Source organism: Curtobacterium sp. 458, assembly GCF_030406605.1.
In the GTDB taxonomy this organism is placed as follows: domain Bacteria; phylum Actinomycetota; class Actinomycetes; order Actinomycetales; family Microbacteriaceae; genus Curtobacterium.
The window spans coordinates 2,939,997-2,996,910 of record NZ_CP129104.1 but is presented as its reverse complement, the minus strand read 5'-3'; the positions used below and the strand labels follow the sequence as shown (position 1 = coordinate 2,996,910).

General features: G+C 72.3%; 53 protein-coding genes (1 of these 53 running past the window's edge). 31 read left to right on the top strand and 22 right to left on the bottom strand.

Translation table 11 applies throughout. From position 1 onward, the window contains the following. The 3 genes from QPJ90_RS14525 to QPJ90_RS14515 form a co-directional block, all read right to left on the bottom strand. Positions 1-736, bottom strand: partial view of a thiolase family protein gene (locus QPJ90_RS14525; RefSeq protein WP_290131878.1) — the 5' portion only. 485 nt of this gene lie to the left of the window's left edge; 736 of the gene's 1,221 nt are visible here — the first part of the coding sequence; the start codon lies at positions 734-736; its stop codon lies off the left edge, out of view. Between the two features lie 126 nt (positions 737-862). Beyond that, positions 863-2,047, bottom strand: a complete 1,185-nt coding sequence (locus tag QPJ90_RS14520) for an HRDC domain-containing protein (protein ID WP_290134248.1) — start codon at positions 2,045-2,047, stop codon at positions 863-865. A 70-nt stretch (positions 2,048-2,117) separates the two neighbouring features. After that, complete coding sequence (locus tag QPJ90_RS14515; RefSeq protein ID WP_290131877.1) at positions 2,118-2,702, bottom strand: DUF3000 domain-containing protein; 585 nt, start codon at positions 2,700-2,702, stop codon at positions 2,118-2,120. Positions 2,703-2,725: 23 nt separating this feature from the next. Here QPJ90_RS14515 and QPJ90_RS14510 point away from each other — a divergent pair, with 23 nt between their 5' ends. After that, a complete protein-coding gene (locus QPJ90_RS14510) occupies positions 2,726-3,949 on the top strand; it encodes an alpha/beta fold hydrolase (RefSeq protein ID WP_290131876.1) in 1,224 nt (407 codons plus the stop codon). 71 nt (positions 3,950-4,020) lie between these two features. On the opposite strand, the gene QPJ90_RS14505 is transcribed toward QPJ90_RS14510, so the two are convergent. Next, complete coding sequence (locus QPJ90_RS14505; RefSeq protein ID WP_290131875.1) at positions 4,021-4,479, bottom strand: SufE family protein; 459 nt, start codon at positions 4,477-4,479, stop codon at positions 4,021-4,023. After that, positions 4,476-5,387: a sulfurtransferase gene (locus QPJ90_RS14500; protein ID WP_290131874.1), complete on the bottom strand. Its 912-nt coding sequence runs from the start codon at positions 5,385-5,387 to the stop codon at positions 4,476-4,478. Before QPJ90_RS14500 ends, QPJ90_RS14505 begins: the two co-directional genes overlap by 4 nt. 135 nt (positions 5,388-5,522) lie before the next feature. On the opposite strand from QPJ90_RS14500, the gene zapE reads away from it, so the two are divergent. From zapE to QPJ90_RS14485, 3 genes are all read left to right on the top strand, one after another. Further along, positions 5,523-6,548, top strand: coding sequence for a cell division protein ZapE (gene zapE, locus QPJ90_RS14495; protein ID WP_290131873.1), 1,026 nt, complete (start codon positions 5,523-5,525; stop codon positions 6,546-6,548). A 254-nt stretch (positions 6,549-6,802) separates the two neighbouring features. Next, the gene (locus QPJ90_RS14490; RefSeq protein ID WP_290131872.1) at positions 6,803-8,077 is read left to right on the top strand and encodes an ammonium transporter; all 1,275 of its coding nucleotides are present in this window, start codon (positions 6,803-6,805) and stop codon (positions 8,075-8,077) included. A 129-nt stretch (positions 8,078-8,206) separates the two neighbouring features. Continuing rightward, positions 8,207-8,857, top strand: coding sequence for a tyrosine-protein phosphatase (locus tag QPJ90_RS14485; RefSeq protein ID WP_290131871.1), 651 nt, complete (start codon positions 8,207-8,209; stop codon positions 8,855-8,857). Positions 8,858-9,213: 356 nt separating this feature from the next. Here QPJ90_RS14485 and QPJ90_RS14480 read toward each other — a convergent pair whose 3' ends face one another. Then, positions 9,214-10,185, bottom strand: coding sequence for an aldo/keto reductase (locus QPJ90_RS14480; RefSeq protein WP_290131870.1), 972 nt, complete (start codon positions 10,183-10,185; stop codon positions 9,214-9,216). Positions 10,186-10,327: 142 nt separating this feature from the next. Between QPJ90_RS14480 and QPJ90_RS14475 the strand changes: the two genes are divergently transcribed. Continuing rightward, the gene (locus tag QPJ90_RS14475; protein ID WP_290131869.1) at positions 10,328-11,296 is read left to right on the top strand and encodes a beta-ketoacyl-ACP synthase III; all 969 of its coding nucleotides are present in this window, start codon (positions 10,328-10,330) and stop codon (positions 11,294-11,296) included. A 143-nt stretch (positions 11,297-11,439) separates the two neighbouring features. Here the strand turns inward: QPJ90_RS14475 and QPJ90_RS14470 are convergent, their stop codons facing one another. The 6 genes from QPJ90_RS14470 to QPJ90_RS14445 all read right to left on the bottom strand — a co-directional run bounded on the left by QPJ90_RS14470 (position 11,440) and on the right by QPJ90_RS14445 (position 16,803). Then, positions 11,440-12,339 carry a hypothetical protein gene (locus QPJ90_RS14470; RefSeq protein WP_290131868.1) on the bottom strand — a complete coding sequence of 300 codons (900 nt, stop codon included), beginning with the start codon at positions 12,337-12,339 and terminating at the stop codon, positions 11,440-11,442. A 42-nt stretch (positions 12,340-12,381) separates the two neighbouring features. Then, the gene (locus tag QPJ90_RS14465; RefSeq protein WP_290131867.1) at positions 12,382-13,305 is read right to left on the bottom strand and encodes a hypothetical protein; all 924 of its coding nucleotides are present in this window, start codon (positions 13,303-13,305) and stop codon (positions 12,382-12,384) included. A gap of 309 nt (positions 13,306-13,614) precedes the next feature. Further along, the gene (locus QPJ90_RS14460) at positions 13,615-13,980 is read right to left on the bottom strand and encodes a flagellar assembly protein FliW (RefSeq protein WP_290131866.1); all 366 of its coding nucleotides are present in this window, start codon (positions 13,978-13,980) and stop codon (positions 13,615-13,617) included. Beyond that, positions 13,977-14,858 carry a flagellar hook-associated protein FlgL gene (flgL, locus tag QPJ90_RS14455; protein WP_290131865.1) on the bottom strand — a complete coding sequence of 294 codons (882 nt, stop codon included), beginning with the start codon at positions 14,856-14,858 and terminating at the stop codon, positions 13,977-13,979. The genes QPJ90_RS14460 and flgL overlap by 4 nt, the downstream gene beginning before the upstream one ends. Positions 14,859-14,860: 2 nt before the next feature. After that, positions 14,861-16,282 (bottom strand): flagellar hook-associated protein FlgK, encoded by a 1,422-nt coding sequence (gene flgK, locus QPJ90_RS14450; RefSeq protein WP_290131864.1) that lies wholly within the window; start codon positions 16,280-16,282, stop codon positions 14,861-14,863. A 2-nt stretch (positions 16,283-16,284) separates the two neighbouring features. Further along, positions 16,285-16,803 (bottom strand): flagellar protein FlgN, encoded by a 519-nt coding sequence (locus QPJ90_RS14445; protein ID WP_354670480.1) that lies wholly within the window; start codon positions 16,801-16,803, stop codon positions 16,285-16,287. Positions 16,804-17,239: 436 nt separating this feature from the next. On the opposite strand from QPJ90_RS14445, the gene QPJ90_RS14440 reads away from it, so the two are divergent. The 17 genes from QPJ90_RS14440 to QPJ90_RS14360 all read left to right on the top strand — a co-directional run bounded on the left by QPJ90_RS14440 (position 17,240) and on the right by QPJ90_RS14360 (position 31,858). Next, positions 17,240-18,058: a sigma-70 family RNA polymerase sigma factor gene (locus QPJ90_RS14440; protein WP_290131863.1), complete on the top strand. Its 819-nt coding sequence runs from the start codon at positions 17,240-17,242 to the stop codon at positions 18,056-18,058. A 123-nt stretch (positions 18,059-18,181) separates the two neighbouring features. Next, positions 18,182-19,027 carry a flagellin gene (locus QPJ90_RS14435; protein WP_290131862.1) on the top strand — a complete coding sequence of 282 codons (846 nt, stop codon included), beginning with the start codon at positions 18,182-18,184 and terminating at the stop codon, positions 19,025-19,027. 93 nt (positions 19,028-19,120) lie between these two features. Beyond that, positions 19,121-20,527: a flagellar filament capping protein FliD gene (gene fliD / locus QPJ90_RS14430; protein WP_290131861.1), complete on the top strand. Its 1,407-nt coding sequence runs from the start codon at positions 19,121-19,123 to the stop codon at positions 20,525-20,527. A gap of 11 nt (positions 20,528-20,538) precedes the next feature. Then, positions 20,539-21,021 (top strand): flagellar export chaperone FliS, encoded by a 483-nt coding sequence (gene fliS / locus QPJ90_RS14425; protein WP_290131860.1) that lies wholly within the window; start codon positions 20,539-20,541, stop codon positions 21,019-21,021. Beyond that, entirely contained in the window at positions 21,011-21,334 is a 324-nt protein-coding gene (locus QPJ90_RS14420; protein WP_290131859.1) for a hypothetical protein, read from the top strand. Before fliS ends, QPJ90_RS14420 begins: the two co-directional genes overlap by 11 nt. 272 nt (positions 21,335-21,606) lie before the next feature. Then, positions 21,607-21,951, top strand: coding sequence for a flagellar basal body protein (locus tag QPJ90_RS14415; protein WP_290131858.1), 345 nt, complete (start codon positions 21,607-21,609; stop codon positions 21,949-21,951). Then, positions 21,948-22,343, top strand: coding sequence for a flagellar basal body rod C-terminal domain-containing protein (locus QPJ90_RS14410; protein WP_096899330.1), 396 nt, complete (start codon positions 21,948-21,950; stop codon positions 22,341-22,343). Before QPJ90_RS14415 ends, QPJ90_RS14410 begins: the two co-directional genes overlap by 4 nt. Next, on the top strand, positions 22,343-22,699 hold the full coding sequence (gene fliE, locus QPJ90_RS14405) for a flagellar hook-basal body complex protein FliE (protein ID WP_290131857.1): 357 nt from the start codon (positions 22,343-22,345) through the stop codon (positions 22,697-22,699). Before QPJ90_RS14410 ends, fliE begins: the two co-directional genes overlap by 1 nt. Further along, a complete protein-coding gene (gene fliF / locus QPJ90_RS14400; RefSeq protein WP_290134246.1) occupies positions 22,699-24,360 on the top strand; it encodes a flagellar basal-body MS-ring/collar protein FliF in 1,662 nt (553 codons plus the stop codon). The genes fliE and fliF overlap by 1 nt, the downstream gene beginning before the upstream one ends. Further along, on the top strand, positions 24,357-25,424 hold the full coding sequence (gene fliG, locus QPJ90_RS14395; protein ID WP_290131856.1) for a flagellar motor switch protein FliG: 1,068 nt from the start codon (positions 24,357-24,359) through the stop codon (positions 25,422-25,424). Before fliF ends, fliG begins: the two co-directional genes overlap by 4 nt. Next, a complete protein-coding gene (locus QPJ90_RS14390; protein WP_290131855.1) occupies positions 25,417-26,049 on the top strand; it encodes a hypothetical protein in 633 nt (210 codons plus the stop codon). The genes fliG and QPJ90_RS14390 overlap by 8 nt, the downstream gene beginning before the upstream one ends. Further along, positions 26,046-27,383 (top strand): FliI/YscN family ATPase, encoded by a 1,338-nt coding sequence (locus QPJ90_RS14385; RefSeq protein ID WP_290131854.1) that lies wholly within the window; start codon positions 26,046-26,048, stop codon positions 27,381-27,383. The genes QPJ90_RS14390 and QPJ90_RS14385 overlap by 4 nt, the downstream gene beginning before the upstream one ends. Continuing rightward, the gene (locus QPJ90_RS14380; RefSeq protein WP_290131853.1) at positions 27,383-27,814 is read left to right on the top strand and encodes a flagellar FliJ family protein; all 432 of its coding nucleotides are present in this window, start codon (positions 27,383-27,385) and stop codon (positions 27,812-27,814) included. The genes QPJ90_RS14385 and QPJ90_RS14380 overlap by 1 nt, the downstream gene beginning before the upstream one ends. Then, the gene (locus tag QPJ90_RS14375) at positions 27,811-28,572 is read left to right on the top strand and encodes a C40 family peptidase (RefSeq protein WP_290131852.1); all 762 of its coding nucleotides are present in this window, start codon (positions 27,811-27,813) and stop codon (positions 28,570-28,572) included. The genes QPJ90_RS14380 and QPJ90_RS14375 overlap by 4 nt, the downstream gene beginning before the upstream one ends. Then, positions 28,569-30,158: a flagellar hook-length control protein FliK gene (locus QPJ90_RS14370; RefSeq protein ID WP_290131851.1), complete on the top strand. Its 1,590-nt coding sequence runs from the start codon at positions 28,569-28,571 to the stop codon at positions 30,156-30,158. The genes QPJ90_RS14375 and QPJ90_RS14370 overlap by 4 nt, the downstream gene beginning before the upstream one ends. 24 nt (positions 30,159-30,182) lie before the next feature. After that, a complete protein-coding gene (locus QPJ90_RS14365; RefSeq protein ID WP_290131850.1) occupies positions 30,183-30,617 on the top strand; it encodes a flagellar hook capping FlgD N-terminal domain-containing protein in 435 nt (144 codons plus the stop codon). 65 nt (positions 30,618-30,682) lie between these two features. Continuing rightward, positions 30,683-31,858, top strand: a complete 1,176-nt coding sequence (locus QPJ90_RS14360; protein ID WP_290131849.1) for a flagellar hook protein FlgE — start codon at positions 30,683-30,685, stop codon at positions 31,856-31,858. 126 nt (positions 31,859-31,984) lie between these two features. On the opposite strand, the gene QPJ90_RS14355 is transcribed toward QPJ90_RS14360, so the two are convergent. Continuing rightward, positions 31,985-33,421 carry a helix-turn-helix domain-containing protein gene (locus QPJ90_RS14355; RefSeq protein WP_290131848.1) on the bottom strand — a complete coding sequence of 479 codons (1,437 nt, stop codon included), beginning with the start codon at positions 33,419-33,421 and terminating at the stop codon, positions 31,985-31,987. Between the two features lie 123 nt (positions 33,422-33,544). On the opposite strand from QPJ90_RS14355, the gene QPJ90_RS14350 reads away from it, so the two are divergent. Beyond that, complete coding sequence (locus tag QPJ90_RS14350; protein ID WP_290131847.1) at positions 33,545-35,548, top strand: phosphoenolpyruvate carboxykinase (GTP); 2,004 nt, start codon at positions 33,545-33,547, stop codon at positions 35,546-35,548. Continuing rightward, a complete protein-coding gene (locus QPJ90_RS14345) occupies positions 35,545-37,041 on the top strand; it encodes a glyceraldehyde-3-phosphate dehydrogenase (RefSeq protein ID WP_290131846.1) in 1,497 nt (498 codons plus the stop codon). The genes QPJ90_RS14350 and QPJ90_RS14345 overlap by 4 nt, the downstream gene beginning before the upstream one ends. Positions 37,042-37,150: 109 nt before the next feature. Here QPJ90_RS14345 and mgrA read toward each other — a convergent pair whose 3' ends face one another. From mgrA to QPJ90_RS14325, 4 genes are all read right to left on the bottom strand, one after another. Beyond that, entirely contained in the window at positions 37,151-38,194 is a 1,044-nt protein-coding gene (gene mgrA, locus QPJ90_RS14340) for an L-glyceraldehyde 3-phosphate reductase (protein WP_290131845.1), read from the bottom strand. Between the two features lie 122 nt (positions 38,195-38,316). Further along, positions 38,317-38,733 (bottom strand): VOC family protein, encoded by a 417-nt coding sequence (locus QPJ90_RS14335; RefSeq protein WP_290131844.1) that lies wholly within the window; start codon positions 38,731-38,733, stop codon positions 38,317-38,319. 81 nt (positions 38,734-38,814) lie between these two features. Beyond that, complete coding sequence (gene katG / locus QPJ90_RS14330) at positions 38,815-41,106, bottom strand: catalase/peroxidase HPI (protein WP_290131843.1); 2,292 nt, start codon at positions 41,104-41,106, stop codon at positions 38,815-38,817. A gap of 12 nt (positions 41,107-41,118) precedes the next feature. Continuing rightward, positions 41,119-41,583, bottom strand: a complete 465-nt coding sequence (locus QPJ90_RS14325) for a DUF2231 domain-containing protein (protein ID WP_290131842.1) — start codon at positions 41,581-41,583, stop codon at positions 41,119-41,121. A gap of 190 nt (positions 41,584-41,773) precedes the next feature. Between QPJ90_RS14325 and QPJ90_RS14320 the strand changes: the two genes are divergently transcribed. The 5 genes from QPJ90_RS14320 to QPJ90_RS14300 all read left to right on the top strand — a co-directional run bounded on the left by QPJ90_RS14320 (position 41,774) and on the right by QPJ90_RS14300 (position 46,623). Next, entirely contained in the window at positions 41,774-42,463 is a 690-nt protein-coding gene (locus tag QPJ90_RS14320; RefSeq protein ID WP_290131841.1) for a response regulator transcription factor, read from the top strand. Beyond that, positions 42,460-43,818 carry a HAMP domain-containing sensor histidine kinase gene (locus QPJ90_RS14315; RefSeq protein ID WP_290131840.1) on the top strand — a complete coding sequence of 453 codons (1,359 nt, stop codon included), beginning with the start codon at positions 42,460-42,462 and terminating at the stop codon, positions 43,816-43,818. The genes QPJ90_RS14320 and QPJ90_RS14315 overlap by 4 nt, the downstream gene beginning before the upstream one ends. Before the next feature lie 113 nt (positions 43,819-43,931). Beyond that, entirely contained in the window at positions 43,932-45,392 is a 1,461-nt protein-coding gene (locus QPJ90_RS14310; protein ID WP_290131839.1) for a ferredoxin reductase family protein, read from the top strand. After that, complete coding sequence (locus tag QPJ90_RS14305) at positions 45,392-45,883, top strand: FMN-binding protein (protein WP_290131838.1); 492 nt, start codon at positions 45,392-45,394, stop codon at positions 45,881-45,883. Before QPJ90_RS14310 ends, QPJ90_RS14305 begins: the two co-directional genes overlap by 1 nt. Next, complete coding sequence (locus QPJ90_RS14300) at positions 45,880-46,623, top strand: FAD:protein FMN transferase (protein ID WP_290131837.1); 744 nt, start codon at positions 45,880-45,882, stop codon at positions 46,621-46,623. Before QPJ90_RS14305 ends, QPJ90_RS14300 begins: the two co-directional genes overlap by 4 nt. A gap of 68 nt (positions 46,624-46,691) precedes the next feature. Here the strand turns inward: QPJ90_RS14300 and QPJ90_RS14295 are convergent, their stop codons facing one another. From QPJ90_RS14295 to QPJ90_RS14275, 5 genes are all read right to left on the bottom strand, one after another. Then, positions 46,692-47,444, bottom strand: coding sequence for an ABC transporter permease (locus tag QPJ90_RS14295; protein WP_290131836.1), 753 nt, complete (start codon positions 47,442-47,444; stop codon positions 46,692-46,694). After that, complete coding sequence (locus QPJ90_RS14290) at positions 47,441-49,024, bottom strand: Na+/H+ antiporter (protein WP_290131835.1); 1,584 nt, start codon at positions 49,022-49,024, stop codon at positions 47,441-47,443. The genes QPJ90_RS14295 and QPJ90_RS14290 overlap by 4 nt, the downstream gene beginning before the upstream one ends. Positions 49,025-49,191: 167 nt before the next feature. Next, positions 49,192-52,281, bottom strand: coding sequence for a glycoside hydrolase family 38 C-terminal domain-containing protein (locus QPJ90_RS14285; RefSeq protein WP_290131834.1), 3,090 nt, complete (start codon positions 52,279-52,281; stop codon positions 49,192-49,194). Positions 52,282-52,345: 64 nt separating this feature from the next. Then, entirely contained in the window at positions 52,346-53,686 is a 1,341-nt protein-coding gene (locus QPJ90_RS14280) for a 6-phospho-beta-glucosidase (RefSeq protein WP_290131833.1), read from the bottom strand. Next, positions 53,683-54,438: a DeoR/GlpR family DNA-binding transcription regulator gene (locus QPJ90_RS14275; RefSeq protein ID WP_290131832.1), complete on the bottom strand. Its 756-nt coding sequence runs from the start codon at positions 54,436-54,438 to the stop codon at positions 53,683-53,685. Before QPJ90_RS14275 ends, QPJ90_RS14280 begins: the two co-directional genes overlap by 4 nt. Positions 54,439-54,554: 116 nt before the next feature. Here QPJ90_RS14275 and QPJ90_RS14270 point away from each other — a divergent pair, with 116 nt between their 5' ends. Beyond that, positions 54,555-55,559, top strand: a complete 1,005-nt coding sequence (locus tag QPJ90_RS14270; protein ID WP_290131831.1) for a PfkB family carbohydrate kinase — start codon at positions 54,555-54,557, stop codon at positions 55,557-55,559. 59 nt (positions 55,560-55,618) lie between these two features. After that, a complete protein-coding gene (locus QPJ90_RS14265; protein WP_290131830.1) occupies positions 55,619-56,884 on the top strand; it encodes an extracellular solute-binding protein in 1,266 nt (421 codons plus the stop codon). Positions 56,885-56,914: the final 30 nt, after the last annotated feature.

The window sequence follows — 56,914 nt, the reverse complement described above, 5'->3', positions numbered from 1 at the left end:
GGCCGGCCGCGTTGCCCGCGGTGATGCGGCCGTGCGGGCGGAACGGCGTCTTGAGGGCGGCGAGTGCCTCGAGCGTGGTGCCCGGGCGCGGCGGCTCGTCCTTCGTGACGATGTCCCAGCCCTCGCCGGTGTTGACCTCGACCGGGACGACGTCGGGCTGCAGCTTGCCGGCTGCCCACGCGGCGGCGTACCGCTGCTGCGACTGCACGGCGTAGGCGTCGGTGCGGTCCTTGGTGATGGTCGGGAAACGGTCGTGGAGACGCTCGGCGGTGGACCCCATCACGAGCGCGTCGGTCGCGACCATGCGCTCGGCGACGAAGCGCGGGTTGACGTCGGCACCGAAGCCCATCGGGTGACGGCCCATGTGCTCGACGCCACCGGCGATCGCGACGTCGGCCGCGCCGAAGGCGATCGCGCCGGCGAGGGTCGTGACGCTCGTCATGGCTCCGGCACACATGCGGTCGATCGCGTAACCAGGCACCGACTTCGGCAGGCCCGCGAGCATCCCGACGGTGCGACCGAGGGTGAGCCCCTGGTCGCCCTGCTGCGTCGTGGCCGCGACGGCGACGTCGTCCACGGCGGCACCGTCGAGGGAGGCGTTGCGGTCGAGCAGACCGCGCATCGCGTGGACCGCGAGGTCGTCCGCGCGGGTCTTCCAGAACACCCCCTTCTCTCCGGCACGTCCGAACGGTGTCCGCACGCCGTCAACGAAGACGACGTCTGCTGCCTTGGGCAATCTGGGCCTCCAGATCCTCATCGATCGAGTCGGGGCACGTTCCGCCCCGACCGGCCGGGTCGTACCCGGCGACGGTACCGACGCTATGCCCGCCGCCTGGGCGGACGCATGCCGGTTGGGGTGTTCCTACGAGCCGGTGTTGCTCTCAGCAGCAGGCTCCTGTGCAGCAGCGACAAAGGCCTGCGCGATGATCGACGCCGTCTCCTCGACCTGCCACGGCCGGGCGTCGTGCGCGGCGAGGGCGGCTCCGACGGTCTCGGTCGCGATCGACGCGGGCGGCTCCCACGACACGACACGGAGGGTCTCCGGCGTCAGGAGGTTCTCGACGGGCAGGTCGAGTGCCTCGGCGCGCGCGACGACCGCGGCACGTGCCGCCTTGTAGCGACGGTCGGCCTCGGGGTTGCGATCGGCCCACGCACGGGGCGGCGGCAGCGACGGGTCGCCGACGGCGCGGAGCCGGGGGAGGTCCTCGGTCGTGCGACCGGCCTCGACGGCGGCCCACCAGCGGTCCATCTCGCTCCGGCTCGCACGTCCGGTGAAGGCCTTGAGCCCGGCGAGCTCGCCCTTCGACGCGGGGTTCGCGGCCGCCGCTGCGACGATCGCGGCGTCGGGGATGGTCCGACCCGGGGCGATGTCCGCCTCGCGGGCGTACTCGTCGCGCGCCGTCCACAGCGCACGGGCGATCGCGAGCGCACGGGCACCGCGGAGAGCGTGCATGCCGGAGAGACGACGCCAGGGCTCGGCGCGCGGGGGCTTGGGCGCGCGCGCCAGCACGGCGGCGAACTCCTCCTCCGCGATCCGCGTCTTGCCCGCCTCGTCCAGGACCGCCGCAAGGGCGTCCCGGAGGTCGGGGAGCAGTTCGACGTCGAGCGCGGCGTACACGAGCCAGGACTGCGGGAGCGGTCGGGTCGACCAGTCGGCGGCGGAGTGCGCCTTCGCGAGCGTGATGCCGAGCAGCTGCTCGACGACGGCGCCGAGCCCGACCCGGGGGAACCCGGCGATGCGCGCACCGAGCTCGGTGTCGAAGATCCTCGTGGGGACGAGTCCGACCTCCTGCAGGCACGGGAGGTCCTGCGAGGCGGCGTGGAACAGCCACTCCTCGTCCACGATGGCGTCCTGCAACTCGGCGAACGAACCGATCGCGATCGGGTCGAACAGGAACGAACCCGCTCCTCGCCGGAACACCTGGATGAGGTAGGCGCGCTGTGAGTACCGGTACCCGCTGGCGCGTTCGGCGTCGACGGCGACCGGCCCGTAGCCACCCGCGAGCGCCTCGACCGCGGCGAGGTACTCGGTGCGCGACTCGATCACGTGGACCGTCGCGTGCCCCTCCTCGAACGGGGACGAGTCCGACGCGGCAGCACCGGTCGACGGAGCGGGGTCAGTCACGTGCGGTCCTCCTCGGGGCCAACAGGGTCACGCCGTCCGAGGTGGGCGGCAGGCCCGCGAGCATCGCGACGATGTCCTCCCAGGCTCGGACGTGCGCCGTGAGGTCCTCGTCACGCGGCGTCCACGACGCCCGCAGCTCGAGCTGCGCGCCGTCGCCCTGCGCCGCGAGGTCACCGTACCCGCGCGAGATGATCTTCGTGGCCGTCCCGGACGCGTGGTCGTACGTCGCGCCGTGCGCTGCGAGGGCGTCGACGAGCCAGCTCCACGTCACGTCGGCGACGAACTCGTCGACACCGATCTCCGGCTCGAGCGGTGCCTGCGCGAACGTCACGATGCGGAACGCGCCGTCCCAGCCCTCGGGTTCTTCGGGGTCGTACAGGGCGATGAACCGGCCGGTGCCGAGGTCGGAGTCGACCCCGTGGGCGGCGCCGGAGACGTCCGCCGCGAGTGCGAGGGACCACGGCGCGATCCGCGACGGGGAGGGGATCTCGGTGACGGTGGTCTCGGTGCGCGGCCGGTCGGACGCCACGAACGCGCGGAGCCTGGCGAAGGCGTCGGGCTCTCGGGATTCGGACACGGATGCAGACTAGGCTCCCGGGCATGCCCGGATCCGCACGACCCGCCGAGGACGCCCTCCAGCGATCGGCCCGGTCGGCCGGGGTGGTGGCGCTCGGGGCGGGGATCGCGGCCGCCACGATCAGCGCGGCGGTCGTCGGCGGGTTCGTCGCCGCGGTCGCCCGGGCCGTCGTCACGCCGGACCGCAAGCGCACCGAGCGGGTCCCGATCCACGCGGTCGACCCCGGTGCCCGCACGGTGACGATCGAGCGCACGGCGGACACGGAGCTGCAGGGGCGGTACAGCCTCTGGTTCGGCGCCGGCACCGGCCACATGCGCGTCGGCGAGGTCCTCGGGACGACCGACACCACCGTCACTCGCCGGATCATCGCGATCGACGCCGGTGACCCGACGAACGCCCGCCGTGGTCGGTGGGGCGGATGGTTCTACCTGACGCCCGGCGAGCTCGACGTCCCCGTCGAGGACGTCGACGTCCCCACCCCGAACGGCCCTGCGCCGGCGTGGGTGGTCCGTGCTGACGACCCGGAGGCGCCCTGGGCGGTGCTCGTGCACGGCCGCGGTGTCACCCGCGCCGAGACCATCCGCGCCGTGCCCGTGTTCCGGGCCGCGGGCTACTCGGTGCTCCTCGCGTCCTGGCGCAACGACGGGGTCGCCCCGCGGAGCGTCGACGGGCGGTACGGCCTCGGCAGTACCGAGTGGGAGGACATCGACGCCGCCCTGCGCTGGGTCGCCGGCGAGGGCGCGACGAGCGTGGTCCTGATGGGCTGGTCGATGGGCGGCGCGGTCGTGCTCCAGACACTCCTGCGGTCGTCGTCGGCGCACCTCGTGGACGGCGTGGTCCTCGAGTCCCCGGTGGTCGACTGGCACGCGGTCCTCAAGTCGCAGAGCCGCCTGCTCCGCTTCCCGAAGACCGTGCGGAAGGTCGCACAGTGGCTCCTCCGGGCGCCCGTGCTGCACCGGGTCGCCGGACTGCGCGAGCCCGTGGACCTGCGCGAGCTCGACATGGTCGCCCGCGCCGACGAGCTCCACGTCCCGATCCTGCTGCTGCACTCCGACGACGACGGCTTCGTCCCGTCGTCGGCGTCCCACGACCTCGCGCGCGTCCGACCCGACATCGTCCGGCTCGAGGTGCAGCACACTGCACGGCACACCAAGCTCTGGAACCACGACGCCGACTGGTTCGACGCCCGCATCCTCGCGTGGCTCACCGAGGTGGTCCAGCACCAGGGCGCGGCGCGCGCGTCGTAGACACGGCCACCTGACGGACTGGAGGCGCGGTGCACGCTGGCACCGCGCCTGCAGTCCGAGGGTGGGCGGGATCAGGCTGAGGCGAGCGTGCGGACCTGCCGCTGCACCCGGCCGAGCATCCCGACCATGCCGCGGATGCGCAGCGGGCTGACCGCCTCGGAGAGCCCGATCGTCAGCGGGTAGTCGGCCGGGACGGCGAGGACCTCGTCGACCGTCAGGCCGGACAGCCCCTGCGCGAGGATCGACGCGAAGCCACGGGTGGTCGGGGCCTCGCGCGGTGCGGTCGCGTGCATCCGGACGACGTCGGGGGCGTCACCGTCCTCACCGACCGTGACCGTGATGAACACGGGGGACTGGCACTCCTCGACGCGCTCGAGCTCGTCCTCGTGGCCCTGCAGCCGCTCGGGCAGCGCCGGGAGTTCGTCGGAGAACTCGAGGAGCAGCTGGAGCCGGTCCTGCTGGGAGAGCTCGAGGAAGTCGTCCCGGATCTCCGCGAGCGTCGCCGGCAGCGCCGTGGTGTCGTCGGTCATCGGGTCGGGGCCTCGCCCGGCTCGGAGCCCTGGACGATCGGGACGCGGACGGCGCTGCCCCACTCGGTCCACGAGCCGTCGTAGTTGCGGACGTTCTCGTAGCCGAGGAGGTGCTGCAGGACGAACCAGGTGTGGCTCGACCGTTCCCCGATGCGGCAGTAGGCGATGACCTCGTCGGCGTCGCCGATGCCGGCACCGTCGCGGTAGATCGCGTCGAGCTCGGCACGGTCCTTGAAGGTGCCGTCGGGCGCGGCCGCGGTCGCCCACGGGATGTTCACCGCGGTCGGGACGTGTCCGCCGCGCAGCGCGCCCTCCTCCGGGTAGTCCGGCGCGGTGGTCCGCTCGCCCGAGTACTCCGGGGCGCTCCGGACGTCGATGAGCGGCTTGCCGAGGTGGGCGAGCACGTCCTCCTTGAAGGCGCGGACCTGCTCGTCGCTCCGCTCGACGACCGGGTACTCGACCGGGGTGACCTCGGTGCGGTCGGTCGTGAGGGCGCGGTCCTCGGCGATCCACTTCGCCCGACCGCCGTCGAGCAGTCGGACGTCCTCGTGGCCGAAGAGCGTGAAGACCCAGAGGGCGTACGCGGCCCACCAGTTGTTCTTGTCGCCGTAGACCACAACGGTGGTGTCGCGCGCGATGCCCTTGCCACCGAGCAGCCGGGCGAAGGCCTCGCCGTCGATGTAGTCGCGCTGCACCGGGTCGTTGAGGTCCGTGTGCCAGTCGATCTTCACCGAGCCGGGGACGTGCCCGGTCTCGTAGAGCAGGACGTCCTCGTCGGACTCGACGACGACCAGGTCCGGAGCGCCGACCCCGGCGTCGAGCTGCTCCTGCAGCCACTCGGTGGAGACGAGGCGCTCCGGGTGGGCGTAGGCGGCGAACTTCTCGGACGGGTCGACCGGTGCGGTCATGGCGTGCTACCTCCAGGTGGTGATCGGGCGCCGGACTAGGATCGGTCCTCGGTGCCTGTGGGCAACGGTACGCGTGCGGACCGTGCTCCAGCCGCAACGTTGCACCGCACGACATGCTTCCCGGAAGGGCCGTCCTTGCCTGAACACGCCTCGGTGCCGAGCCACCTCGTCGACCGCGACCCGCAGGTGTCCCCGCAGCAGATGGCCGCGGCCCTCGTCCCGCCGCCGCAGTTCACCGACGCGTCGTTCGAGTCGTACCGGCCGGACCCCGACTACCCGTCCCAGGCGTCGGTCCGGGATGCCGTGGAGGCGTTCGTGACGGCCGGCGGCGGCGGGGCAGCGCCGCGACGGGGACTGTTCGGGCGGCGCCGGAGCGCCGCACCGGAGGCAGCCGCCAAGTCGGGCGTGTACCTCGACGGCGGGTTCGGTGTCGGCAAGACCCACCTCCTCGCCGCGGCGTACCACGCGGCCTCAGGGCGGAAGACCTTCGGCACGTTCATCGAGTACACCGCACTCGTCGGGGCGCTCGGGTTCCAGGGCACCGTCGATCTCCTCCGCGGCACGGCACTCGTGTGCATCGACGAGTTCGAGCTCGACGACCCGGGCGACACGATGATGATGACGCGGCTCATCAAGGAGCTCTCCGAGACCGGCACCCGCTTCGCCGCCACCTCGAACACCCCGCCGGGAGCCCTCGGCGAGGGTCGCTTCGCCGCACAGGACTTCCTCCGCGAGATCCAGGCGATGTCCGACCGGTTCGACACACTCCGCATCGACGGGCTCGACTACCGCCGTCGCGCCGTCGACGAGTCCGCCGCGGTGGTGTCCGACGTCGCCGCGGCACTGCCCGCCGGTGCCGTCACCCTCGACGCCTTCGCGGACGTCGTCGCCCACCTCGGCACCGTGCACCCCTCGAAGTACGTCGCGCTGGTCGAGGGGCTCGACGCGGTCGGCCTCACCGATGCGACGCCGTTCACGGACCAGACCGACGCGCTCCGCTGGGTCGCGCTCGTCGACCGGCTGTACGACGCGCAGGTGCGCATCGTGTCGTCGGGCACGCCGCTCGACGCGGTGTACCCGCAGACGATGCTCGACGGCGGGTACCGGAAGAAGTACCTCCGCGCGGCGTCGCGCGTGGTCGCGCTGACCCGCGCCGCCTGAGGCGACCACCCGACGGCCGGGAGGCGCGTGGCGGGCCCGCACCGCGCCTCCCGTCCGGTGGTGCCCGCCCTGGTGGCGCGACCGTCCAGACGGTCGCCGGGGACCCGCCGCCCGCCGAAACACAACGTTCACACGGCGCGACGTCGCGTTACATCCGCGAAACAGATCGTGCTCATCGGTGAAACAGCACCTCGCCAAACTCGACAGCACCCGAGGCGGTCCAAGAGCCGTTCGTGCAATCGAGAGGTGAACAGATGCTTGATCAGGGCAACACGACCTTCGTGTTGGTCATGGCGGCGCTGGTGTTGTTCATGACACCCGGCCTGGCCTTCTTCTACGGCGGTCTGGTGAAGGCCAAGTCCGTCATCAGCATGATGATGATGTCGTTCGGAGCCATCGCGCTCGTCAGCGTCCTGTGGGTGCTGTACGGCTACGCGATCGCCTTCGCGAACACCGGTCCGCACACCGCGGTCAGCGGCATCGTCGGGTTCTTCAGCATCGACTGGAACCTCATCGGCCTCGGCCAGGCGTTCGAGGAGGCCAAGGCCTCCACGATCAACGCCGCGTACCCGTCGATGGCGTTCGTCGGCTTCCAGGCCACGTTCGCGATCATCACCGTCGCCCTGATCTCCGGCGCCATCGCCGACCGCGCCAAGTTCGGCGCCTGGATGCTCTTCGCGGGCATCTGGGTCACCGTCGTGTACTTCCCGGTCGCGTCGTGGGTGTTCAACCTCACCTCCGGTTGGGCCGCCACGTGGGGCGTCATCGACTTCGCCGGTGGCACCGCGGTGCACATCAACGCCGGTGCCGCGGGGCTCGCCCTCGCGATCGTGCTCGGCAAGCGCGTCGGCTTCGCCAAGGGCGCGCACAAGCCGCACAACCCGCCCTTCGTGCTCCTCGGTGCCGCGATCCTCTGGTTCGGCTGGTTCGGCTTCAACGCCGGCTCCGAGGGCGCTGCGGACGGCATCGCCGCGATCGCCTGGGTGAACACGCTCGCCGCCCCGGCCGCCGCCATCCTCGGCTGGCTGCTCGTCGAGAAGCTCAAGGACGGCAAGGCCACGTCCGTCGGTGCCGCCTCTGGTGCCGTCACCGGTCTCGTCGCGATCACCCCGGCCTGCGCCGCCCTCACCCCGGGCTGGGGCATCCTCCTCGGGTTCCTCGCCGGCATCGTCTGCTGCTTCGCGATCGACTGGAAGTACAAGCTCGGCTTCGACGACTCGCTCGACGTCGTGGGTGTCCACCTCGTCGGCGGCATCTTCGGCACGCTGTTCCTCGGCTTCTTCGCCAACGACACCGGCCTGATCTACTCCGGCTCGTTCGTCCAGCTCGGCAAGCAGGCGGCCGCCGCCGGCGCCGTCGGCCTGTACTCCTTCGTCCTGGCCTTCGCGATCGGTTGGATCATCGAGAAGACCATCGGCTTCCGCGTGAAGACCGAGGACGAGGTCGCCGGCATCGACACCGCGGTCCACGGTGAAGAGGGCTACGTCCTCTACGAGGAGCGCGACGAGACCCCGGTCTCCGTCCGGTAGCTCCGGCTCTCTCCGCCCCGTCCGACGGGCCCCGCGCACACAGCAGGCGCGGGGCCCGTCGTCGTGTGCGGTCGTCGTCGGGCTCGCCGTGGGTGTCGGCGTCGTCGCCGTCCCTGGCAGGGTGGGGGCATGACGACGACGTCCACGCTCACCAACCTCCGGCCCGTCGGCGGCCCCGACCTGCAGGCAGACCGCGCCCGCACCGTCCACCGCGCGAACACCGAGCCCGTGTCGCCGGCGGCGTACCCAGCGGACCTCGCACTCGTGGTGGACCTGCGCCGCGAGGACGAGGTCGCGCGCGTCCCGCACCCCCTCCGGGAGTCGACCGGCTACCGGCAGGTGCCGATGTTCGACCCGTCCGTGCCCGAGTCCGGTGCCGCTGCGGTCGCGTTGGAGGACCAGTACACCGACTGGACCGAGCGCCACGCTGCCGGGATCGCCGCCGCACTCCGGGCCGTGGCCGGGACGCGGGGCGACGTGCTCGTGTGCTGCTCGGCGGGGAAGGACCGCACGGGCATCATCGCGGCACTGCTGGCACGGCACTGGGGTGCGTCGATCGCCACGGCCGCGGAGGACTACGCGGCCAGCGCGGCCGGGCTCGTGGAACGGTTCGCTGCCGAGCGGGCGGCGAGCGAGGACCCGGAGGCGACCGCGGTCGCGCAGCGGTGCGTGCCGGAGATCATGCAGGCCGTGCTGGAGCGGATCGAGGCGCGCTGGGGGAGCATCGACGCCTACCTGCGCTGGCTCGGGTTGAGCGAGGAGGAGGTCGCGGCGCTCTGACGGCGCGGTCGGCGTCCGCGGGGCGCGGTCGGTGCGGGTGGCGCGTGCGGGGGCGCCGACGCAGCGTGTGCGGGCGGCGGTCGGCACGGATGGCGCGTGCGGGGCGTCGGCGCCGCGGGCGGAGTGCAGGGCGCGGTGGGCGTGGTGGGCGCGGCGAGCGTCTGCGGGCCGCCATCGACGCGGGCAGCGTCCGTGGGGCGCGGTCGACGTGGTGGGCGCGGACGGCATGGAGGCACGTGGCGAGCCGTCGAGACGGGCGCGCCACGTGCCTCCAGGCCGGTCTGGCGATCACCGGGTCTGACCGGCGGGCGGCGCCGGATCCGTGGATCGGGTGACCGCCGATCAGGCGGGTCGGGTCACCAGGCGTAGTCCTCCGGGGAGGTCTTGTGCCCCGGGAAGATCTCGTCGAGGCGCGCGAGCGCGGCGTCGTCGAGGCGGATGTCGACCGCGCGGACCGCGGACTCCCACTGCTCCATCGTGCGCGGCCCGGTGATCGGCGCGGTGACGGCCGGCTGGTGCAGCAGCCACGCCAGCGCGAGCTCGCCCGGCGTGTGGCCGAGTTCCTTCGCGAAGGCCTCGTAGGCCGACAGCTGGTCGTGGTGGCCCTCGACGTACTCGGCGCTGCGCCCGGACAGCCGGCGTGAGCCGTTCTCGGTCTTCTCGATCACACCGCCGAGGAGTCCGCCCTGCAACGGCGACCACGGGATGACGCCCAGTCCGTAGTGCTCCGCGGCGGGCAGCACGTCGCGCTCGACGTCGCGGACGACCAGGTTGTAGATCGACTGCTCGCTGACGAGGCCGAGGAAGTTCCGGCGGGCCGCGGCCTCCTGCGCCTGGGCGATGTGCCAGCCGGCGAAGTTCGAGGAGCCGACGTAGAGCACCTTGCCCTGGGCGACGGCGACCTCGAGGGCCTGCCAGATCTCGTCCCACGGAGTCGCGCGGTCGACGTGGTGGAACTGGTAGAGGTCGATGTGGTCGGTCTGGAGGCGCCGGAGGCTCGCGTCGAGCGCCTGACGGATGTTGTAGGCGCTGAGCTTCCCGCCGTTCGGCCAGTCGATCATGTCGCCGTAGACCTTGGTGGCGAGCACGGTCTTCTCGCGCCGACCGCCGCCCTTCGCGAACCAACGGCCGATGATCTCCTCCGTCGCGCCCTTGCCCACCGAGCCGCCGTAGCCGTTCGCGGTGTCGAAGAAGTTCACGCCGAGCTCGTGTGCGCGGTCCATGATGGCGTGCGAGTCGTCCTCGCTGGTCTCCGGTCCGAAGTTCATCGTCCCGAGCACCGCTCGCGACACCGACAGCCCTGTCCGTCCGAGGTGTGTGTAGTCCATGGAGCCGGTCTACGCGGGGTGCGCTGGGTGAGCCAGGCCCTGGCGGTACCGGTTGCGAGCTCTCGTCGCTCGCGTCCGCACCGTGCGGGGAGCATGCGTACGCGGGCATGCATCGGTCGTCGGTGGGAGTAGCGTGCCGCGGGTGAACATCCCCGCACTCCGAGGCAGCCGGATCATCGGGTTCGGCCACCACCAGCCCTCGCGCATCCTGACCAACGACGAGCTCTCGACGATGGTCGACACGAACGACGAGTGGATCACCACCCGCACCGGCATCAAGACGCGCCGCATCGCCGGGCCGGGCGACACCGTCACCACGATGGCGGTCGAGGCCGGGCGTGCGGCCCTCGCCGATTCGGGGGTCGATCCGTCCGACGTCGGGCTCGTCGTCGTGGCTTCCACCACGCACGAGGACCGCGCGCCGTACACCGCCGGACGGGTCGTCGCGGAACTCGGACTGTCCGCGCGGGCAGCGCCGATCGACATCAACACCGCGTGCAGCGGGTTCGAGTACGCGATGGGCATCGCCGACCAGGCTGTGCGCACCGGATCCGCCGACACCGCGCTCGTGATCGGGTCCGAGAAGCTCTCGGGCATCGTCGACTGGACCGACCGCTCGACCTGCGTGCTCGTGGGCGACGGAGCCGGGGCAGCGGTGGTCGGGGTCTCCGACGAGCCACAGATCGGGCCGGTCTCGTGGGGGAGCGTGCCGCACCTGCAGCAGGCCGTGCGGGTGTCCGGCGACCCCGCGCGGTTCTCCCAGGAGGGCCGCTCGATCTACCGGTGGGCCATCACGGAGGCGGCCGACCACGCGCGCGCCGTCGTCGCCGCTGCCGGGCTGACGATCGACGACATCGAGGTCTTCGCGTTCCACCAGGCGAACCTGCGGATCATCGAGCCCCTCGTCGAGGCACTGGGCGGATCCCCGAGCTACGTCGTCCGTGACGTCGTCGAGTCGGGCAACACGTCGGCGGCGAGCGTGCCACTGGGGCTGTCGAAGGCGTGGTCGCGCGGCGAACTGCCCGAAAGGGTGCCGGCGCTGTTGTTCGGTTTCGGCGGTGGCTTCGCGCACGCAGGGCAGGTCGTGACGACGCCGGTGCGCCGAGGCTGAGGGGTCGCCGGACTGCGGAGCTGGGCTCGGCTCGGCCGGGCGCTGGTCGGTGTCGGCTCGGCGCTGATCCGGTGCTGGTTCGGCGCCGGTTCGGTGCCGGTCGGCCGGGCCGGTGTCGGTCGGTCGGCCGGGCCGGTCTCGGCTCAGCGCTGGTCGACCGGACCCGGGTCGGGTGTCTCCGCCCAGAGGTCCTCGTCCGCCTTGCGACGTCGCCAGGGGAGCGCCTTCCGGCCCTCGGACGTCGGCTCGCGACGCTCCTTCGCCGCGCGGGTCGGCTTGGCGTCGAGCACGATCGGGAACTGCGCCGGGGGCGTCCCGAAGCCGGTCCGCGAGGCGTTCACCACCTTGCGCCCGAGCGCGTGGTTGCCGAGCCCGCCCACCGCAGCACCGATCCCGAACGGCAGGGCGCGTCCGACGATCGTCGACCCCTGCCGAGCCGCGAAGCGTCGGACGAACTGGTCGCGGACCTGACCGCCGATGCCGGACACCACCTGCTTCGGCAGCGAGGCCGTCACCATCTCGCCCCAGAACGCCGTCCGCGCCTGGCCCCCGGCCGCCTGTCCCGCGAGCTGCTTGATGAGCTGCGTCCCCGGGGTACCGAGGATGAGCGCCATCACGAGCGTGCGTGCTCGCTCCGGATCGTCCAGCGCGATCCCGTGCACCTCGGTCACCGACTGCGCGAACAGCGCGGTGGTCTCGAGGAAGCCGACCGTCTCCGCACCGCTCAACCCCAGCGCGGCAGCCATGCCGACACCCGGGATGACGGCACTCGCACCGACCGCCGCACCGCCCGACGTGACCGCCGTGAGGTACTGCCGCTCGAGGATCTGGATGATCTCCGCAGGGCTGGCGGCCGGGTGGCGGCGACGGAGCCGGTTGACGTGTGCCACGACGATGGGGCGCTGCACGCTGAGCACCCGGTCCAGCCACTTCACCCAGCCGGTGCCGGTGTCCAGACGCTTGCCGTCGGCATCGGGTGCGGGGGTTTCGACCGGGGCGACCGGCATCGGGATGATCGCCTGGTCCTTCTGCTGTCGGGCCATGGAGCAGACCGTACGCCGCGGGGGTGGGAGCGGTCCCCACGGTCACCGGCACGGCACACCCGCTCGGCGGAGTGCGGCACGGACCCGCTCGGGGTGCGCGAGGTCCTGCCAGGAGAGCCGGAGGACGAAGCGGACCTCCGGGAAGGACCGCACGAAGTCCTCGCGACGCTTCTCCCGCCAGTGCGCCTCGGCCGTCGATCGCCCGTCGAGCATCGCCGGTTCCTCGTACTTCCCGCGCCCGTCGACCTCGACCACCACGCCCTGCTCGGGGAACCAGAAGTCGACGATCGCCGGAGGTTCACCAGGACGGCGGAACTCGTGCTGCTGGATCGGCTCCGGCGTGCCGAGCTGCCGGAAGCGGACGCGGCACAGCGACTCGGCGGGCGAACCGGACAGCGCCGACCCCATCTCGACGACGCTCTGCGCCTTGGTCGCTCCGATCTCGAGTCGCCCGACCTCGCGGCCGAGTGCCTGTGGCGTCGCCAGGCCGACACGGAGCACGTGGTCGACGATCGGTAGAGCGATGACCGCCGATCGGCGGGCCGCGATGTCGACCGCGGTTCGTGCGCCATCGGACGTCCAGAGTCCCAGGGCATCCAGGACGGTTGCGACCGGACGTCGTCGGACTCCGTGACGGACGAAGTGGGCGGAGACACGGGTCGTGCCGGTCGTGGCGTCGGCGAGGTGCACCCGGGCCGGCCAGTCGCCGACGACCGGGATTCCCAGGAGCGCGCACGCGGACTCGTGTGACACCACGGCCCGCTCGTCGATGAACGGCGCGTTTGCCCGGATGACGACGAGGTGACGCTCTTCCGGCCACAGACCGTCGAGTGCACCCGCTCGCACCAGGACGCCCGGCCGTACTCGTTGCAGGAGCCCGCGCATCGCCGATCGTTCCACGGCACGCCGTTCAGCGCTCGGCAGACCCCGTGTGCGGATCAGTTCGACGTCCAGTGCTCGTTGCATGCGCCGACGATGTCGTGGACCCGCGCGTCCTCGGACCCGAGCGGCAACAACCGTGGACGACTGTCGTTCGACCGGCTCCTGTGCAGGAGATGTACCGCGTTCGCACGAGACCGAGTGCGACAACACGCGTGTCGATCGACACGTGCTTCGTCGCCCCATGCACGTGCATCGGATGCGGGTGCAAGTTCCGACGTCCCACACGTCGAACGACGCGCGGGACGTCGAAACGCGCGCGTTTCGTGGACCCGACCGCCCGGCCCCCGATCCGCCCGACCCGACCGCCCGGCCCCCGACCCGACCCGCCGCGCCCTAGCGGCGGGCGAGCTCCGCGCGCAGCGGGAAGTCCTGGTCCTCGAGGATGAGCTGGGCGCCGACCGAGGTCCGGGCGTTCACGACGACGGGGGCGAGCAGGTTCACCGTGGTGCCCTCTGCTGCCGGGTTCGCGACGACGAGGAGCATGGCGTCCTCGGGCGCGGTGAGCCCGAGCACGTCGACCTGTGCGGTGGAGAGCACGGGCTCGTACGCGGGCAGGTGCACCGCGGCGTCGAGCAGGAACAGGCGCGAACCGTCCCCGACCAGGGTGAACAGCCCCTCGGAGCCGTCGACCGGGGTCAGCGTGAAGGCGGAGCCGGTCAGGCCGAACGGCGGGACGGGGAACGTCAGGTCGATGCTCATCGGAGGTAGTCCATCAGGGTCGGCTGCAGCACCTTCGCGGTCACGGCGAGTGCTGCCTGGTAGTTGGTCTGCTGCACCTGGAGGTCGAGGACGGCCTTCGCGAGGTCCTTGTCCTCGACGTCCGACCGGCGCCCCTCGAGCGCGACGGACGCGGTCTTCAGCGTGTTCTGCGCGGTCAACGCAGCGGCGTGACGGACACCGACGTCGGCCTGCGCACCACGCACGGTGTCGATCGCGCCGTCCACCTCGTTCAGCCTCGGGTTCACGTTCACGCCGTTCTGCAGGTCGGACACGATCGAGTCGATCACCGAGAACACCGAGCCGGTCCCGCTGCCGAACACGGCCGCGCCGGGGGTGTCGACCCGGACGGACTCGGCGTCACCGACGCGCCGCGAGACGGTGGTGCCCGAGGCGGCGAAGCCGGTGGCCGGGTCGTACGCGGCGGCGGCGGTCGACGAACCCGCGAACACGTTCCTGGTGCCGTACGTCGTGTTCGCACGGGCCTCGAGGTCGGACTTCAGCGCCCGGAACTCGGTGATGAAGGCATCGCGGTCGGTGTCGCTCATGGTGCCGGAGTTCGCGGCCTGCACGGTGAGGTCGCGCACGTTCGTGAGCACCGAGTACACCGAGGTCAGGGTGCTGTCGGTCGTCGCGAGCCAGCCGACGGCGTCGTCCGCGTTCCGGGCGTACTGCGCGTTCGCGGACTGCTCCTTGCGGACCTGCATCGACGTGCCGGTGCCGACCGGGTCGTCGGACGGCCGCGAGATGTTCTTCAGCGAGGTCGCCTGGTCGGTGAGCTGCGCGACCTTCGCGGCGCCGGCCTGCAGGCGCGCACTGGCCGCGGCCATCGACATCTGGGTGGTCACCCGGGTGATCATGTTCAGCTCCTGCCGACGAGGCCGACGCGGTTGATGATGGTGTCGAGCATCTCGTCGACGGCGGTCAGGACGCGCGCGGCGCCCTGGTACGCGTGCTGGTAGCTCAGCAGGTTGACGTTCTCCTCGTCGAGGTCGACGCCGGCACCCGACTGCTGCTGGGTGCGCGCGCTGGTCAGCGCGAGGCCGGTGAGCGTCGATTCCGAGGCGGCCGACCGGGAGGCACTGCCCACCCCCGTCACGAAGGTCGCCCAGGCAGCGTCCGGGCCGTCGGAGGCCGCCCCGAGTCGCGCGAGCGCGTCGGCGAACGAGTCGTCGAGTTCCCCCGCCGCGTTCCGCGTCGCCAAACCGCTCGCGTCCGTGGGGACGACGGACAGCCCCTGTGCTGCTGGCACCCCGGTCGCGACGGCGAAGAAGGCGTGGCCCGTGGTGCCGTCCGCCGTGGAGCCGGTCTCGTGCACCGCGTTCACGACGGCCGCGAGCTTCGTCGCCACAGCGTCGTACGAGGCAGACGCCTGTGCGAGCGCGCCGCCGGTGCCCTGGGCGTCCGCGGGGGCCAGGAGCGACAGCGCGCCGCCGATCGACCCGCCGGACAGCGACACCGCGCCGGCCTGCCCCGAGGTCCAGGTCAGGGTCACCGGGGCGCCGTCGCGCAGTGCCGTCGCGCCGCCGAGGGCGAGGGAGCGCGCGTCGGTGCCCTGCACGATCGGGTTCCCGCCGATGAGCACGTCGGCCGTGCCGTCCGCGTTCGTCCGGACGGTCCCGCCGGCCAGGGTCGCGATCTGCTCGGTGAGCTGGTCGCGCTGGTCGAGCAGTTCGTTCGCGTTGCCGCCCGCGGCGAGCGCGGACCGGATCTGCCCGTTCAGGTCGGCGACCTGCTTCGCGGCGTCGTTCAGCTGCGTCACCTGGGCGGTGACGGTCGTGCGGACCTGCGACCACTGCTGGTCGAGCGCCTTTGAACCGCTCGACAGCGTCGACGCGACGGTGTTCGCGGCACCGAGGAGCGTGCTCGCGGCACCGGGGTCGTCGGGGTGTGCCGCGACCTGGCCCCACGCCGACCAGAACGCGTCGAGCTTGGCGGAGAGGCCGTCCTTGCCGGGCTCCTGCAGGCCGGTCTCGAGGGCGCTCAGCGCGGTGGCGCGGGCGTCGGCGTACGCGGAGGACCCCGCGGCGACCCGGACTCCGGCGTCGAGCGTCAGGGACCCGAGCCGGGCGATGCCGTCGACCGAGACGCCCTGCCCGGCGAGGGCCGCCGTGCCGCGCATGAACCCGGTCTGGGCGGCGGGGATCGACGACTGGGTCACCCGCTGCCGGGTGTACCCGGCGGTCCCGGCGTTCGCGATGTTCTGCCCGGTGACGTCGATGCCGGCGCGGGCGGCGGCCAGGCCGGAGTACGCCGTCGCGAGGGAGCCGAAGGTGCTGACCACGACTACAGGTTCCCCTCGAACAGGCGCGCCCCGTCGGCGCCGGAGCCACTCGTGCCGGTGGCGTCGTAGGTGGCCGGGGCACCCACGGTGCCGGCCAGGGTCTCCTCGGTCGCGTGGGCCGCGGCACGGAGGAAGCGGTCGTTCTCGTCGCGGAGCGCACCGATCTGCGTCGTCAGCTCGACCATCGCGGTGAGGTGCGCGCCGAGGATCTCGCCCCAGGGGCCGTTCGGGGCGGCGGCGACGACGTCACGCAGGGGAGCATCGGCTGCGACGCCCCACTCCTCGGCGACCTCGGCGCTCGACGCGGCCCGCTCGAGCCCCGTGCTGCGGAGTCGTTCGAGCACCTGCTCGACCTCACGGCTGGCGTGCGACACCCAGCGGGAGCGTCCGGCGGCGAGGAGCAGCTGCTCCTCCTCGAGCTTGAACGTGAGCAGTTCGAGCAGTTCGCGTTCGCGCCACAGTACGGCGGACAGGTCGTTCACGCTCATCAGCTCCTCCCGGGTGGTGGTTCGGTCCGTCATCCTGCGGACACCGTGGACTATCGGTCCGCGAGGTGGTGACGTAAGCGCCGTGCGCTGACGTGCGTGCAGACCCGACGGGACGCGACGCGGCGCGACCGGCGGGGCGGGCGTACCCCGGGCCTCCCGTCCGGACCGCGATCGGGGGACAGAACCGGCTGTCCCGGGCCTCGTGTCCTCCCAAATGCCGACCCGGATCGACGGGGGTCACCCCCGCACTGGGTACGGATGAGGGCCTGTTCAGAGCCTTCCCAGCCGATACATTCAGAACGCACCCCGGGGGACAGACCCGGCACGCGTCGCAGGGACGCGGAGGTGCTCGCCCGGAGGGACCCGGGCGGTCTTCGACGTACGTTCCGGCCTGCCGAGGCCGGTGTCCGTCGTGCCCACCGACGGGCGACCCACGGACGGGCTTCAGGTCGATCAGGGGATCAGCAGCATGGACCGCACCGAACGCAACACGATGATCGTCGAGCACCTCCCGCTCGTCGGCTACATCGTCGCCGACGTCCGAGCACGCGCCACCCACCTCGACCGGGACGACCTCGCCGCCGTCGGTTCCCTCGCCCTCGTCGCCGCCGCCGACGCGTTCGACCCGACCCTCGGCGTGCCGTTCGGTGCGTACGCCCGCACCCGCATCACCGGGGCGATCGCCGACGACATGCGTTCCGCCGACTGGGCCTCCCGCGGCACCCGGAAGCGCATCCGCGAGACCCTCGCCACGCAGGAGGCGCTGTCCGCCCGGCTCGGCCGCTCCGTCGGAGTGCAGGAGATCGCCGACGCGATGGGTGTCGACCGCCAGACCGCCGCGGACGCCATGAGCGACGCCGGCCGCACCGTCACCGCCATCGACGAGACCGTGCACGACGTCGTCGCCGCGGACATCGCGCTGCCGGGCGACGACCTCCTCGAGACCGAGAAGCGCCGGTACCTCCGCGCCGCGGTCGAGGCGCTCCCGGAGCGGATGCGCTTCATCGTCGAGCAGGTCTACTTCGGCGACCGGTCCGTCACGGACGTCGCCGCCGAGCTCGGGATCACGCACTCCGCGGTGTCGCAGCAACGCTCCGAAGCGATGCGCCTGCTCCGCGACGGACTCGCCACGCACTACGGGGACGGCGGGGCCACGCCCGAGCCCGCGTCCCGGACCACCGCCGCCCGCCGCAGCGCCTACCTCGCGAAGGTGGCCGCGAACGCCGCCGCCGGGGTGGCCCGCGCCGTGCACGACGCCGCCGCGGCGCCGGTGCCCGCGGCGGGGTAGCCGTCCCGTTGCGGAACTTTTCCGCAACGGGCACTAACGACTCGACGCCGCCGGCCGAGAGTCACCCGTGTCAGCCCATGGACGGGCAGGCACCGAACCCAAGGATTCACGGAGGAAACCACCATGGGTATGTCCATCAACACCAACCTCTCGGCACTCAACACGTACCGGAACCTCAACGCGACGCAGAACGACCTGTCGAAGTCCCTCGAGAAGCTCTCGTCGGGTCTCCGCATCAACCGTGCTGCCGACGACGCTGCCGGTCTGTCGATCTCCGAGGGGCTGAAGTCCCAGGTCGGTGGCCTCACGGTCGCCGCCCGCAACGCCCAGGACGGCATCTCGGTCGTGCAGACGGCGGAAGGCGGTCTCACCGAGACGCACGCCATCCTCCAGCGCGTCCGTGACCTCGCCGTGCAGGCGGGCAACGACTCGAACAACGACGCGTCGCGCACGGCGATCCAGACCGAGGTCACCCAGCTGGGTGCCGAACTCGGCCGGATCGCCGATTCGACGAACTTCAACGGCATCAAGCTGCTGGACGGCAAGGCCGGCCCGGCAGCCGACGGGCTGCTGAACTTCCAGGTCGGCGCGAACGGCGACGCCGCGAGCCAGATCCAGGTCGACCTGTCGAAGGCGAGCGTCACTGACGTTGCGACTGCAGTCAACGGGCTGAAGTTCACCAGCGCGACGGAGGCTCAGGATTCCATCAAGGAGATCGACACGCAGATCGAGTACGTGTCGGCCGCTCGTTCGAACATCGGTGCCGTCCAGAACCGCTTCGACCACGCCATCAACGTGACGAACGTGGCCAAGGAGAACCTCACCGCGGCGGGCTCCCGCATCACCGACGTCGACATGGCACAGGAGATGGTCAAGTACACGCGCGACAACATCCTCAGCCAGGCCGGCACCTCGATGCTCGCCCAGGCGAACCAGAGCACGCAGGGTGTGCTCTCGCTGCTCCGCTAGTGAACCCCGCGGCGTCCACCGGCAGCGTTCAGGCATGCCGGTGGACGTCGCACCCCCTCTGAGTCCCGTACGAGTCCGTCGGAAGGAGCGCACGTGTCGTCCGTGTCCTCGGCGTCGTCGCTCGCGATCGACGGCCTGGTCAGTGGCCTCAAGACCACCGACCTCATCAACTCACTGATGTCGATCGAGCAGGTCCCGCAGACGCTGCTCAAGAACAAGGTCACGTCGACCAACTCGTTCATCTCGTCACTGCAGACGATCAACGGGCTCGTCCAGACCCTGGCCACCAAGGCGTCCGACGCCGCGAAGGCCACCTCGCTCGACGTCTTCGCCGCCACGTCCTCGACGCCGTCGGTCACCACGACGACCGGCACTGGCGCCTCGGCCGGCTCCGTGTCGTTCACCGTCGGCTCCACCGCGACCGCGCAGGTCGGGGTCACTGCCGCGATGTCGACGTGGTCGGCGGACGCGGGCCCGCTGACGATCGTCGGCTCCGACGGCACGAAGACCACCGTCACCCCGGCGTCGGGTTCACTCGACGACACCGTGTCAGCGGTGAACAAGTCCGGCGCGGGCGTCACGGCGACGAAGGTCGCCGCCGGCGCCGCCGCCGACGGGACGAAGCTGTACCGCCTCCAGTTCACCGCGTCGACGACCGGTGCGGCAGGCGCGTTCAGCGTGTACCGCGGGTCCGGTGCCGACGTCGACGCCGGGACCGCTACGGACGTGCTCGCCGGGACCGGAGCAGCCGTCGTCACGCCCGCGAAGGACGCGAGCGTCACCCTGTGGGCGGGGACCGCCGCGGCGCAGACCGTCACGAGTGCCTCGAACACGTTCACCGACCTGCTGCCGGGCCTCAGCGTCACCGTCAGTCAGGTGACGAGCGACCCCGTCACGGTGACCGTCGCGCAGGACACCACGAAGGCCCAGGCTGTCGCGTCGGGCCTCGTCGACGCGCTCAACGCCGTCACGAACTACTACGGCTCGAACACGACCGTCACGAGCACGACCAGCCCGACCACCGGCACGACGACGACGACCGCGGGCGTCCTGCTGGGAGACGCGACGACCCGCTCGGCCGTGCAGGCCCTCAGCTCGGCGATGTCCGCCCCGGTGAACGGGAAGTCCCCCTCGTCGATCGGCATCGTCGTGACGAAGGACGGCGACTTCACGTTCGACGCCGACGCCTTCCAGAAGGCCCTCGCCGCGGACCCCGCAGGCACCCAGGCGATGCTGTCCGGGATCGCGGCCACGGTGGGCGCGGCCGCGACGGCGGCGTCCGACAAGTACGACGGCTCGATCACCTCGACGATCTCCGGTCAGCAGTCGGTCGTGAAGGACCTCACCACCCAGATCGACAGCTGGACCGACCGCCTGACCATGCGCCGTGCGACCCTGCAGACGCAGTACGCGGCGCTCGAGACCAGCCTCAGCAAGCTCCAGTCCCAGTCGAGTTGGCTCGCCGGCCAGCTCTCCGGACTGTCGAGCTCGAGCTCCTGACGGGAACGACCATGACCTTCGACCTCCAGAGCGCCGCCTTCCGGCAGGCCGCGCAGCCCCGGACCGTGACCGACCAGCGTCGCGCGCAGTACACGAACGAAGCCGTGCTCTCCGCGACGCCGGCCCAGCTCGTGACGATGCTGTACGACCGGCTCCTGCTCGACCTGCACCGCGCTGAGGCCGCGCAGACCGGCTCCGACTGGGAGGCCGCGCGCGAGCAGCTCCTGCACGCGCAGGCCATCGTCGGCGAACTCTCCTCCACCCTGCGCATCGACGCGTGGGACGGCGGCGAGGGTCTCCTGGCGATCTACAACTACGCGAGCACCTCGCTCATCACGGCGAACGTGCACCGTGACGTCCAGGCGACGCGCGACTGCATCCGCATCCTCGAGCCGCTCCGGCAGGCCTGGCACGACGCCGCGGCGTCGCTGCCTGCGGCGTCCGCCGCACCGGTCGTCGGACACGCGGCGGGCGGGGCGCTCGGTGTCGCCTGACGACGGCGCCCTCCGGGCCGGCTGGGAGGCACTGCTCACCTCCCTGGAGCAGGACCTCGCCGCGCAGGTGGCCGGGTCGGCGACCGGACCCGATGCCGAGTCGGTGACGGTGGCGTGGACCGAGCCGACGGGGCTGGGACCGGTGCCGCGCGACCTGGTGGGTCGTGCCTCCCGGCTGTTGGCCGCGCAGCGGGACCGGGCGAGTGCCCTGGAGGCCGAGCGTGCTGCGGTCCTGGAGCACCTCGGAGCCCTGCGCGCCGTCGACGCGACGCGCGAGCCGCGCGGCGCCGTGTACCTCGACGCCTCCGCGTAGCGCTTCCCCTCTCGACGGAACGCGCGCCCCACGCCCCACCAAACGCGCGCGTTCCGACGTCGCACGTGTCGATCGACGCGCGGCACGTCGGAACGCGCGCGTTTCGTGAACCGCGCTGCCCCGCCCCCCGTTCGGGGCGACGGCTAACGCCCTCGCGCACGGCGGCCGACAGGCCCGTACGAGCAGGGATCGCTCGCCCAACCGGCCACGGATCGGCCACCGCACATCGACGACGTCAGGGGACGCGCGTCGACCGAGGGGACGGTCCAACTGTGTTCGATTCCGTGACGAGCGCCGCACTGCAGAGTGCCCTCGACGGCCTGTCGATGCGCCAGCGGGTGATCGCGAACAACGTCGCGAACATCAACACGCCGAACTACCACGCCGAGAAGGTGCAGTTCGAGGACGCCCTGGCGAAGTCGATCGTCGACCGGAACGGTGCGACGACCCCCACGGTGGCGCGCAGCCTCGAGCCGACGAACACCAACGGCAACAACGTGAACCTCGACGAGGAGACCCTCTCGAACGTCGACACGGTGCTCCGCTACCAGTTCGCGACGCAGGCGATGAACTCCGAGCTCACCAGCGTCCGTGCGGCGATGCGGACGAACTCGTGACCACGTTCGACGCGATCGGCATCGCGAGCACCGGCATGACCGTGCACCGGAAGTGGCTCGACGCGATCTCGGACAACATCGCGAACGTCAACACCGTCCGCTCGATGGACGACTCCGCGTTCCAGGCCCGCTACGTCGAGGTCCAGGAGGGTGCCGGTGTCTCCGGCGCCTACGTCAAGGGCGCCGCGTTCGGCAGTGCCGCCGGCCGGGTGACGTACGACCCGGACAACCCGCTCGCGAACGCGGAGGGCTACGTCCGCATGCCGGACATCGACCTCGGCACGCAGATGGCGGACCTCATCATGGCCCAGCGCGGCTACCAGGCGAACGCCGCCGTGGTCGACCGTGCCAAGACCGCCTACGAGGCGGCACTGCAGATCGGGAAGAACTGATGCCCATCGACGCCGTGAACGGTGTGACCACCAACGCGATGACCCGTGCCTTCGCCGGCGCGACCGACGCCGCGACCGGCGCCGGTGCCGTCGGCGCGACCGGGGTCGGGACGAGCGCCGCGACCGGCACGTCCGGCGACGGCTTCGCCGCGAGCCTCGGGAACGCGGTCGACGGCCTCCAGCAGCTGCAGAGCGACTCGAAGACGCTCGCGCTCAAGGCCGTCACCGGCAACCTCGACGACATCCACGACGCCACCATCGCCGCCACCCGCGCGCAGGTCACGCTCGAGCTCGTCGCCGCGGTCCGCAACAAGGGCGTCGACGCCTTCAACGAGATCATGAGGATGCAGGCGTGATGCCCGTCGCCGTCAAGAACGTCTGGGCGCGCCTCGCCGCCTACGTCAAGGGGTTCAGCGCCGCCCAGCGCACCATCGCGATCCTCGTCGTCGCCGCGCTCGTGCTCGGCGGCATCGCCCTCGCCAGCTGGCTCGGCAAGGCGTCCTACGCGCCGCTCTTCACCGGCCTCGCAGCCGCGGACGCCGCGAGCGTCACCGACCAGCTCACCACCGACGGCGTCCCCTACCAGCTCACCGACGGCGGTGCGACGATCCTCGTCCCGCAGGGCTCCGTGTACTCCGAGCGCCTCAAAGCCGCGGCGAACGGCCTGCCCTCGTCGAACGAGGGCGGCTACTCGCTCCTCGACCAGATGGGCGTGACGAGCTCCGAGTTCCAGCAGAACGTCACCTACAAGCGCGCGATCGAGGGCGAGCTCGCGAAGACGATCCAGGCGATGGACGGCGTGCAGACCGCGTCCGTGCAGCTCGCGATCCCGGAGAAGACCGTGTTCGTGTCCGAGGAGAAGGACCCGACCGCGTCGGTGTTCATCGCCACGAAGAACGGCGCGCAGCTCAGCTCCGACCAGGTGCAGGCGATCGTGCACCTGACGAGCGCCGCGGTCGAGGGCATGCAGCCGACCGACGTGTCCGTCGTCGACTCGAAGGGGCAGACCCTCTCGGCCGTGGGCACGGGCGCCGCCGGCAGCGGGACCGACCAGGCGGCCGACTACGACCAGGCGACGAGCAAGAAGATCCAGGACCTCCTCGACACGACCCTCGGCGCGGGCAACGCGACCGTCGTCGTGTCCGCCACGATGAACCAGAACACCGGCACGAAGACCTCGGAGTCGTTCGCGGCGCCGACGAGCGGCCCGGTCGCCCTCAACGAGTCGAGCACGACCGAGCAGTACGGTGCCGGCTCGGGAACGGGCGGTGCCGGGGCCACCGGCGTCCTCGGCCCGGACAACATCGCGGTCCCGAACGGCACCGCGAGCAGCGGCACCGGCAACGACTACAAGAACGAGTCCGCGACGAAGAACAACGCTGTCGACCACACGACCGAGACGACGCAGATCCCGGCCGGGGCGCTGGAGAACCAGTCGATCTCCGTCGCGCTGAACTCGAAGGCCGCGAGCGTGCAGAACGCGAACCTGCAGAGCATCAACGACCTCGTGTCCCGGGCCGCCGGCGTCGACTCGAACCGCGGGGACAAGGTCGCCGTGGCGATGATGGACTTCGACACGACCGCCGCCTCCCAGGCCGCTGCCGCGCTCAAGGCGCAGCAGCAGGCCGACCAGCAGGCCTCGCTCTGGGCGACGATCCGGACCGCCGGCATCGTCATCGGCAGCCTGCTCGCCCTCATCGCGATCATGTGGGTGATCGCCCGACGTGCCCGGCGCCAGGAGCGCGAGGCGGTCGACCTCGGCGAACTCGACGCGTTCGCGGGGGAGACGTTCCAGCTGCCGCTCGCGGTCGACGAGCCCGACGCACTCCGCGCCGGCGACGCCCCGACCGTCGCACTGCCGACGCTCCCCGTCGAGGACGCCCCGACCGAGCTCCTCACCACCGAGGACATCAGCGCCGAGCGCCGCCGCCAGGACATCCAGTCCCTGGCCGAACGCGACCCGAAGCGCACGGCCGACCTCCTCCGCGGGCTCCTCGACGACCGGGCGTCGGTGTGAGCGCCCTCAGCCCGAGCGGCGGCGGTCTCGGCGGCCCCGGCTCGTCCGGCGGCGTCGACCGTCCCCTGACCGGGTCGCAGAAGGTCGCGCTCATCCTCATGCAGATGGAGACCGACCGCGCCGCCGAGGTGATGAAGCAGTTCACCGAGCTCGAAGCCGAGGAGATCTCCGCCGAGATCGTCCGGATGCGCCGCGTCGACGACACCGTGGTCGACCGCACGATGACCGAGTTCCACCGCATGACCCAGAGCGGCCGTCTGCAGAAGCGCGGCGGCAAGGAGACCGCGATGGGGCTGCTCGAGGCCTCCTTCGGAGCCGAGCGCGCCGCGGGCGTCATGGACCGGCTCGCGTCGAACCTCGCCGGGCAGTCGTTCGACTTCCTCGACGACGCCGAGCCCGGCCAGGTCGTCACCCTGCTCGAGGGCGAGCTCCCGCAGACCATCGCGCTCGTCCTGGCGCACCTGAAGCCCGGGCAGGCGAGCGCGGTGCTCGCGGGCGTCGACGAACGTGCCCGCACCGACGTCGCGCAGGCGTTCGCCACGATGGGCTCCGCCACCCCGGAGGCCGTCGGGATCGTCGCCGGGGTGCTCCGGCAGCGTGCCGGTGCCGTGGTGTCGCCCCGCGAGAGCGTCGAGGTCGTCGGCGGCATCGCACCCCTGGTCGAGATCATCAACCGGTCCGACGTCGCGACCGAGAAGGCCGTGCTCGACGGACTCGAGGCACGGGACCCCGAACTCGCCGAGGACATCCGCTCCCGGATGCTCACCTTCGAGGACATCGTCAAGCTCGAGGCGCGCGACATCCAGCAGGTGCTCCGCGGCATCGACTCGAAGATCCTCGCGACCGCCATGAAGGGCGCTGCCGGGCCGGTCGTCGAGACCATCCGCGCCAACGTGTCCGAGCGCAACCGCGAGCTCCTCGACGACGAGCTGCAGGCGATGGGCCCGATCCGCGTGTCCCAGGTCGAGGAGGCCCGCGCCGAGGTCGTGCGCTCCGTGCGCGAACTCGAGGCCCAGGGTGTCATCACGGTGCACCGCGCCGAGGAGGACGAGCTCGTTGACTGACCAGACCGTCCAGCGCATGACGTTCCCCGTCCTCGGGTCCGGCGCTGCCGCCTCGGACCCGGCGGCCGAGGTCCGTGGGCACGCCGCCGGCTACGCCGCGGGGCTCCGTGCCGCGCAGGCCGAGACCGCCGCACTGCGGGTCCGGTTGCAGGCCGAGCACGACCAGCGCCTCGCGTCGCTCACCGCCGACACCGTCCGACGCGTCGCCGTGCTCGACGCCGCGACGAACGCGCTGCTCTCGCAGGTGGTGCCGGTCCTCCGCGACGCCGAGGCGTCGCTCGCGGACGCGGCCATGGACCTGGCCGAGGCCGTCGTCGGGTACGCGATCCGTGCCTCCCGTCCGGTGGACGCCACCAGCGACGGCTCGGAGGCACGGGGTGCGTCCGGCGCGGAGGCCACCGTCCTGCGGGCGCTCGCCTCGGTCGACCCGACGGTCGCGCTCCGCGTCCGCGTCAGCGTCGCCGACGCGGCGCGCGTCGCCGACCTCGACACGGCGGTCCCCGTCGTGGGCGACCCGTCGCTGTCCGACGGGGACGCCGTCGTCGACCTGCCGTACGGGCTGCTCGACGCCCGCATCGGCGCGGCGCTCGACCGTGCACGCGAGGCCCTGGGAGCTGCCCGGTGACCGCGACCCTCCTGCGTCCGCGCGGCCTCGACGCCGCGGTCGCCGATGCCCGGCCCGTCCGCCAGGGCGTCGTGACGAGCGCCGTCGGGCTCGGCCTCACGGTCGCCGGACTCGACGCGCACGTCGGCGAGGTCGTCCTCGTCGGCGCCGAGGGGGCATCGCAGACGGCCGTCGAGGTCGTCGCGACGGACCCGTCCGGGGTGCGGTGCATGCCGCTCGGACGGCTCACCGGGGTCACCGCCGGCACGCCCGCCCGACCCACCGGTCGTCCGGTGCTCGTCCCGACCGGTGCAGGACTCTTCGGGCGGGTGCTCGACGGGCTCGGACGGCCGATCGACGGCCGCGGACCGCTCGACGCCGACGTCATGGTGCCGCTCGACCACCCGACGCCGAACGCCATGGGGCGCGCCCGCATCGACACGCCGCTGCAGCTCGGCGTCCGCGTGCTCGACACCCTGACCACCGTCGGCCGTGGGCAGCGCATGGGCCTCTTCGCGGGCTCCGGCGTGGGGAAGTCCTCGCTGCTGTCGATGATCGCGCGGGGGAGCGACGCGGCCGTCAACGTCATCGCACTCGTCGGGGAGCGCGGCCGCGAGGTGCGTGAGTTCCTCGAGGACGACCTCGGCGCGGAGGGCCTCGCCCGGTCGATCGTCGTCGTGTCGACCTCGGACGAGCCGGCCCTGATGCGCCTCCGTGCGGCGTTCGTCGCCACGCGGATCGCCGAGTCGTTCCGCGACGCCGGCCAGGACGTCGTGCTCATGATGGACTCGCTGACCCGCGTCGCCATGGCCCAGCGGGAGATCGGCCTGTCGGTCGGGGAGCCGCCGGCCACCCGGGGCTACCCGCCGTCGACGTTCTCGGTGCTCGCCGGACTGCTCGAGCGTGCCGGGACCGACCGGGTCGGCAGCGTCACGGGGCTCTACACCGTGCTCGTGGACGGGGACGACCACAACGAGCCGATCGCCGACGCCGCGCGGAGCATCCTCGACGGGCACGTCGTCCTCGACCGGAAGCTCGCCGTGACCGGTCACTTCCCGTCGGTCGACGCGCTCGGGTCGGTGTCGCGCGTGGCCTCGAAGGTGACGACCCGTGAGCAGCGGGACACCGCGACGGCACTCCGGACGGTGATGGCCGCCCGCCGTGCCGCGCAGGACCTGCTCGACGTCGGCGCGTACCAGCGCGGGACGAACCCGCTCGTGGACGCCGCGGTCGACCACCAGCACGCGATCGACGCGTTCCTCCGGCAGGGCATGGACGAGCGCGTGACGGCCGCCGGTTCGTGGGACGCCCTCGGCTCCCTCGTGCGCACGCTCGGCGTCGGGGGTGGTGCCTGATGCCCAGGAGGTTCCCGCTCGCCGGCCTGCTCCGGCTCCGGCACGCCGAACAGGACCGTGCGGCCGCCGGTCTCGCAGCCGCGAACGAGCGGCTCCGCGACGCCGCCGACGCCCGGGTCGCTGCCCGCCGGTCGCTCGCGGACCAGGCCGATGCACAGCCGGTCCAGGACGCCGCGACCCTCAGCGCCGTCGCCGCCGCCCGGGCAGCCACGCGCGGGATGCTCGAGGAGCTCGACGCCGTCGTGCAGAGCCGCCGCGCCGACGCCGACCGGGCCCAGGACACGTACAACACCGCACGACGCGCGGCCCTCGGGCTCGAGAAGCTCGAGGAGCAGCACACCGTCGCCGCCACCGCGGAGGAACTCCGCACCGAACAGAACGCCCTCGACGAGATCGCGGCACGGAGCCGCGCGGAAGGTGGTGCCCGATGAGCGTGGACGCCGTGCTCTCCCGGATCTCGGAGATCCAGGGCCAGATCGACGCCCTGCGCACGGGGAGCGTCGACACGACGTCGTCCGCCGGGTCCGCGTCGACGGAGGCCTCCACGGCGTTCGCCGACGCCCTCGCCACGGCGAACGGATCGGGGACGGGGTCGACCGGCGCTGCCGGTGCCTCCGGCCTCACGGCTGCCGCGGGGCTCGCCGGGGCGACGCCCGCCACGTCGGTCGACGCCGGGAAGGGCACCGTCGCCACGGGCAGCGGCGCGACCGGTGCCGACGTCGTCGCCGACGCGAAGAAGTACCTCGGCGTCCCGTACGTGTTCGGCGGGACCACGACCGCCGGCATGGACTGCTCGGGGCTCGTGCAGACCGTGTTCAAGGACCTCGGTGTCACCATGCCGCGGGTCGTGCCGGACCAGGCGAAGATGGGGGTCGAGGTCGGCTCGCTCAAGGACGCGCAGCCCGGGGACCTCATCATCCCCAAGGGCGAGCAGCACATCGTCATCTACGTCGGCGACGGCAAGGTCCTGCACGCGCCGCGACCGGGCAAGGACGTCCGGATCGTCGACAACTGGTACTCCGATGCCGACATCGCCACGATCCGCCGCATCGTGCCGTCCGCACAGGACGCCGCCCGGACCGCAGCCGTCGGCAGCGCCGGCACTGCCGGGTCCGGTACCGCGGGGTCCGGTACCGACCTCCAGACCGCCGCACTGATGGCCCTGATGCAGTCCGGGAGAGCCGCATGAGCACGATGATCGCCACCACGCCGCCGACGGCAGCCGCCACCGGACGGCCGTCGTCGGCGCGTCCCGGCGACGGGGGAGCAGCGTTCGGCGACGTGCTCGCCGGTGCGGCGCCCACCGGCCCACAGCCCCGCGGTCCGCGACAGGACCGTGCTGCGGCCGGCACCGGGGGAGACACCGCTCCCCGGGCGACCGGCGCCGACACGACGTCGTCCGACGCTGCCGCACCGGGCACGGAGCGGCCGGACGCGCAGGGCGGCACGACGTCGAGCGCCGTCACCGGCAGCAGCGCGGACGGCACCGCCGGCGCGACGCCCGCGGCGACGCCGGTGCCGATGGTCGCCCTCCTCGGCGGGGCAGTCCCCGCGAGCGCCGGCACGACCACGAGCGGGACGGACCCCGTCGGCGTGACCGGGACGGCCGGTGCGTCAGCCGCTGGCACCGCAGCCGGTGCCGTGGCGACAGCCGCCCCGACCGCCGCGACGACCGCCGCGACCACTTCCCCGACCGCCGCACGGGCCACTGCCCTGGCCACCCCGGCAGCCGTCCCCGCTCCGACCCCGCCCGGGGCCGCCCCCGCCGACGCCGTCCCATCCGCCACCACGACCGGGGTCCCCGCGTCCGGCACGCCCGCGGGAGCCCACCGGAAGAGCGTCCTCGCGACGGCGTCTGCCCCGACGGTGCACGCCTCGACGGCACTCGCCGGCAGCCCGACGGTCACGACGACCCAGGAGCCGACCGCCACCTCGGGCGCAATCGCGTCCACTACGGCCACGGTCACGGTCACGGCACCGTCCCCGACGACGGCCGCACCCGCGCAGCCGGTCAACGCTTCGGCGATCACGACGGACCCCAGTGCGACGGCCGCCGCGGCACTGCCCTCGGGCACGAGGGCGACGCAGCCCGCCACGGCCCAGCCCGAGGCGAGTGCAGCCACCACCGGCACGGGGACCGCGAGCCCTGTCGTGCCGACGGCGGCCGCGGGCACCCGCACGGGCGGCGACGGGACCGGCGCCGGGACGGACCGGCGGCCGGGTGCCGGGGTCGAGCCGGGCCTCCAGGCCGTCGACGGCGCACGCGCCGGAGCCGCACCCGCACCGTTCCCGACCCCGTCGACGACCGCTCCCACGGCGGCGGCGACGCCGTCCGGCGCCGCGACCGCGAACGCCGCGCCCGCGACGTTCACCCAGCAGCTCGCCCGACCGGTGTTCTCACTCGCCCACGCCGGACCGGGGGAGCACGTCGTCACCGTGCAGGTGACGCCGGACACCCTCGGACCGGTCACCGTGCGGGCCCACGTGACCGCGCACAGCATGCACGTCGAGCTCTACGCGCCGTCCGACGCCGGACGCGAGGCCGTCCGCCAGGTCCTGCCGGACCTCCGCCGTGACGCGGCGGGGACCGCGCTGTCGACGACGCTCGACCTGTCCTCGCAGAACCACCCGGACTCCGCCCCGCGGCGCGACGAGCGCCCTGCACCCGGTCCGCAGGCGGTCCGCGACGACCGGGAGGCACGACCCGCCTCCGCCGCACACCGCACCCCGACCACGACAACCGTCCGCACCGCGGGCCTCGACGTCCTCGCCTGAGCGACGGCACGAAAGGACCACACCATGCCCCTCGACGGCATCACCGGGTCGGTCGACCAGGCCACCCAGGCCGCGGCCCTCGCCGCGAACCAGTCGTCCTCGCGGTCGCAGACGATGGACTCCGAGGTGTTCATGAAGCTGCTCGTCACGCAGCTCCGGAACCAGGACCCGTCCTCGCCGATGGACACCAACCAGATGATCAGCCAGCAGACGCAGCTCGCGATGATGGAGCAGATCACGAACCAGACCACGACGGCGAACGAGAACTTCTCGCTGCAGATGCGGATCGCCGCCGCGAACCTCGTCGGGAAGCAGGTCAGCTACACCGACGCGACGTCCGGCAAGTCGATCACGGGGACGGCGACCGCCGTGTCGTACGCGGAGAGCGTGCCGACCGTGACCGTGGACGGGAAGGAGGTCGATCTCGACGTGATCTCCGGGATCAAGACCACCTCCTGACCGCCCTCCTCCTCCTTCTTCTTCTTCTTCTTCGGTACCGCGGTACCTCCACGAAAGGACGCACCATGCTCCGCTCGCTCTACTCCGGGATCTCCGGCCTCCGCTCCCACCAGGAGATGCTCGACGTCACGGGCAACAACATCGCCAACGTCAACACCGTCGGCTTCAAGTCGTCGTCGACCGTCTTCCAGGACACCCTGTCCCAGATGACCCAGGGCGCCGGTGGGCCGCAGACCGGCATCGGCGGCACGAACCCCGCGCAGATCGGCCTCGGCGTGCAGGTCGCCGGTGTCTCCACGAACTTCGCGCAGGGTTCGGCGCAGGCCACCGGCAAGGCCACCGACCTCATGATCTCGGGCGACGGCTTCTTCGTCACGCGCCTCGGCAACGACACCGTGTACACCCGCGCCGGCGCGTTCGACTTCGACGCCGACGGCCGCCTGGTCTCCTCGGACGGCAAGATCGTCCAGGGGTACCCGGCCGTGAACGGCGTGGTCAACGACAACGGTCAGCTCGGCGACATCACGCTCCCGCTCGAGGCCGCCGCGCCCGCGGTCCGCACGACCACCGCGGCCCTCACCGGCAACCTGCCCTCCGACACCGCCGTCGGCGAGACCGTGACCCGCGACGCCACCGTGTACGACGCGTCCGGCGCCAAGCACACGATGTCGATCGCGTACCAGCGCACGGCGACCGGCTGGGACGTCACCGCGACGAACGGGCAGGGCGCGAACGCCACCTCGACGATCACGTTCGGTGCCGACGGCAAGGTCGCCACCGGCGGTGCGCTCACCGTCGGCGGGATCGCGGTCGACATGTCCGGCCTCACCGGGTTCGCGACGCTCAACACCGCGACCATCTCGTCGCAGAACGGCCACGAGGCCGGGTCGCTGCAGGGCTACTCGATCGCGAAGGACGGCACCGTCACGGGCACCTTCTCCAACGGTGCCTCGCTCGCCCTCGGTCGGATCGCCCTCGCGACGTTCGCGAACCCGGCCGGCCTCGAGAAGACCGGCGCCTCGGGGTACCGCGCGACGGCGAACTCCGGCCAGGCCTCGGTCGGCGGACCCGGTTCGGCGGGCGTCGGCTCGCTCGCGGCGGGGACGCTCGAGATGTCGAACGTCGACCTGTCGCAGGAGTTCACGAACCTCATCGTGGCGCAGCGCGGGTTCCAGGCGAACGCGCGCATCATCACGACCTCGGACGAGGTGCTGCAGGAGCTGACGAACCTGAAGCGGTAGGTCCTGCGAGCGCGTGCTTGCGTCGAACCACGAAACCGACATCGAACCGGGGCGAGGACCCGGTTCGGTGTCGGTTTCGTGGTTCGTCTGCCGGACGCGCGGGCGCCGGCAGTGCCGCGAGCGGCGCTACTCGGCGTGCGCCTCGAGGAAGCGGTAGACCTCGCCGTCGTCCACCCCGGGGAACCGGCCGGTGGGCAGGGGGGCGAGGACGTGCTCGCCCAGCTTGGCGCTCGGCCAAGCGACGTCCTTCCACTTCGCCTCGAGGGGCGCGGGCGGGCGCCGGCAGCACGACGGGTCGGGGCAGTTCGACTGCCGCCGGACGGTGGTGTCGCGTCCCCGGAACCACTGCGCGTGCGCGAACGGCGTCCCGAGCGTGATCGAGAACTCGTCGTCGTCGGTGCCCGTCTGCACGCTGCACCAGTACGTGCCGTTCGGCGTGTCCGTGTACTGGTAGTGCTCGCGTGAGCGGTTCCGGTCCTCGAACGCCGTCCGGGACGCCCACTTCGCACAGACGACCTGCCCGACGATCCCGCCGTCTGTGTCGGTCGGGAACGTGATGCCGTCGTTCTCGTAGCCCTTCACGATCGCACCAGACCGGCGCACACGGACGAAGTGCACGGGGAGGTCGAGGAAGCGCGTCGCGAGCGTGGTGAACCGGTGCGCCGCCGTCTCGTGCGTGACCCCGAACGCGTCGCGGAAGTCCTCGAGGGCGATGTCACGCCGGGACTTCGCCTGCTGCAGGAACGGCACGGCGGCGTCCCGCGGGACGAGGCAGGCCGCCGCGAACGCCGTGATCTCGATGCGCTGCCGCAGGAACTCGGCGTAGTCGGTGGGCGGCCGGTGCCCGAGGACCACGTGCGCGAGTGCCTGCAGCGCCAGACTGCGCAGACCCCGACCACCGGGTGTCGCGGCCGGCGGCAGGTAGATCACGCCGTGCTCGCGGTCGGTGATCGTGCGCGAGGAGGCGGGCAGGTCGTCGGCGTGCACGAGGCGGTACCCGAGCTTCGACGCCAGCGCCGCGACGGTGTGGTGCATGAGCGGCCCCGGCGGACGCTCGACCGTCCCGAGCAGGTCGGCGGCCTGGTCCTCGATGTCCTCGTAGTAGTTGTCGGACGACTGGCCCTGCAGCCGCAGTGCGATCATCGCCTCCCGGCCGGCGGCCTGGGTGACTGCGGATTCACGGACCCGTCGTTCCAATGCCTCGTGCAGGGCGACGACGCTCGCGAGGACGTCGTCGGGCAGGCTCCTCCGGACGTCGATGCGCGGCAGGTCGAGACGAGCGGCGAGCGGGCCGTCCTGGTGGGCGGCGAGCTCGAGCTCGAGTCGGGCACGCTCGGTCGGCGGGGTCGACGAGGTGAGTGTGGACACGGGGACGTCCAGCGCCGCCGCGATCTTCGTGAGCACGGAGACCTTCGGCTCGCGGAGCCCGTTCTCGATCATCGAGAGGCGGCTCGGCGCGAGGTCGGTGGCGCGACCGAGGACGTCGAGGGTCATCCCGCGGGTCGTGCGCACGTGGCGGATCCACTGCCCGAGCAGTCGCTGGGGGCCGTCGTCGTGGGACATGTCGTCACTCTTCCTCGAGTGTGAAGAACTGCTGTTCTTCTCCGTCTGGCCGAGAGCCTAGCGCGCGGACAGCCCCGCATGCTGGGGACCACGACCACCGTAGGGCTCGACGAGGAGACCACCATGACGATGACCGTTCCGTCCCGTGACCGCCGCTTCGGCGACGCCGAGACCGGCCCGATCCCCACTGCGACCGTGCACCGGCACACCCACCCGCCGGTGGGGCCGTGCCCCAGCGCCGAGGTGCCGGACGGGGCGTACCGGCACGGACTGGCGAACCGCGCACTCGCGGACTGGGTCGTGCGCACGGCGCTGCTGACCCGACCGGACGAGGTCGTCTGGTGCGACGGTTCCGACGCGGAGTGGACCCGCCTGACCGACCGGATGGTGGAAGAAGGCGCACTCATCCGCCTCGACCCGGGACTCCGGCCGGACAGCTTCCTGGCCCGGAGCACCCCGGACGACGTCGCCCGGATGGAAGACCGCACCTTCATCTGCACGAGCGACCCCGCCGACGCCGGCCCGACGAACAACTGGCGCGACCCGCGGTCGATGCACGCCGAGCTCAACGGCCTGTTCGCGGAGTCCATGCGCGGCCGGACGATGTACGTCGTCCCGTACTCGATGGGGCCGGTCGGCGGCGCGATCTCGCAGGTGGGCGTGCAGGTCACCGACTCCGCCTACGCCGCCGTCTCGCTCGCGCTGATGGCTCGGGTGGGCGACGACGCGCTCGAGCGCATCGGACCCGACACGCAGTGGGTCGCGGGCGTGCACAGCGTCGGGTACCCGCTCCGGAACGCCGACGGCACCCGGCGCCCGGACGTCGCGTGGCCGAGCAACCCGACGAAGTACATCTCGCACTTCCCGGAGGAGCGGGCGATCTGGTCGTTCGGCTCCGGCTACGGCGGCAACGCGCTGCTGTCGAAGAAGTGCTTCGCGCTCCGGATCGGTTCGACGATCGCCCGCGACGAGGGCTGGCTCGCCGAGCACATGCTCCTGCTCAAGCTCACCGACCCGGCCGGCCGTGCGTTCCACGTCGCCGCGGCCTTCCCGAGCGCCTGCGGCAAGACGAACCTCGCGATGCTGCAGCCCACGCTTCCGGGCTGGCGCGTCGAGACGATCGGCGACGACATCGCCTGGCTCCGGCCGGGCGCGGACGGACGGCTGTACGCGATCAATCCCGAGGCCGGCATCTTCGGCGTGGCTCCGGGGACGTCGGTGGCGACGAACCCCGTCGCGATGGACACGATGCGGAAGCGGACGATCTTCACGAACGTCGCGCTGACCGAGGACGGGGACGTCTGGTGGGAGGGTCTGACCGACGAGCCGCCGGCACACCTCATCGACTGGCGGGGCGAGCACTGGACACCGGCGAAGGGCACGCCGGCGGCGCACCCGAACGCCCGGTTCACGAGCCCGATCGAGCAGTGCCGGACCCTCGCGGACGACTGGTACGAGCAGGACGGTGTCCCGGTCGACGCGATCCTCTTCGGCGGGCGCCGGGCGACGAACGTGCCGCTCGTCGTCGAGACGGAGAGCTGGGCGCAGGGCGTCTTCGTCGGCGCGACGGTGTCGAGCGAACGCACGGCAGCGCAGGAGGGCACGGTCGGCGAACTCCGTCGGGACCCCTTCGGCATGCTCCCGTTCGTCGGCTACGACATGGGGTCGCACTGGCAGCACTGGCTCGAGGTCGGCGAAGGGCTCGGCGCGGGTGCTCCGAAGGTCTTCCAGGTCAACTGGTTCCGGAAGGGCGAGGACGGCGCGTTCCTCTGGCCCGGCTTCGGGGAGAACGCCCGCGTCCTCGCGTGGATCGCTGACCGGGTCGCGGACCCGGACGCGCCGACCACGCGCGCGACGCCACTCGGCGCGGTCCCCGCGGAGGGCGCGCTCGACGTGCGCGGTCTCGGGGTGTCGGGGACGAGCCTCCAGGCCCTGTTCGACGTCGACCCCGCCAGCTGGCTCGACGAGGCGGACCGGACCGAGGCGTTCTTCGAGTCGCTCGGTGGGACCGTCCCCGCCGCGGTGCGCGCGGAGCTCCGGGCACTGCGGGCTCGGCTCGAGGCGGCGGCAGAAGCACCCGCAGCGGCCGGGGGCACGACGCCGGCGCGCGTCGAGGTCGCGGCGTGAACCGCGCGGGGACCGACCGGGTCCTCGACGAGTGGGTCGACCGGGCGTCGGTCGCCGCCGCGATGGTCCCGATCGTCGACGGACTCCACCGACGGCACGACGTCGTGACGACGATCCACGGTCGCCGGCTCGTGGGGCGTTCGGTGCACGAGATCCTCAAGCTGCACCGGTTCGCGCGGCACCTGGACGGCGTCGAACTGTCCCCGCACGAGATCCTGCCGGTCCTGCACGCGCTGACGACCCTCGACCTCGGTCCGTCGGTGGTCGACGTCGCCGACTGCAACGCCGGCTTCCGCAGGCAGGACGCGCTCGAGCTCGACGACTACCTCCGGCACGTCCTCGCCGAAGCGGTCGGCACCGGTCAGTACGCGGCGCCGCCACGCGACGTCGTCATCCACGGGTTCGGACGGATCGGCCGGCTCGTCGCGCGGATCCTCCTGGCCCGGTCGGGAGGCGCGTACGGACTCCGCCTCCGAGCGGTCGTCCTGCGGTCCACGGGTCCGGAGGACCTGGTCAAGCGGGCGAGCCTGCTGCGGCGGGACTCCGTGCACGGGCCCTTCGACGGGACGATCACCGTCGACCAGGAGGCTCAGACGATCACCGCGAACGGGACCGTCATCCGGTTCATCGGTGCGGCGTCGCCGTCCGACGTCGACTACGCCGCGTACGGCATCGACGACGCCGTCGTCGTCGACAGCACCGGGGTCCGGACCGACCGGGAGTCGCTGTCGGCGCACCTCGCGGCCCCAGGGGTGTCCCGTGTCCTGCTGACCGCCCCGGCCTCCGGCGGCGTGCCGAACATCGTGCACGGGGTCAACGACGCGATGATCGCGGACGAGCCGATCGTCGCGGCGGCGTCCTGCACGACGAACGCGATCACGCCGGTGCTCGCCGCGCTCGAGACCGAGTACGGCATCGAGCACGGCCACGTCGAGACGGTGCACTCGTTCACGAACGACCAGAACCTCACTGACAACCACCACCCCGGGCCCCGGCGTGGTCGGTCGGCGGCGCTCAACATGGTGCCGACGAAGACCGGGGCCGCGAAGGCCGTGGCGAAGGCGTACCCGCCGCTCGCGGGGAAGCTCACCGGGAGCGCGATCCGCGTCCCGACGCCCGACGTGTCGATCGCGGTGCTCACCCTCACGCTGGGCAGGGGCGTGACCCGCGAGGAGCTCAACGCCCACCTCCGCGAGGTCTCACTGCGCTCGGCCCTCCGCCGCCAGGTCGACTACGTCGAGTCGCCGGAGGTCGTGTCGAGCGACTTCCTCGGTTCGCGGAAGGCCGGGGTCGTCGACGGGCTCGCGACGATCGCGGACGGCGGCCGGCAGGTCGTGGTCTACGTCTGGTACGACAACGAGTACGGGTACAGCCGGCAGGTCGTGCGGGTGCTCGAGACGATGAGCGGGCACCGGGCGCTGACGCTCCCGGCGGTGTCCGCGGCGTCGGCGTCGGCGTCGGCTGCCGACGTGCCCGTCGCGCTCGCGGTGTGAGCCGCGGCCGACGCTCGCACGACCGAAGTCGTGCCGAACCGCGGATGCGCGTGGTCCGGGACGACTTCGGTTGTGCGCAGGCAGCCCCGCCGCGCCCGCGCCGGGCGCCTCAGCTCACGGCACCCGATCGCGCGCCGGACCACAGGTCCACGTCGAGGACACCGACGGAGTGCTCGTCGATCGTCCGGAGCTCGTCGTCCGTGAACGTCAGGTTGCCGAGCGCCGCGACGTTCTGCTCGAGCTGCTCCACCCGCGACGCGCCGATCACGAGCGAGGTCACCCGCTCGTCGCGGAGCGCCCACGCGAGCGCGAGCTGCGCCAGGCTCTGGCCGCGCGCCGCCGCGACGTCGTTCAGCGCCCGCAGGTGCTCGACGACCTCCGGCGTGAGGGACCCGGCGTCGAGCGACTTGCCCGCTGCCGCACGCGAGTCGGCCGGCACCCCGTCGAGGTACCGCCCCGTCAGCAGCCCCTGCGCGAGCGCGGTGAAGCCGATCACGCCGAAGCCGAGCTCGCCGGCCGCGTCGAGCAGCCCCTCGTCCTCGATCCACCGGTTGAGCATCGAGTACGACGGCTGGTGGATGAGGAGCGGGGTGCCGAGGTCGCGGAGGATCGCCGCGGCCTGCCGGGAGCGCTCGGCGTCGTACGACGAGATCCCGACGTACAGCGCTTTGCCCTGCTGGACGGCGGTGTGCAGCGCACCCATGGTCTCCTCCAGCGGCGTCGAGGCGTCGAGCCGGTGGGAGTAGAAGACGTCGACGTACTCGAGGCCCATCCGCTGGAGCGACTGGTCGAGGGAGGCGAGCACGTACTTCCGCGAGCCGCCGCCCTGGCCGTACGGCCCGGGCCACATGTCCCACCCGGCCTTCGTCGAGATCACCATCTCGTCGCGGTACGGCCGGAAGTCCTCGCGCATGAGCCGGCCGAAGTTGACCTCGGCGGCGCCGTAGGGCGGGCCGTAGTTGTTCGCGAGGTCGTGGTGCGTGATGCCGAGGTCGAACGCGCGGCGGCTGATCGCCCGCTGCGTCTCGAACGGCTTGTCGTCGCCGAAGTTGTGCCAGTACCCGAGCGAGAGCAGGGGCAGGTCGAGGCCGGAGCGGCCGGTCCGGCGGTAGGGCATGGAGTCGTAGCGGTCGTCCGCCGCGGTGTAGGACATGGTGCCGAGCCTACGGAGGCGGGGCGGACCGCGTCGCGACCCCTCGCGGGGCGGACCGGAGGCCCGTGGCGGGCGCCGCCACGGGCCTCCAGTCCGGTGGTCACCGCGTCAGCGGTGCCGGGTCACGCCGCGGGTGCGCTCGCGTTGACCAGCCAGGTCGTGCCGAAGCGGTCGGTCAGCATGCCGAAGGTGTCGCCCCAGGGGGCCTGCGTGAACGGCTCGATGATCGTGGCACCGTCGGACAGCCCCTCCCAGCAGCGGGTGAGCGCGTCGAGGTCGTCGCCGCTGAGCGACACCGAGATGCTGCTGCCGGTGTCGGCGCGCATGCCGGAGGGGGAGTCGGAGGCCATGAGGAGCAGACCGTTCTCGCCCTCGAGCTGCCCGTGCATGACCTTGTCGCGGTCGGCGGCGTCGACCTCCATGCCCATCTCGGCGAAGGTGCCGACGGTGAGCGAGCCGCCGAAGACCGAGTGGTAGAACTCGAGCGCTGCGCGGGCCGAGTCGCGGAAGCCGAGGTACGGGTTGAGTCGGACGGTCATGGCGGTCTCCTTCGAACCGGACGGGCACGACGCCCGCCCTGACCACATCGTGGCAGAGCGGGCGCCGACCGGGGAAGGCTGTCAGGCTGACATCGGGCCGTACCGCTTGTGTCCCTTCACGTCGAACCGGTCGAGCATCATGAGCTTGTCCCAGGCGGCCACGAAGTCGCGGACGAAGCGCTCCTGGCCGTCGCTGCCCGCGTACACGTCGACGATCGAGCGGAGCTGCGCGTTCGAGCCGAACACGAGGTCGTGCCGGGACGCCGTCCACCGCTGCTCGCCGGTCGCCTGCACCGTGCCGGCGAAGACCGTCTCGGTGTCGTCGGTCCTCGTCCACACCAGGTCGGTGTCGGTCAGGTTGACGAACCAGTCCGTCGTGAGTGCGCCGACCCGGTGCGTCAGCACGCCGACGTCGGAGCCGTCCCAGTTCGTGCCGAGGGCCCGCAGGCCTCCGGTGAGGACGGTCCACTCCGGTGCGGTCAAGGTCATCAGGTTCGCCCGGTCGAGGAACACCTGCTCGAGCGCGACGCCGGGGGCGAACTGCTCGAACCGCTCGGAGCGGAAGTTGCGGAAGCCGTCGGCGACCGGCCGGAGCCACTCGAACATCTCGACGTCGGTGAGCTCCTGCGTGGTGTCGACGCGCCCCGGGGTGAACGGCACCGTGACCTCGACGCCGGCGGCGCGCGCGGCGTCCTCGACGCCGACGCAGCCCGCGAGCACGACGAGGTCGGCGAGCGACACCGACGGGTGCTGCTCCTTGATCCGCTGGAGTGCCTCGACCACCGGCACCGTCCGACCGTTCACCGCCCAGTCCTTCTGCGGGGACAGGGCGATCCGGCCGCCGTTCGCACCGCCGCGCTTGTCGCTGTCGCGGTAGGTCGACGCGGCCGAGTACGCGGTGAACACGAGGTCGGAGGCGCTGATCCCGGCGGAACGGACCGCGGCCTTGAGCGCTTCGACGTCGGCGTCGCCGATCGGGGCGCCCTCGGCGTCGGGCAGCGGGTCCTGCCAGAGCAGGTCGTCCTGGATCGTCACCTCGGGCCCGAGGTACCGGAACTTCGGACCCATGTCGCGGTGGGTGAGCTTGTACCAGGCCTTCGAGAACGCCAGCGTGAAGGTGTCGAAGTCGGCGAGGAACTCCTCGCACACCTTCCGGTACTCCGGGTCGACCTTCAGCGCGATGTCCGAGGTCATCATCATCAGCGCGTGCGTCTGCCCCGGCACGTGGGCGTCCGGCGTGCGCGGAGCGTCGGGGTCCTCCGGCGTCCACTGCAGTGCCCCGGCGGGGCTCTTCGTCTGCTCCCACTCGTGCCCGAACAGGTTCTCGAGGTAGCTGTTGTCCCAGCGGGTCGGGTCCTGGGTCCAGCTGCCCTCGATGCCGTTCGTGGACGTGTACTCGGCGTTGCCGGTCCCGCGCGGGTTGTGCCAGCCGAGGCCCATCTGCTCGATCGGGGCGAGCTCGGGCGACGGGCCGATCTCGGTCGCGGGCACCTGGCCGTGGCTCTTGCCGAAGGCGTGACCGCCCGCGATGAGCGCGACGGTCTCCTCGTCGTTCATCGCCATGCGGGTGAAGGTGATCCGGATGTCCCGGGCGGACCCCATCGGGTCGCCGTTCGCGTACGGGCCCTCTGGGTTGACGTAGATGAGCGCCTGGTGCGAGGCGGCGAGCGGGCTCTGCAGGTCGTAGTCCTCGTCGCCGTTCTGCCCGTGCCACCGCTCGTCACGGGAGACCATCTCGTCCATGCTGTGCACGTCGTGCGGGTTCCACACCTCCGGGCCCCACCACGTGCCGTCGTCGGGCTCCCACGCGTCGAGCCGACCGCCGCCGAAGCCGTACGTCGGCAGGCCCATGAGCTCGAGCGAGCAGTTGCCGGTCAGCACCATGAGGTCCGCCCAGCTCAGCGCGTTGCCGTACTTGTGCTTGATCGGCTGGAGGAGCCGCCGCGACTTGTCCGTGTTGCCGTTGTCCCACCAGCTGCCGATCGGCGCGAACCGCTGCATGGCCGTGCCCGCACCGCCCCGTCCGTCCGCGATCCGGTAGGTGCCGGCGGCGTGCCAGGCCATGCGGATCATCTGCGGGCCGTAGTTGCCGTAGTCGGCGGGCCACCAGTCGACGCTGGTGGTGAGCAGCTCCTTGATGTCGCGCTTGAGCTCCTCGAGGTCGATCGTCGCGAACGCCGCGGCGTAGTCGAAGTCGGCACCGAGCGGGTCGGCGTCGACGCCGTTGCGGTGCAGCGCGTCGACACGGAGTCGCTGGGGGTACCAGTGCTCGAGCGTCGGCGACTGGGCGAACGCCCCGCCCAGGTGGTCACCGCCGGCCGGCAGCGCCCCCTCCATGTGGTAGCTGCAGGTGTTCGTTGCGTCGTGTTCCATCGATCCTGTTCCCTATCCCTTCCAGACGGACACGGCCCCTGCGTGTCCGATGACGACGACCTCGATGAGCGAGCCGATGCCGGCCGCGATCAGGAGGACCGGTCCCACGACGCCGACGACGCGGACGAGTCCACGACCGTCGACCCGCTCGACACCGAAGCGCTGCCAGGCCCACCAGAGGGTGAGCAGCGCGAAGACCGCGACGGACCACGGCAGGAGGCCGTCGGCGAGCTCGGTGTGGCGTTCGAGCAGCGCGGTCTCCCGCTCGTGCTCCTCCAGCCACTCGCCGGACTGCGTGGCGAGCGGGACGGACACGAGGGCGACGAGGCCGATGATCGGTGCGCCGACCGCGAGCCACCGTCGGGCCGCCGGCCAAGCGGCGACCGCGATGGCAGCCAGTGCGGCGACCGGCACGGCCACGGTGGTGAGGTGGACGAACAGCGGGTGGAGCGGGACGCCCCCGTACTGCCAGTTCATCGAGAGCCCTTCCAGGTTCCGCGCCGAGCGACCTCGACGTCCACGGGCCACTGAACGCGCTCGCTGGGCGGCGTGCCCGGGAGTCGGCCGCTCGCCGCACTCGGACTCGTTCGAATCCACACACGAACCGGCGATCAGCCACCGACGCGGTCGGCGGTGTCCGGCACGATGGGGGCGGGAAGGAACGAGCATGGCGGAGATCCTGGTGGTGGAGGACGACCCGGAGATGGGGGCACTCGTCGAACGCGGTCTGCGCGGTGACGGCCACGAGGTCACGCTCGTCACCGACGGGGTCGCTGCGCTGGTCGCCGCACGGGCCACGTCGTTCGACGCGGCGGCGATCGACGTGATGCTGCCGGAGATGAGCGGGTTCGAGGTCTGCCGGCGGCTCCGGGAGATGGGGCAGGACCTGCCGGTCGTGCTCGTCACCGCCAGGGACGCCGTCGACGACCGGGTGTTCGGACTGGACGCGGGCGCCGACGACTACTTGACGAAGCCGTTCGCGATCGCAGAGCTGAACGCGCGGCTGCGAGCGCACCTGCGGCGTCGCGCCGCGGGGACACCCACCGTCGTCGAGGCCGGCGCGGTGCGGCTGGACACCGTGGCGGTGCGGGCGACGGTGCGGGGGCGGGACCTCCCGCTCAGCGTCAAGGAGTTCTCCCTGCTGCGCTTCCTGCTGCAGGGCGTCGGGCAGACCCGCTCGCGGAGCGAGGTGCTCGACGAGGTCTGGGGGAGTGCCGAGCACTTCGATCCGACGATCGTGGACCAGTACGTCAGCTACGTGCGGAAGAAGCTGCAGGCCGCGGACGCCGACGTCGCGATCCGCACGGTGCGGGGCGTCGGCTACGCGCTCGACGTCATGACGGACCGGTCGTCGTGAGGTTGCTCCGTCGCCTGTCGATCCGCGCCAGGATCACGCTCGGCAGCGTGCTCGTCGGCGCGGTCGTCCTCGTCGCGAGCGCGGTCGCCCTGCACGTGCAGATCGACCGCGCGTCGCTCGAGACCGACCGCTCGCTGGCGATGAGCGACGCGGCGCCGTTCGTGGCGGACCTCCGGTCGAACCCGGGGGAGGCGCCGGACCGGCCCACCGAGGGACTGCTCATCGGCATCCGGTCGTCGTCGGGCTCGTGGATCCTCGACCGGCTGCCGGACGGGCTGCGCGCCGCACTCCCGCGCACGGTGGACCGCGAGACGACGCTCCGACTGGACGTGCACGGGCACCGGAACACCGTGGTCGGCATCCCGGTGCGCAACGACGTGGGCTCGTTCGTCGTCTGGGCGGCGCAGGACGGTCGGGCCGGGCACGAGACGCTGGAGCGGGTGGACCGGTCGCTCGTCGTGGGGACGCTCCTCGCCCTCGTCGCGTTCGGCGGGACGGCGTGGCTCCTGACGACCCTCGCGCTCCGACCGGTGGGGCGGATGCACCGCACCGCCGAGGCGATCAGCGCCGGATCGGCTGACGGCCACCTCCCGGTCGGCCGTTCCGACGACGAGCTCGCCGGCCTCGCCCGGACGCTCAACGCCTTCCTCGATCGACAGCGCGACAACGCCGAACGTGAGCGACGCATGGTCTCCGACGCGAGCCACGAACTCCGGACACCGCTCGCCGCGCTGACCGCTCGGCTCGAGCTCGCGCACCGCTCCACCGGCGACGCCGACGCGCTCGAGCGGGAACTGAACGCTGCCGAGACGGACGCGGCACGACTCGTGTCCCTGGCGAACACCATGCTCGAACTCAGCCGACTCGACGAGGCCGGCCCGGTGCCGTCCACCCCGGCGGCGGCGCTCATCACCGAGCTCATGGCATCGATCGACCGAGCACGCGCGATCGACGTCGTCGGGCCGCGCGACGTCGACTTCACCGTGGACGTCGGTTCGCCGGACGTCCGGTACGGCATCGGCGCCGCCGCGTTCGCGAGGATCGTCGACAACCTCGTCGCCAACGCGATCGCCGCGGGCAGCGCGGGCGGTTCGGTGCGGGTGACGCTGCGACAGGAGCCGCAGCAGGACCTCGAGCTGATGGTCGTCGACGACGGTCGCGGGATCCCGGTGTCCTTCCTGCCCCAGGCGTTCGATCGGTTCACGCGCGCGGACGAGTCACGCACGGCCCTCGGCGGCAGCGGGCTCGGACTCGCCCTCGTGCGGGGCACTGCGGAGCGGGCGGGTGGAACGGCCTCGCTCGAGAACCGGTCGGACGGTGGCGCGATCGCGACCGTCCGGCTCCCACCGCGCTGATCTGTCCATCACTCGAGATCTCGAACGAAGCACCTGGCCTGTTCCGGGTTCGTTCATGGTTCCGGTGCAGATGCTGGGTGCCACCCGATCAGCTGCTGGAGAGGACCACGACGATGATCGACACCGCCGGCCCCGCCACCCGTCCTACTCGTTCCGCCGCCGCGAGCCGCCCGCGCCTCCGTCCGGCGCCCGCCGAACCGCTCGCCGCTGCCGCGCGTCGTCGTCGTCGCTCGGCACGGGCCCGTTCCGCCGCAGCCGACCTGCTCGGCGTGCTGGCGTGGGTCTCGGCGGCCGTCGCGGTCCTGCTCTGGCTCGTCACCCCGTCCTCCCGCGAGGTGACCGGAGTCGGCAGTGTGCTGACCGACGCCGGGATCGTCGCCGGCCTCATCGGCACGGACCTCACGCTCGTGATGCTCGTCCTCGCCGCCCGCGTACCGCTCATCGACCGGGTGTTCGGGCAGGACAACGCGATCGCGGTGCACCGCTCCCTGGGCAAGCCGGTGCTGTACCTGCTCCTCGCCCACGGGGCCCTGCTCACGCTCGGCTACTCGGCCGAGTCGGCGAACAGTCCGGTCGCGGAGACGATCGCGCTGTTCTCTACGCCGGACATGCCGCTGGCCTACCTCGCCCTCGGCCTGTTCCTCGTGGTCGTCGTGTCGTCCCTGGTCGCCGTCCGACGTCGCCTGCCCTACGAGGTCTGGCACGTCATCCACCTCCTGAGCTACGCCGCCGTGCTCGTCGCGCTGCCGCACATGCTCAGCGTCGGCGGCGTCCTGTCGGCGGGTTCGTGGCAGCGCACCTACTGGATCACCCTGTACGTGCTGGCCCTGGGGCTCATCGCCCTCTACCGCTTCGTCCTGCCGGTCGTCGTGACGTTCCGGCACCGGATCCGGGTGACGGCCGTCGAGCCGATCGCGCACGGCGTCGTGTCGATCCACCTGGCCGGTCGGTCACTCGACCGGCTCGGGGTCGAGGGCGGTCAGTACGGCGTCTGGCGGTTCTGGACCGCACACACGTGGTGGCACGCGCACCCGGTGTCGTTCTCGGCGGTCCCCGGCTCCGGGCGCGCTCGCATCACCGTCCGTGACCTCGGTGCCGGCTCGGCCCGGCTCGGCCGCATCACCCCGGGCGCGTTCGTCTCGCTCGAGGGACCGTACGGACTCTTCACGAGCCGGGCGCGGACCGCGCCGTACCTCGCGCTCGTCGCCTCCGGCATCGGGATCACTCCCGTGCGGGCACTCCTCGAGGACACCGACCTCCGACCCGGCGAGGCCACGGTGCTGCTGCGCGGGAGCGACGGTGAACAGCAGTACCTGTGGGACGAGACGGCGGGCCTGGCGAACGCGACCGGCAGCACGCTGTACGCGATGGTCGGGCACCGCGCGCACTCGCGGGAGAGCTGGATGACGGAGGAGGACGTCCGTCGGGGCGTGACGCTCCGGTCGGTGTTCCCGCGGCTGCTCGAGTCCGACCTGTACGTGTGCGGGCCCCGGGTGTGGTCCGACCTGGTCGTCCGGGAGGCCCGGCTCGCCGGCGTCCCCGAGCACCAGATCCACCAGGAACGGTTCGAGTGATGCGCGCGCGGGTGGTCGCCGGGGGCATCGTCACGTCGGCAGCGGTCCTCGTCATCGGCTGGCAGGTCGGCGCGCAGCCGGGGCTCACCGCCACACAGCAGCAGACGAGCACGTCGGGTGGCACGAGCGCGGGTGGGACGGGCAGCGCAGGCACGGGCACCGCGGGCACGGGCAGCGGCACGAGCGGCGGTGCGTCCGCGTCGGCTGCGGCGAAGGACGGCACCTTCACCGGCCAGGCGGCCCAGACACAGTACGGGCCCGTCCAGGTCGAGATCACCGTCGCAGGCGGGAAGATCACCGACGTCACCGCCCTGGAACTGACCGACCGCGACGGCCGGTCGGCGCAGATCAGCCAGCAGGCCGCACCGATCCTCCGACAGGAGGCCCTGCAGGCGCAGTCCGCGCAGATCCAGGCCGTGAGCGGCGCGACCTACACGAGCGCGGGCTACGTGACGTCGCTCCAGTCCGCGATCGACCAGGCGGGGCTGTGAGCGTCGCGACGTTCGAGACGATGGGCACCGTGGTGAGCATCCGCGGTGCCGGCCCCCGCGCGGCGGCCGAGGTGCGTCGGGTCTTCACCGGGTACGACCATCGGTACAGCCTGTACGACCCGTCGTCGGTACTCAGCCGGATCGCGGCCGGGGCCCTGCGCCTGACGGACGCTCCGCAGGAGGTCCGCGACGTCTACGCGCTCGCCCTGGAGTGGCGCGAGCAGACCGGCGGCGCCTTCACGCCGCACCGGCCCGACGGCGTCGTCGACCTGTCCGGGGTCGTCAAGGCGCTCGCGATCCGGGACGCCGGAGCCGTGCTCGACCGGGTGTCCGAGGACTGGCTCATCGTCGCCGGTGGAGACGTCCTCGGCCGCGGACGGCACGAGGGGGAAGCGCCGTGGAGCGTCGGCGTCGTCGACCCCGCGCACCGTGACACCGTCGTCGGGGTCGTCGCGCTCGAGGGCACCCGCCGCGCCGTCGCCACCTCGGGCACCGCCGAGCGCGGCGAGCACGTCTGGCGACGCTCGACCCCGACCTTCGCGCAGGCCACGGTGGTGGCGGACGACATCGTCACCGCCGACGTCCTCGCGACGGCGATCGTGGCGGGGGACGCGGACGACCTCCGGCGGATCACCGCCGACGGGTCCGTCGACGTCCTCGCGTTCGCCGTGGACGGAACGGTCTGGGCGACACCGGGAGCCGAGCAGATGGTGCGGCCGACGGTCACCGCCCGGTCCTGAAGCGGTCGCTGTCGCCCGGGAGGCCCGACCCACCTCCGTCACGCCGCCGCCGTGGGCACAACGGTGCGTCAGTCGGCGCGTACCGGGCGGGTCCGCACCGGCGCGAGCAGGCGCGTCAGCGTGACCGCGACGAGCGCCCCGGCTGCGATGATCGCCGCGAGCACGACCACCTGGAAGCGACCCGCCTCGAGCGGCGAGACCCCGCCGAAGACCGCGCCGACGAACGCTCCCGGCAGTGTCACGAGGCCGGTCGTCCGGGTCTGGTCGGTGCTCGGCACCATCGCCGCGTGGACCGCCCGGCGGACCAGGTCGGTGGTGGCCCGACGCGGTGTGGCACCGAGTGCGAGCCACCCCTCGACGTCGTCCCAGCGGTCGTCGACGAGCTCCACGAAGCGTCGCCCGGACAGCGTGGCGATGGTCATGGCGTTGCCGATCACGATGCCACCCATGGCCAGGACGTAGCGCGGCGAGAACGCGATCGCGCCGGTCGCGAAGACCACGACGAGCGCCACACCGATGCCGATCACCATGGACGTCGCGACCGGCAGCAACCGGGTCCGGAGCGTCCCGAGTCGGCGGGCCGCGGTCGTCGTCGCGACGCCGAACATGACGGCGAGGGCGACCCCGATCCACACCGGGTCGCGGATGACCCCGGACAGGACGATGCTCAGGACCGCGAGCTGGACGGTGCCGCGCAGCACGGCGAGGGCCGGTGCCCACGGGGACGGTGCGCGGGTGAGCAGCAGCGCCGCCGTGGCGACCGCGACGAGCACGGCGACCCCGACGAGGGTCCACAGGAGCGTGCCGAGGTCGGTGGTCACGGCGGCGTCGATCCGTCGAGGCGTGCCTCCTCGGCGTCGTAGCCGGCGCGCACCTGGCGGAGGACGAGGTCGTCGATCTCGTCGGCGTCGCGGAGCCGGAGGAGCGTCGCGGCCTTGTGCTGCACGAGGGCGAGTTCGAGGGCGACGGCGGCGTCGTGCCGCTGCAGCGCGGGGTGGTCGTCGTCCTCGGCCTCCTCCCGCGCCTGGATGACGTCGAGGTGTGCTTCGTAGTCCTTGCGCACGCGCTCGATGATCGTCCGGTCGGCACCCGCGGCGCGCGCGAGCCGGGGCAGCGCGTCCAGGGCCTCCTCGATCGCGGTGCGCTCGGCGTACCGGCGTTCCTCGCCGACGGACTCGTCCTCGGGCAGGGCGGCACGGCGGAGGACCGCCGGCAGGACGAGCGCCTGCCCGACGACCGTGAGCACGACCACCCCGGCGGTGACGAACACGATGAGGTCGCGGTCCGGGAACGCGCCGCCCGACTCGAGCGTGCGCGGCACGGCGACGGCCATCGCGAGCGACACGGCGCCACGGAACCCCGCGAACCCGCTCACCAGTCGGTCGCGGTGTCCCTCGCGCGGTTCGCCGCCGGTCCGCCGGGTCACGAGCCAGACCGTGCCGCCGGCCGCGTTCAGGAACGCGAACCGGACGACGACGAGCAGGACGGCGACCGCCACGATGAGGCCCGTCGCGCGGAGGAGCTCCCCGCCGTCGAGCGCACGGGCGGCGATCATCGCCTCGATGCCGACGAGCACGAACAGCGCGCCGTTGAGCAGGTACGTCAGGAAGGACCAGAACGCCCGGACCTGTTGCCGGGTCTCGGCACGGTCGAGCTTCGGCGCGACCTGGCTGACGACGATGCCCGCCGTGACCACCGCGAGCACCCCCGAAGCGTCGATCGCCTCCGCGCCGAGGAACGCGACGAACGGCACGAGCAGGGTCAGGAGGTTCTGCAGCACGACCGAGTCGACGCGGCGGAGCGCCAGCGTCCCGAGCCACGCCGCGGCCAGTCCGGCCGCGACACCGCCGACGTAGGACAGCACGAGCATGCCCGAGACGCCCCAGAACGTGAGCTCCTGCGTCCCGACCGTGACGGCGACGGCGATGCCGTAGACCACGAGGGTGGTGCCGTCGTTCACGAGGCTCTCGGCTCGGAGCACGGTCACGTTCCGTCGGGGCAACATCCGTGTGAGCACGCCGACGGCCGTGGCGTCGGTCGGCGCGACGGCGGCACCGAGGACCCACGCCGGCCCCCAGGGGACCCCGAGCAGGTGGAGCAGCACGGCGACGGCGCCGGCGGTCAGGACGACGAGGAGCGTGCCCATGAGGACGATGCCACGGAGGTTCTTCCGGATCTCCCGGAGCGACGTCGTCAGGCTCTCCCAGTACAGCAGCGCCGGCAGGAACAGGAGGAGCACGGCGTCCGCCGGGAGCTGCAGGTCCGAGAACTCCGGAACGAGCGCGAGGCCCGCACCGATCACGAGCAGCAGCACGGGCGGCGCGATCCGGATGCGGTCGGCGATGCCCGCCGTCACCGCGATGGCGAGGCCGAGCACCACCACCAGTTCGGGTCCGAGCACGCTGGTTCCTCCTCCTGTGACCGACGTCCCAGTCAACCCGCTGGTCGCTGACGACGGTGTCGGCGGACGATGCTCGGCCGGGCCGACGCCGACGACGGACGGGAGGCACGGTGCGGGCCCGCACCGTGCCTCCCGTCCGTCGCGTCGACGCGACCTGACGACCGCCGTCAGCGACGCGGACGGATCCGGAGCGTCACCACCTGGAACGGCCGCAGGCCGAGCGTCACTGCGCGCCCGTCCCACGCGAAGCGGCGGGCGGTGCGCTCGGCATCCTCGATCGGGCGCTCGAGCAGGTCGACCTGCTCGACGGACTCGGCGTCGATCCGCAGGTCGAGCACGGTGTCGGTGCGCGCGCCCAGCGCCTCGTAGAGCCGGACGACGACGTCGCCCGAGCGGTCGTCGGCGAGCTTGACCGCCTCGACCCGGACGCCGACGGACGACGACACGACCGGAGCGGTGACCGGATCCGACGACGCCGACCCCTCGGGGAGGGGCACCGCGCGCAGTGGCAGGTTCTGGTCGTAGCCGCTCGCGACCACGTCCGCGACGGTCGCGCCCGGGTGCACCGCGTACGCGAACGCGTGGTGCCCGAGGTCCTGCGCCGGGTCGGGGGACTGGGCGCCGCGCACCAGGCTCAGCCGGACCTCGGTCTCGACCTCGCCGGTCGTGCCGACGCGCCGCGTGACGTCGTGGCCGTAGGTGCCGGCGTTCGTCACGCCGATGCCGTACCCGGGCTCCTCGACGTGCACCCAGCGGTGCGCCATCACCTCGAAGCGGGCGTCGTCCCACGAGGTGTTCGTGTGCGTCGGACGGCGCAGGTGCCCGAACTGGATCTCCGCGCTGTGGTGCTGGGCGTGCACGACGAACGGCAGCGAGGCCTTGAGCAGCTTCTCCCGCTCGCGCCACTCGACCTCGACCCCGAGGTGCACCCGGACGTCGTCGGCGTGGACGGCGATCGTCTGGACGAGCTCGGACGAGCCGAACACCCGGCGGACGCGGACGACCGCGCGCAGGTCGTCGTCGGTGGCGAGCTCGACCGACTCGGCGGCGCGGAGCTCAACGACGGAGTGCCGGTAGTGCGCGTCGATGTCCCACGCGTCCCAGGCGTTCGGGAGGTCCTCGTGCAGGTGCAGCAGGTTGGCGCTGCGGTCGGCGGGGACGAGCTCGCGGTCGTGGGCGACGTCGCGGATCGAGTCGACGAGTCCGTCGGCGTCGACGTGCACGCGCACCAGGCCGTTGTCGAGCACCGTGCCGTCGGCGTCCTGCGTGGCCGTGACGGGGTGTGCGGGAGGGACGACCCGGAGCGGGGACACGGCGTGCGCGCGGGCCTCGACGACCCCGATCGCCGAGCCGTCGGCCCCGACGACGAGTGACCGCCGGTCGTGGTCCGCCGGGTTCGCGACGACGCCGGCCGCGCCGAGGCGTGACAGTGCGTCGGTGATGAGCGCCTCGATCTCGGCGTGGTTCCGGGCGTAGGTGTCCTCGTTCTCCTCGTGCACCCACTGGATCGACGAGCCGGGCAGGATGTCGTGGAACTGCTGGAGCAGGGTGGACTGCCAGAGCCGGTCGAACGCCTCGTACGGGTAGTCGGCACCGCGGAGGGCAGCGGCGGTCCACCAGAGCTCGGCCTCGCGCAGCAGGTGCTCGGCCTTCCGGTTGCCGCGCTTCTCGCGGGCGTGCGAGGTGAACGTGCCGCGGTGCAGTTCGAGGTACAGCTCGCCGACCCACGTCGGGGCGTCCGGGTACTCCTCGCGTGCGCGGGCGAAGAAGTCGTCCGGGTGCTCGATCTCGACGCGGGGCGAGCCCTCGAGCGACTCGACACGCCGCTGCCGTTCGAGCATCTCCCGGATGGGTCCACCGCCGCCGTCGCCGTAGCCGAAGGGCACGAGGGACGTGGTCGCGGCGCCCTTCTCGCGGAACTGGCGGACGGCGTGGTGGAGCTCCTCGCCCTCGAGGGTCGAGTTGTACGTGTCGATCGGCGGGAAGTGGGTGAAGATCCGGGAGCCGTCGATGCCCTCCCACCAGAACGTGTGGTGCGGGAACGTGTTCGTCTGGTTCCACGACAGCTTCTGCGTGAGGAACCACTCGAGGCCGGCGAGCTTGGCGATCTGCGGGAACGCGGCGGTGTAGCCGAACGAGTCCGGCAACCAGATGCCGTGCGTCTCGACGCCGAGCTCGTCCGCGAAGAACCGGAGGCCCTGGGTGATCTGGCGGACCATCGCCTCGCCGCCGGGGAGGTTGCCGTCCGGTTCGATCCACTGCGAGCCGACGACGATCCACTGCCCGCGGGCGATCGCGGCCTTGATGCCCTCGAACACCGCCGGGTACCGCTCCTTGACCCACGCGTACTGCTGGGCGCTCGAGGCGGCGAACTTGAACTCGGGGTACTGCTCGCCGAGCGCGAGCACGTTCGAGAAGGTCCGGCCGGTCTTCCGCTTCGTCTCCCGGATCGGCCAGAGCCAGGCGCTGTCGATGTGGGCGTGCCCGATGCCGCTCAGGCGGTGCGCGGAGGGGTTCGCCGGGCTGGCGAGGGCTCCGGCGAGCTCGGCGCGGGCCGCGGCGGCGGTCCCGACGATGTCGTCGAGCGCGAGGACGTCCATCGCGCGCTCGAGGTCGCGGAGCACCTCGTGCCGCCGCGGGTCCGTGTCGGGCAGCTCCTTGACCATCTGGAACAGCACCTCGACGTCGAAGCGCAGCGCCCAGACCTCGGGCTCGAAGACCGCGAGCTCGGCGGTGCGGAAGGTGTAGATCGGCGTCTCGGGGGCGGTCTTCTTCGAGCCGTACTTCGTCGGGACGAACTCGTTCACCAGGATGTCCGGGTTCGCCGCGGCCTCGAGGAACAGGTGCACCTGCTCACCGCCCTGCGCCGCGTCGGCGATGCGGAGGTAGTGGTTGCGCGGGTGGATCCCCTTGATCGGCGTGCCGTCCGGCGTGTGCAGCAGCCCCTCGGCCTGGTTGCCGGGCCAGTCGCCCTGGAACCCCGGGTCGACGAGGAGCTCGACCGTGCGCCCGGCCCACTCGGCGGGGACGGTGCCGGTGACCTCGAACCACCACGTGGACCAGGCGCGACCCCACGGGTCGCCGACCGCGAACGGCCGGTACTCGGCAGCGAGTGCCTCGGCCGCCGGGACCGGCTCGTCCGGCACCTGCCACGCGGCGAGCGTCACGGGGGTGCGCGCCTGGTGGACGGCGGGGGTGATGCGCTCGTGCAGGACGCGCTCGACGCGCGCCTCCACGAGCTTCTGGTTCTGGTGCATGGCTGGGTCTCCGGGGGAAGGTGCGCCTCCAGGTCGCGGATCAGGGACGACCTGGAGGCGCGGCTCAGGACAGGTACGACAGGTGCGGGAACGACGTGCGTGCGTCGTCCAGCAGGGCGCGCGCGACGCGCACCGAGTCGACCAGTGGGTGGTGTGCGAGGGCACGGAGGGCCGCGGCGCGGTCGGCGTGCAGCGCCGCCTGGATCGTCTGGCGTTCCACGTACTTGACGGCGGTGACCGTGCCGAGTCCGAAGTCCGGCACGCGGGCGCCCGGGATCGGGTGCGCGCCGGTGGCGTCCACGATGCAGGGGACCTCGACCACGGCGTCGTCGTCGAGACCCGCGAGGGCGCCGCGGTTCCGGACGTTGAGGATGAGCCGGGCGCGCTGGTCGTACGCGATGCCGCGCATGAGCGACAGGGCGACGTCCTCGTAGCCGCCCGAGGTCATGTCCTCGACGTCGCGCTCGCCCATGCCGGCCGAGTCGCGGTTCGTCGCCATGTAGCTGGCCTCGCGCTCGTTCCGGCTGTCCTGCCAGGCACGGTACGGGTGGTCGCACGACCCGGCGGCGTCCCAGAAGCGGTCCTGCTGCTCCACGAGGTACCGGGCACGGGTGTGCGGGGCGTACTGGTCGGCCTGCAGGACGTCGCGCCGGTAGGAGTAGTAGTGCAGGTACTCGTTCGGCAGCGCGCCGAGGGCCTGGATCCACTCGGCGCCGAAGAGCTTGCCCTCCTCGAAGGACTCGATGCGCCCGGCGTCGACGAGGACCTCGGGCAGTCGGTCGACCCCGTCCACCCGCACGGCGGTGAGCCAGCCGAGGTGGTTCAGGCCCGCGTACTCGAGCTCGACGTCGGGACCGTGCTCGACACCGATGGAGCCGAGGGCACGGCGGGCGAGGCCGATGGGGGAGTCGCAGATGCCGATGACCCGCTCGCCGAGCACCGTGGACATCGCCTCGGTGACGACGCCGGCCGGGTTGGTGAAGTTGATCACCCAGGCGTCCGGGGCGAGGCGCTTGACGGTCTCCGCGAGCGCCATGACGGTGGGCAGGGTGCGGAGCGCGTAGGAGATGCCCCCGAAGCCGACGGTCTCCTGCCCGATCACGCCGTGGGACTGCCCGATGCGCTCGTCGGTGGCACGGCCCTCCATGCCGGCGACCCGGATGGCCGAGAACACGAAGTCCGCACCCGGCAGCGCCTCCTCGACGTCGGTGTGCACACTGACGGTCGGGGCGTCCGCGACGCCCTCGGCCTGGTCGGCCAGGATCCGTGCCATGGTCGTCAGCCGCGCCGCGTCGACGTCGACGAGCGCGACCGCGGTGACGCGGCCGGGGGCGTGGTCACGGAGCAGTGCGGAGTACACGAGCGGTGTGCGGAACCCGCCACCGCCGATCATGACGAGCTTCATGCGACGAGGACCTCCACGCCGTGCGCAGCGAACGCGGCGGCGACCGGGACCGGCGGCTCGTCGTCGGTGACGATCCGCACGATCGATGCCGGCAGGTCGATCCGTGCTGCCCCGGTGCCCGGGAACTTGCTGCTGTCGGCGAGGACGGTGACCTCGTCGCACGCATCGGCGATCGCCTGCTTGATGGGGACCTGGGCGATCGTGGTGTCGCGCAGGTCGCCGCTCGCCGAGATCCCGCTGACGCCGAGGAAGGCGTGGTCGGCGCGGATGAGTCGGAGCGAGTCGGTGGTCAGGTGCCCCGAGACCGAGTGGTAGACGGGGTCGTAGTCGCCGGGGAGCAGCACGAGGTGCACGGCGGGGTCGTCCTTGAGCAGCTCGAACACGGCCATGTTCGCGGTGATGACGGTGATGGGCCGACCCCGCAGCAGGTCGGCGAGTTGCAGCACGGTCGTCCCGATGTCGAGCACCACCGTGTGGCCGTCCTCGACCAACGCCGCCGCCGCCTCGGCGATCCGTCGCTTCGCGGCGCGGTTCACGGTCTCGACCTCGAGGAACGGGGAGTCGCCCTCGTGCGCGTCGGCAAGGACGGCACCGCCGTGCGTGCGCCGCAGGAGGCCGGCGTCGTCGAGCCGCTGGAGGTCCCGACGGATGGTCGCGACGCTCGACCCGGTCGCGGCGGCGAGGTCGGTGACCGAGGCGGCGCGCGAGGCACGGAGGTGGTCGAGGATGGCGAGATCGCGGATGTCCTTCACGTCGCTCAGCATAGCGATCAACTTCGCTCAACATGCAATTGTTTTCAAACAAAACGTTGCGTGGAATCGATCGATCTGTGCTAGAAAATGCTCACCCACCGACCGATGGAGCAGCGATGGACGACCGACGGACCTCGAGCACCGATGCCGACGTGCTCGTCGCCGGCCAACTCTTCTTCGACGCGGTGTTCGCCGACCTGGCGCAGGGGCCCGTGCTCGGGCAGGAGCACTGGACGCCGCACTTCGCCTGGACACCCGGCGGCATCGCGAACTTCGCGATCGCAGCCGCACGCCTCGGTGCCTCCACGGACGTCGTGGCCGCGGTGGGCGACGACGAACTCAGCGGGCTGTGCCGAGCAGCGCTCGCCCGTGAGGGCATCGGCACCGCACTCCTGCACCGGGTGCCCGGGTGGACGATCCCCGTGAGCGCCTGCATGGGCTACGACGGCGACCGCGCGATCGTCACCGGCGGGACCCCGTCGCCCGTCGCCCTGCCGGAACTGCTCCCGGCCCACGGCGGACGGGTCGCGGCACTGCACGTCGACGAGACGACGGCCGAGTGGGTGCGCACGAGCGGCAGCCGCGGGCTCCGCGTCTTCGCCGACGTCGGGTGGGACGCCACCGGCACGTGGGACCCCGCGCTCCTCGACACCGTCGACGGCGCGTACGCGTTCACGCCGAACGACCGCGAGGCGATGGCGTACACGCGCACCGACGACGCGCGGACCGCCGCCAGGGTCCTCGCCGAACGCGTCCCACTGAGCGTCGTCACCATGGGCGGCGACGGGGTCGTCGCCGTGGACTCCTCCACCGGCGAAGAGGTCCTCGCGCCGCCCGTCCGGGTGCGTGCCGTCGACGCCACCGGTGCCGGCGACGTGTTCTGCGCGGCCCTCGCCGTGGCGTCGCTCGAGGACCGCCCGCTGCGCGAACGCATCGACTTCGCGGCGCTCGTCGCCGCGATCACCGTGTCCCGACCCGGCGGCGCGTCCACCGCGCCCCGACGGGACGAACTCGTCACGTGGCTCGCTGCCAACCCGGCCGCCGCGGAACCGGACCGGTACGGCTTCGTCACCACGGGCCTCCCGGCAGCGACCGCCGGACCGGCGGGCAGCGCCCGCTGAGACCCGCACCACCCCGTTCCCGAAACTCCCTTCCCTTCCACCCGACCACAGGAGAACCCATGCGCACCCCCACGAAGCGACGCCGCACCGCCGCGGTCCTCGCCACCGCGGTCGCCGCGGCACTCGTCCTCACCGGCTGCTCCGCCGGCTCGTCCGCGTCCGACGGCAAGCTCACCGCCTGGCTCTGGCCGGGCGCCCTCGGCGACTCGGTCGTCTCGAGCGCGAAGAAGGAGTTCGCGTCGGACAAGCTGCAGGTGAACGTGATCGGCGGCGACTTCAAGCAGAAGCTCGTGACGACCTTCACCGGCAAGACCAACATCCCCTCGATCACCGGGGTCAAGGGCGAGGACATGCCCTACTTCCTGCAGCAGTCGAGCCTCTTCACCGACCTGAAGTCGATGGTGCCGGCGTCGTACCTCGCGCAGTTCCCGAAGTGGAAGCTCGCCGAGGCCACCACCGCCGACGGCAAGCTCATCGGCATCCCGACGGACATCGGACCCTCGGCACTCTTCTACCGCGAGGACGTCCTCGCGAAGGCCGGCCTGCCGAGCGAGCCCGCCGCCGTCGCCGACGCCACGAGCACCTGGGACAAGTACTTCGCCTTCGGCAAGGAGCTCAAGGAGAAGACGGGCGCCTCGCTCGAGGTGTCGATGGGTGACGTGTTCAGCTGGTCGATGGCGCAGGCCGACAGCGGATTCGTGAACAAGTCCGGGAAGTTCACCGGCGACGACGCCACGGTCAAGCAGGCCTGGGCGCGGGCGGTCACGGCCGAGAAGGCCGGCATCGTCGCGAACATCGAGGACGGCAGCCCCGACTGGGCCTCCGCCGTCAACCAGGGCAAGATCCCCACCGTCATCGGCGCCGCCTGGCACGCCGGCGACATCAAGAGCGCCGCGCCGGACACCTCCGGCAAGTGGCGCGTGACCGCGACGCCAGGCGGTCCGGGCAACGCGGGTGGCTCGTTCCTGACCATCCCCTCGGCGACGTCCGACAAGAAGGCCGCGCTGAAGGTCATCGAGGCGCTCGTCGCCCCGTCCGCGCAGGCCACCACCTACAGCCAGGTCGGGAACTTCCCGTCCTCGTCGAAGGCACTCGACGAATCGGCACTCACCAAGGGCGACTCGTTCTTCGGCGGACAGGACACGGCCTCGGTCTTCCAGAAGTCGATCGAGTCGATGCCCACGAAGTACACCAGCCCGTACGACGCGCAGGTGTCGGCGCCGTACCTCACCGAACTGACCAACGTGCAGGGCGGCAAGGACCCGGACCAGGCGTGGAACGACGCCGTGAAGGCCGCGAAGTCGGCGCTGGAATCGGCGAAGTGACCACGTCCGTCGCACCGTCGCTGGCGGGGC

Excerpts from the sequence above, each read along its gene's own strand:
- katG (WP_290131843.1), bottom strand. The coding sequence starts at position 41,106 with ATGGAACACGACGCAACGAACACCTGCAGCTACCACATGGAGGGGGCG.
- QPJ90_RS14480 (WP_290131870.1), bottom strand. The coding sequence starts at position 10,185 with ATGGACTACACACACCTCGGACGGACAGGGCTGTCGGTGTCGCGAGCG.
- QPJ90_RS14460 (WP_290131866.1), bottom strand. The coding sequence starts at position 13,980 with ATGAGCATCGACCTGACGTTCCCCGTCCCGCCGTTCGGCCTGACCGGC.
- QPJ90_RS14365 (WP_290131850.1), top strand. The coding sequence starts at position 30,183 with ATGCCCCTCGACGGCATCACCGGGTCGGTCGACCAGGCCACCCAGGCC.
- QPJ90_RS14485 (WP_290131871.1), top strand. The coding sequence starts at position 8,207 with ATGACGACGACGTCCACGCTCACCAACCTCCGGCCCGTCGGCGGCCCC.
- QPJ90_RS14265 (WP_290131830.1), top strand. The coding sequence starts at position 55,619 with ATGCGCACCCCCACGAAGCGACGCCGCACCGCCGCGGTCCTCGCCACC.
- QPJ90_RS14350 (WP_290131847.1), top strand. The coding sequence starts at position 33,545 with ATGACGATGACCGTTCCGTCCCGTGACCGCCGCTTCGGCGACGCCGAG.
- fliE (WP_290131857.1), top strand. The coding sequence starts at position 22,343 with ATGCCCATCGACGCCGTGAACGGTGTGACCACCAACGCGATGACCCGT.
- QPJ90_RS14465 (WP_290131867.1), bottom strand. The coding sequence starts at position 13,305 with ATGCAACGAGCACTGGACGTCGAACTGATCCGCACACGGGGTCTGCCG.
- QPJ90_RS14325 (WP_290131842.1), bottom strand. The coding sequence starts at position 41,583 with ATGAACTGGCAGTACGGGGGCGTCCCGCTCCACCCGCTGTTCGTCCAC.
- fliF (WP_290134246.1), top strand. The coding sequence starts at position 22,699 with ATGCCCGTCGCCGTCAAGAACGTCTGGGCGCGCCTCGCCGCCTACGTC.
- QPJ90_RS14375 (WP_290131852.1), top strand. The coding sequence starts at position 27,811 with ATGAGCGTGGACGCCGTGCTCTCCCGGATCTCGGAGATCCAGGGCCAG.
- QPJ90_RS14470 (WP_290131868.1), bottom strand. The coding sequence starts at position 12,339 with ATGGCCCGACAGCAGAAGGACCAGGCGATCATCCCGATGCCGGTCGCC.
- QPJ90_RS14505 (WP_290131875.1), bottom strand. The coding sequence starts at position 4,479 with ATGACCGACGACACCACGGCGCTGCCGGCGACGCTCGCGGAGATCCGG.
- QPJ90_RS14510 (WP_290131876.1), top strand. The coding sequence starts at position 2,726 with ATGCCCGGATCCGCACGACCCGCCGAGGACGCCCTCCAGCGATCGGCC.
- QPJ90_RS14435 (WP_290131862.1), top strand. The coding sequence starts at position 18,182 with ATGGGTATGTCCATCAACACCAACCTCTCGGCACTCAACACGTACCGG.
- QPJ90_RS14310 (WP_290131839.1), top strand. The coding sequence starts at position 43,932 with ATGATCGACACCGCCGGCCCCGCCACCCGTCCTACTCGTTCCGCCGCC.
- fliS (WP_290131860.1), top strand. The coding sequence starts at position 20,539 with ATGACCTTCGACCTCCAGAGCGCCGCCTTCCGGCAGGCCGCGCAGCCC.
- QPJ90_RS14270 (WP_290131831.1), top strand. The coding sequence starts at position 54,555 with ATGGACGACCGACGGACCTCGAGCACCGATGCCGACGTGCTCGTCGCC.
- flgL (WP_290131865.1), bottom strand. The coding sequence starts at position 14,858 with ATGATCACCCGGGTGACCACCCAGATGTCGATGGCCGCGGCCAGTGCG.
- QPJ90_RS14490 (WP_290131872.1), top strand. The coding sequence starts at position 6,803 with ATGCTTGATCAGGGCAACACGACCTTCGTGTTGGTCATGGCGGCGCTG.
- QPJ90_RS14285 (WP_290131834.1), bottom strand. The coding sequence starts at position 52,281 with ATGCACCAGAACCAGAAGCTCGTGGAGGCGCGCGTCGAGCGCGTCCTG.
- QPJ90_RS14380 (WP_290131853.1), top strand. The coding sequence starts at position 27,383 with ATGCCCAGGAGGTTCCCGCTCGCCGGCCTGCTCCGGCTCCGGCACGCC.
- QPJ90_RS14335 (WP_290131844.1), bottom strand. The coding sequence starts at position 38,733 with ATGACCGTCCGACTCAACCCGTACCTCGGCTTCCGCGACTCGGCCCGC.
- QPJ90_RS14500 (WP_290131874.1), bottom strand. The coding sequence starts at position 5,387 with ATGACCGCACCGGTCGACCCGTCCGAGAAGTTCGCCGCCTACGCCCAC.
- QPJ90_RS14445 (WP_354670480.1), bottom strand. The coding sequence starts at position 16,803 with ATGACGGACCGAACCACCACCCGGGAGGAGCTGATGAGCGTGAACGAC.
- QPJ90_RS14320 (WP_290131841.1), top strand. The coding sequence starts at position 41,774 with ATGGCGGAGATCCTGGTGGTGGAGGACGACCCGGAGATGGGGGCACTC.
- QPJ90_RS14370 (WP_290131851.1), top strand. The coding sequence starts at position 28,569 with ATGAGCACGATGATCGCCACCACGCCGCCGACGGCAGCCGCCACCGGA.
- QPJ90_RS14440 (WP_290131863.1), top strand. The coding sequence starts at position 17,240 with ATGGACCGCACCGAACGCAACACGATGATCGTCGAGCACCTCCCGCTC.
- QPJ90_RS14360 (WP_290131849.1), top strand. The coding sequence starts at position 30,683 with ATGCTCCGCTCGCTCTACTCCGGGATCTCCGGCCTCCGCTCCCACCAG.
- QPJ90_RS14355 (WP_290131848.1), bottom strand. The coding sequence starts at position 33,421 with ATGTCCCACGACGACGGCCCCCAGCGACTGCTCGGGCAGTGGATCCGC.
- QPJ90_RS14305 (WP_290131838.1), top strand. The coding sequence starts at position 45,392 with ATGCGCGCGCGGGTGGTCGCCGGGGGCATCGTCACGTCGGCAGCGGTC.
- mgrA (WP_290131845.1), bottom strand. The coding sequence starts at position 38,194 with ATGTCCTACACCGCGGCGGACGACCGCTACGACTCCATGCCCTACCGC.
- QPJ90_RS14280 (WP_290131833.1), bottom strand. The coding sequence starts at position 53,686 with ATGAAGCTCGTCATGATCGGCGGTGGCGGGTTCCGCACACCGCTCGTG.